Below are 54,148 nucleotides of genomic sequence, written 5' to 3'. Positions count from 1 at the left end.
GTAGCAAGATTTCTGTCCTTGTCTTAACCAAAGCGCACTGCCCTAAGCCCCAATCGACCTGAAGAGCAAGATGCGCGTACAAAACACTAATTAGCGGTGATGCGTGATTGCACATAAACGCGACGCGCTAAAAAAGTCTAACCCTATCAAATAGGCAGTCTTTCCTGTTGCGTTGTTTTTAAGCAATCTCAAAGCGCTTTTTCAGCGCGGCCTCAACACACTTGGGGACAAACGAACTGTAATCTCCCCCCATCTTCGCAATCTGGCGCACCAGTGTAGCCGTAATTGGGCGCATCACCGGCGAACTTGGAAAAAAGACAGTCTTGATGTCCGGCGCCATAGCACCGTTCATACCAGCCATTTGCATTTCGTAATTGAGATCTGTCGAGTCACGAAGCCCGCGCACCAGAATGTTGGAACCATGCTCTCGAGCTGCATCAACAACAAGCCCGGTGAAGGACACAGTGCGAATGCGCGCTGCATTTTCCTTGCCAAATTGTTCTTCGCAAGCAAGGCGGATCAACTCCACCCGTTCTTCAAAAGAGAACAACGGAGCTTTGGAGGCCTGAATACCGATGGCAACGACCACCTCATCAGCCAGAACCAACGACTGCTCCAGAATATCCAGATGGCCGTGCGTCATAGGGTCAAAGGACCCCGGATAAAATGCAATGCGCTTCATATAATATCTCGCGTCACTAGATGCCTCCCCCAATAAGCATCGAAGATGACACTTACCTCTCGGGCGTTTGCGCGATTGAACCCATTTTTCTTAAGTGTTTCAAGCTGTTTCTGCCCATTTAGAGTAGGCAGTATGTTGCATCATCACATTATGACGGCCTATGCAGGAAAAGATGGAAGATCTGCCGAGCTTTCTCGATGCTAATTCCATGATACTGATCACGTATCAGCTCATGGTCTCCAATGTGCAGCAAGACATTAGGCCGCAAGTTGTTACTCCTGAGTTCTACGTTGGCAGGAAGACCGCAAGTCTCCCCATAAAAAGCAAGGTTGTTTGCCAAATACCCGAAGTACCCTCTTCCCTCTAAATTCTCCTCTGAATCCAAAGCGTAGTCCTGAAAACTCTCTTCACTGACAGAAACCCAAAGGCCCCACAGAAACGTTTCTTGCAACCCATGTACAGGAATGTCCATCGTCGCCCTAATGAAGAAGTGCTCTCCATCTTCATCTTTGTAAACGCAACGATTTGCATCCAGATGACCAGCTTCCTGAACTTCTTTATCCTGCCACAAAAATGGAAAGGGAGCGTCATACGCTACACTGGGAGCATCATCGTACACTTGCCCGCAGCAGTCACAACGATACTTAAAGCTCAACTTTTTTTGTTTTCGCCAGAACAAATCATCAGTCCAAGTCAATAAAAAATGGGCAGAGATTTCTCCCTGCCCATCTGAACTCTCAAATCACTCAGCGCTTGGCGTCTCGCCGCCGTCACCCTCAGGTGCCGGTGGAACTGCTCCAGCCTCGCCATTATCGGCTCCGCCTTCGCTTACGCCTTCCGCTTCCACGTTTTCGTCATCATCAGCTTCGCTAATACGCTCCACTGCAACAACTTTTTCATCCGCAGAAGTATTGAAGACAATAACGCCCTGCGTGGAACGGCCAGCAACACGGATACCGTGAACAGGACAACGGATCAGCTGACCACCGTTGGTCACCAACATAATCTCATCACTCTCTTCACTGCGGAATGAAGCAACCAGACGACCGTTTCGATCATTCACAGTCATCGCAGCAATACCCTTACCCCCACGACCAGTGGTGCGGTACTCGTAAGAGCTGGTGCGTTTACCGTAGCCGTTTTCAGAAACAGTAAGAATGACTTCTGCATTCTCGTCCATTGCCTCAAAACGCTCTTTGGTCATGCCAGCATCTTCAAAGGATACGCTCTCAGCACCCTCTTCACCACTCATCGCACGGGAAAGCTTCAGGTAAGCGGTACGCTCATCTGAATCACAGTCGAAGTGGCGAAGGATGGTCATAGAGATAACGTGATCACCCTCAGCAAGGTTGATACCGCGAACACCAACGGAATTACGTCCGGAGAACACACGCACATCTGTCGTTGGGAAGCGAATACACATGCCCGCAGATGTCGTCAGAAGAACATCATCGTCTTCGGTTGACGTCATCACGTTCACAATGCCATCGCCCTCTTCCAGCTTCATCGCAATTTTGCCGTTCTTATTGATCTGCGCAAAATCAGAGAGCTTGTTCCGGCGAATGGTGCCACGCTTGGTCGCAAACAATACATCCAGCTCTGCCCATGTCTCCTCATTTTCAGGAAGTGGCAAAATAGACGTGATGCGCTCACCCTGCTCCAGAGGAAGCATGTTCACCAGCGCATTACCACGTGCCTGAGGACCAGCCAGCGGCAAACGCCAGACTTTCATCTTGTAGGCAATACCGCGGGAAGAGAAGAACAGAACTGGCGTATGCGTGTTGGCAACGAACAGACGCGTTACGAAATCCTCGTCCTTCGTCTGCATGCCGGAACGGCCCTTACCACCACGACGCTGTGCACGGTAAGTATCCAGAGGAACACGTTTGATGTAGCCGGAGTGAGAGACGGTCACGACCATATCTTCACGCTGGATGAGATCTTCATCATCCAGATCACCACCACCATCGGTGATCTCAGTCCGGCGCGGTGTCGCAAACTCATCACGAACTTCTTCAAGCTCAGTGCGAACAATCTCAAGGATGCGCTCACGGCTCTTCAGAATATCCAGATAGTCTTTGATTTCCGCAGCAAGCTTATCCAGCTCATCGCCGATTTCATCACGACCCAGAGCGGTCAGACGCTGCAGGCGAAGATCCAGAATAGCGCGTGCCTGATCTTCAGATAGCTTGAATGTGCCATCCTCCTGAATTGCATAACGCGGATCATCGATCAGCTGAATCAGAGGCTCAATGTCTTTTGCAGGCCAGTTGCGCTCCATCAGTTGACGACGCGCAGTCGCCGGATCCGGCGCAGTGCGGATCAGATGAATAACATCATCAATGTTCGCAGTCGCAACAGCCAGACCGACCAACACATGCGCACGATCACGTGCTTTCGCGAGCAGGAAGCGTGTACGGCGCCCAACAACCTCTTCACGGAACGCGATGAAGGCCTTGAGCATGTCTTTCAGAGCAAGCTGCTCAGGACGACCACCATTCAGCGCCACCATGTTACAGCCGAAGCTCTGCTGCAGCTGAGAATAGCGATAGAGCTGGTTCACGATAACGTCAGGGACCGCATCCTTCTTCAGCTCAATTACAACGCGCATGCCCTGACGGTCAGACTCATCGCGAATGTCGGAGATGCCTTCGATACGCTTCTCACGCACAAGTTCCGCGATCTTTTCGATCATTGCAGACTTGTTGACCTGATAAGGGATCTCGGAGACGATAATCGCCATGCGGCCAGCACGGATCTCTTCCGTGTCCACCTTACTGCGCATGATGACGGAGCCGCGGCCATTCTCATAAGCCGCTTTGATGCCCGCACGGCCAAGAATAATGCCGCCAGTCGGGAAGTCAGGGCCCGGAATGATTTCCATCAGCTCAGGCAGAGTGATTTCAGGACGCTCGATCATCGCAATCGTGCCGTCAATCACCTCACCCATGTTGTGCGGAGGAATATTGGTCGCCATACCAACCGCAATACCGCCAGCACCATTGACCAGAAGGTTCGGATAGCGAGCCGGAAGAACCTCAGGCTCCTGCTCGGAACCATCGTAGTTCTCATGGAAGTTGACCGTATCTTTGTCGATATCGGAAAGCTGAGTGTGAGCAACTTTTTCGAGGCGACATTCGGTGTAACGCATCGCCGCAGCACGGTCACCGTCAATCGAGCCAAAGTTACCCTGCCCGTTAATGAGCGGCAGACGCATGGAGAAATCCTGCGCCATACGAACAAGAGCATCATAAATCGCACTATCACCGTGAGGGTGATACTTACCCATAACGTCACCAACGACGCGGGCGGATTTACGGTAGGGCTTGTTCCACTCATATCCGTTTTCATGCATGGAATACAGAATACGGCGGTGAACCGGCTTCAAACCATCACGAACATCGGGAAGCGCACGACTTACGATCACGCTCATCGCATAATCGAGATAGCTGCGCTTCATTTCATCTGTGATAGAGACGGGCCGAATGTCGCTGGGTAGGCCACCTGGTGGTGTACTTAAGTCCTGATCTGCCAAGGATTATTCTCATCAATTTAAGTCAGAATTCCGCACCTTTATAGCCGATTCAAACCGCAGAACCAAACGCCACAAGCCCTGAAAAGACACCTAATAACAACTACCTTACCCCACGGCCTGATCCACGGCAGGTCCCTAGGCCTTTCTACGCAGTTTCGTTGCTTAAAAGCCTCGCTCTCCCTCATAAAAATACTAAGCTCAGTTCAGGTGGTGCAAAAACCTATCAAACTCTTGCCAAATACAACATTGTCTGTTAGCGCCCTCTCAAGAACCGCAGAATTGCGGGTAAAAACGCCCGAAGTCGGGCCCACCCCACATACAAGGTAAAGCGCAATGCTCATTGAGTTTCTGATCAATGCATTTGCCATGCTGTTTGTCACCATTGACCCGATTGGCCTGGCGCCGATTTTTCTGGCCGTAACCGCCGGGGCAAGCAGTGTTGAGCGCCGCCAGATCGCGATCAAAGCCGTGATCATCTCTGGCGTCACGCTCCTGGCATTCTTCTTTGCCGGACGCCAACTTCTGGAAGTTCTCGGCATCTCTCAAGCGGCCTTTAAGGTTGCGGGCGGCCTTCTGCTCTTCATCATTGCAACTGAGATGGTGTTCGAACATCGCCAGAAGCGTAAAGCTGAAAGCGCCGAAAAAGTTGTTGAGCAGGAAGACCTGTCTCAGACAGCTGTGTTCCCGCTGGCTATTCCGCTCATTGCAGGTCCGGCAACCATCTCTGCCATCATCCTGCTCGCAGGCCAGGCACCGGGCTTCACAGGCCAGATGAGCCTGATCGCTGTCCTCCTATCCGTGCTTGCACTCAGTTTCTTCGTATTCCTGCTGGCAGCACGCATCGACAAACTGCTCGGTTCAACGGTTCAGCTGATCATCACCCGTCTCTTCGGTGTGATCCTGGCGGCCCTGTCCGTTCAGTTCGTCGCAGACGGCATCTTCTCGCTGATCGAGATGCACTCTTAAAAACTGCTTTGCGCCCACAGCACTTGTGGGCGCACCCTTCCCGAAAATGAGATAGGACTTGAAGTCCAAAATCCCCTTCGTAAAGTCACCCTTGTATTTTATGGAGGATTCGAATGGCTGCCCACGGCTCCAAGAAAGTCATTTTCGCCGCCCTTGCTGGCAACACACTCATTTCAATCACCAAGTTTGGCGCCGCAGCTTACACCGGCTCAGCCGCAATGCTGTCCGAAGGCATCCACTCTCTCGTCGACACAGGCAATCAGGGCCTCTTGCTGCTTGGCATGAAGCGCGCAGAAAAGCCTGCTGACGAAAAACACCCATTTGGCTACGGCTCCGAAATCTACTTCTGGGCATTCGTCGTCGCCATCATGATCTTCGCAGTCGGCGCTGGCATCTCGCTTTACGAAGGCATCCAGAAGATCATCCACCCACATCCACTCGAATCCGCATTTGTCGCTTATGTGGTTCTGGGTCTTGCTATCATCTTCGAAGGTTGGGCCTGGATGGTCGCGTTCAAAGAATTCCAGAAAACCAAAGGCAAACGCCCATTCATGACAGCGGTGCGCGACAGCAAAGACCCAACGGTCTTCACCGTTCTGTTTGAAGACACCGCCGCAATGCTGGGCCTTCTTGTTGCTCTTGGCGGCATCTGGGGTGCTCAAACTTTTGGTATCGTATGGCTGGACGGTGCGGCATCAGTCGTCATCGGCCTTATTCTTGCAGGCACAGCCTTCGTGCTCGCCCTTGAAACCAAAGGCCTCCTCATCGGCGAAAGCGCTTCTGACGAGCTCGTAGCATCCGTTCGCGAGATCCTGAACGCACCATCAGCCATCAAAGGCGTCAACGAAATCCGCACACTGCACCTTGGCCCGAACGACGTTCTCCTTGCAGCATCACTGGACTTTGAAGACGCGCTCACCGCAGGTGCAGTTGAGGAAGTCATCTTCTCGCTGGAAGACACAATCAAACGCGCCCACCCTGTGATCGGACGCGTCTTCCTGGAAGTACAGGCCGCACGTGACCATCAGATTCTTGAGGGCGAATAATCAAGACCAATTCTTTTGCATAGAGATCCGACAGGAAGCGCTCTATGAAACACACCTATTTTGAGAGTCTTGGAGCAGACAATGACCATACTTGTAACAGGCGGCTGCGGATATATTGGAAGCCATATGACGTGGTGCCTTCACGATGCCAAAGAGGACTTCGTTGTCATCGACAACCTGTCCACTGGCTTTGACTGGGCAATACCGCAGAGTGCTAAGCTTTACGAAGGTGAGATCACAGATCTTGATTTGCTCCAGACGATTTTCCGCAATCATGATATCACGGCAGTTATTCACTTCGCCGGCTCAATTATTGTACCAGAATCCGTCTCTAACCCATTGAAATACTATAATAATAACACGGCAGCTTCACGCACACTGATTGAAGCCTGCGTGAAGAATGGCATCAAGCACTTCATCTTCTCTTCTACGGCCGCAGTTTATGGGGATCCGGAAGTTATTCCGGTTTCCGAAGATGCGCCCCTAACCCCCTTAAGCCCTTACGGCACTTCAAAGCTAATGACAGAGCTCATGCTGCGCGACACCGCCTCTGCACATGACTTCAAATACACCGCATTACGCTACTTCAACGTGGCAGGAGCCGACCCTGAAGGTCGCACAGGACAATCAACCAAGAACGCGACACACCTGATCAAGGTTGCCTGCGAAGCAGCACTCGGCAAGCGCACTCATCTCGGCATTTTTGGTGACGATTTCGACACTCCCGACGGCACCGGCGTGCGCGACTACATCCATGTGTCCGACCTCGCAAGCGCTCACTACCTCGCCCTCAAGCGCCTGCGCGATGGCGGCGATAGCATCGTCATGAACGCTGGTTACGGCGACGGCTATTCCGTACTCCAGGTAATTGACGCTGTGAAAGCCGTATCCGACGTAAACTTTGAGGTCAAAAAAGAACCACGCCGCGCAGGTGACTCCCCCAAAGTGGTGGCCGACAACTCCCGGATCATGAGCAATCTGGACTGGAAGCCACAGTTCGATGATCTGCCGACAATCGTGAAGCACGCGCTGGACTGGGAAAAGAAACTCCAGTTCAAAAACAGCCTCTAACAAAAATGCCGACTGAAATTCTCAGTCGGCACCTTTTTTGTTTCAGCGAGTTCAAACAGTCTTATGGAATGCGAATAACCTGATCTCCAGGTTTGATCCCAAGCTCAGCTGCTCGGCCCGCCAGAATTTCCAGCACATATTTAGCAGGCAATCCAGAAGGGATAACTTCCTCGGAGAATGGCACCGTATTCGCTGCAATGCTTTTGATCTTATAATCAGAGCCAATAAAGATGATATCGAGCGAAGTCGGCGTGTTCTTCATCCAGAAGTACTGAAGACCCGATTGCGGAAAGATAAACAGCATTCCCTGATCTAGCTTCAGATCAGTCCGCCCCATCAGCCCCTGCGCCCTGTCATCAGCCGTCTCGGCCACTTCAACCTGAAATTCGTGTGTCTCGTTATCGCTACGGACCTCAACCGTTTCAGTTCGCATACCTGCTGAAAACGCCGTTGTCACACCCATTAATAATACTAGAAAAGCTAATCGAAGAACCGTCATACCGCTCGCTCTGAATCTCTTTTCTTTAAGCTTTGAGGCAAAGAAAAACCCTTGGCAAGTCACCAAGGGCTTGAAATCGGCAAATCTCAATATTGTGATCTGATCAAACAGATCTCTTTAGTGCGATGCTGGAATATGTGTGCCATTTCCAACAGGGCGAACCTCTGCAGCCATCTTGCCTTTTGGACCATCACCAAAGCGCACCTGAACCTTCTGGCCCGGACGCAACTCAGTGATACCAAAGCGGCGCAGAGTTTCCATATGAATAAAGATATCTTCCGTGCCTTCACCGCGTGTCAGGAAGCCAAAGCCTTTAACACGGTTAAACCACTTCACCTCAGCCTCAACAAAGCTACCCTCTGGAGTGACCTGAACATGAGTGCGGGATGGCGGCAGCTGTGATGGATGAACCGCATAGCTTTCATCCATGGAAAGAATGCGCATCGCCTGCAAACCACGTGGACGATTTAAGACCTCGCAAACAACGCGAGCACCCTCATAGGCAGTCTGATACCCGTCTCTGCGCAAGCATGTAACATGCAGCAAGACGTCAGGCAGATCGTCTTCCGGCTCTACAAAACCATAGCCTTTCCCAATATCAAACCACTTGATTGTTCCTGCTACCTGAAGAACATCTAAGGCTGTATCGTCAACCAGGTCCTCGACAGAGCCTACCTGAGGCGCCGTTTTTACCACCATGATGAATGCCCCGAAATTTGCCGCATCTGAAATGTAGCGTCCATTCAGAACCGAACGCCACTTGATTCCACGAAAAGAATATCATCACGCCCGACGCCAAGAAGGTAAAAAATTAACAAAGAGCTAAATGATCCCCCATTGATTTGGTTAGTGTTGTCCTATCAACACCATTTACCTGAAGTTTGGAGGGGGTATAGCTAACACTACTGAAGATTTTATCCCATGAAACCCCGTGTTACTTTCAAAAGCCCACCACATCATCGGATACACACTATTGCGAAGCGCACCTTGTATATTCCCAAATCAGAAATACTAGGCACCCTTTCCCTTTATCATTTTTCACGCTAGCTTCGCTCAACTTCAACCTCCGCTGGCTCCTGTTCTGAAAGCCACCCCATATAAGAAAGAGTTCGACATGCGTTATCTACACACCATGGTCCGGGTTAAAAATCTGGATGAGTCACTCAACTTCTACTGCACAATCTTTGGACTGGAAGAAGTACGCCGCCATGAAAGCGAAGCAGGCCGCTTCACCTTGGTGTTCCTTGCTGCACCTGAAGATAAAGAAGCCTTCAACGCCTCTTCTGCTCCTGCGCTGGAACTGACTTACAACTGGGATCCGGAAGAATACACCGGCGGCCGCAACTTCGGCCACCTTGCCTATGAAGTCGATAACATCTATGAGACCTGCGAAAAACTGCAGGCAGCAGGCATCACCATCAACCGCCCGCCACGTGATGGCCGCATGGCATTCATCGTTTCTCCAGACGGCATTTCCATCGAACTGCTGCAAAAAGGCGCAAATCTTAAGCCAGCCGAACCATGGCTCTCCATGGGCAACACCGGAAGCTGGTAATCCCGGAGGATCTGATGCAGCGCCTCAATCAGCATTGAGGCGCTGAAATCAAAGCATAATTAAGAAATGTATATGCCATCCTCATATTTGTGGATTGTTTGAATTATAAAATTTTAAGCACTAGACATTATCCTAGTGAAAACCTATAAGCCTCCTCACACAGCGCGCCACACGGCGAAACGCTGTAGAGTGCGCCCATCGTCTAGCGGTTAGGACGCCGCCCTTTCACGGCGGAAACAGGGGTTCGATTCCCCTTGGGCGTGCCATTTCTCTTCCTTACATTGTGATAAGATCTGCAAGCAAATGGCTTCGTCTGCATAAATGCATACAAAGCGTCTCTGATCTAGCGACTTCCTACCCTGCAAGCCTAACTCTATCAGCTCCCAAGCTGAGAGAAGCTGCGCACTCTCATAAACTGCCAAAAACAAAAAAGCCCGGCAATGAGCTCACACTCACACCGGGCCTTAATGAATAATGCGCTTGGCTTAGAACGGGATTTCGTCGTCCATTCCGCCGCCGAAACCGCCGGATGGAGCCTGTCCACCGCCGCCGCTTCCGCCGAAGCCGCCGCCCTGGTTGCCACCGCCACCAAAGCCGCCGCCCTGGTCGTAGCCACCACCACCGCCGCCGCCAAAGCCGCCGCCGGACTGACCACCCTGGCCACCCATACCGCCGCCTTCACCGCGACCATCAAGCATGGTCAACGTAGAATTGAAACCCTGCAGAACAATCTCGGTAGAATATTTGTCCTGACCGCTCTGGTCCTGCCATTTGCGGGTCTGCAGCTGGCCTTCGATGTAAACTTTGGAACCTTTGCGCAGGTACTGTTCAGCAACCTTTGCAAGGCCTTCATTAAACACAACAACGCGGTGCCATTCAGTGCGCTCACGGCGCTCGCCGCTGTTGCGATCACGCCAGCTTTCGGAAGTCGCGATACGCAAGTTGACGATCGGACGACCATCCTGCGTACGGCGAATTTCCGGATCTGCGCCCAAGTTTCCAACCAAAATGACTTTATTGACGCTACCGGCCATTGAATTACTCCTAAATCTGAACCAACTCATAGCTGAGCAGGTTAAGTTGGCAAGTAACCTATGCTCCGCGCTCTACAAATCAAACAGGCTTTCGCAAAGCGGCCCTGGTTGTCCACATTTCCGAGGCTTTCCCTTTGAATATCAGGCGTCAGGAAGCAAGGCTCTCCACTCGTTCTATATTTGTTCCAGTACAATGCCTTGTGAAACCGCCAAGTTCAACTCTCAATTTTTCTAAAGGACAATTTTCCGAGAGCGAACTCAAAAAGGCTTGCCCCTTAAAATTGTTCCGTTTATGTTCCACCTGATTTCCAGCGCACATTCTCCTTCATTTTGAGGATCGCGCCCTGACCTGTTTTGCTTTTTATATGCGAACTCGGCATCCGTGATAAAGGACAGTTCCATGGCGAAGTCGCCAACACATGACATCGAAAACAATTCCACGCGCGCTGATCTAATGAAGCAGATTACTGTACGCGGCGCTCGCGAACATAACTTGAAAAATGTGGATCTGGACCTTCCACGCGATAGCCTGATCGTCATGACCGGCCTGTCCGGCTCAGGCAAATCCTCCCTTGCCTTTGATACCATCTACGCTGAAGGGCAGCGCCGCTACGTTGAAAGCCTGAGCGCTTACGCCCGCCAGTTCCTTGAAATGATGCAGAAACCGGACGTTGATCAGATCGACGGCTTGTCTCCCGCCATTTCCATCGAGCAGAAGACAACCTCCAAAAACCCACGCTCCACCGTGGGCACGGTGACTGAGATATACGACTACATGCGCCTTTTGTTTGCGCGTGTCGGTATCCCATATTCCCCGGCAACTGGCCTTCCTATCGAAAGCCAGACCGTCTCTCAAATGGTCGATCGCGTCCTGATGCTGGACGAAGGCACACGTCTTTACTTGTTGGCTCCAATCGTGCGCGGCCGCAAGGGGGAGTATAGAAAAGAGCTCGCCGAGCTCATGAAAAAGGGCTTCCAACGCGTCAAAATTGATGGCGAGTACTACGAAATCGCGGATGCCCCAGCACTGGACAAGAAGTTCAAGCATGACATTGATGTGGTCGTTGACCGTGTTGTCGTGCGTGAAGACATGACTGGCCGCCTTGCAGATTCTCTGGAGACTGCTCTGGAACTGGCTGAAGGTCTGGCAACAATTGAGTTTGCTGATCAGAAGGACGAAAAGGGCAAAGCCAAGCAAATCGTCTTTTCCGAAAAGTTTGCCTGTCCGATCTCCGGCTTTACGATTCCTGAGATTGAACCGCGTCTGTTTTCATTCAACAATCCGTTCGGCGCCTGCCCAACCTGTGATGGTCTGGGCACTAAACTGGCGTTTGAAGCTGAACTTGTTGTGCCGGATCAGTCTTTGTCTTTGCGCGGCGGCGCAATCCTGCCGTGGTCGAAAACCGGTTCCACCTCTCCATATTACACCCAGACCCTGGAAGCATTGGCCAAGCACTACAAGCAGCCAATGACCAAAGCCTGGAAGGAACTGCCAGAAGATTTCCGCAATGCGGTCCTGTTTGGCACGGGCAAAACCAAAGTGCAGTTTGTCTATGATGACGGCACCCGTTCCTACAAAACCGAAAAACCGTTTGAGGGCGTCGTCGGCAACATCGAACGCCGCTGGCGTGAAACCGATTCCCAGATGGTGCGCGATGAGCTGTCCCGTTATCAGTCAGACCACGCCTGTGATGCCTGTAACGGCTACCGACTGAAACCAGAAGCGCTGTGCGTGAAGATTGCAGACCGTCACATCGGCGAGATCACCGCACTCTCCATCAAAACAGCGCACGACTGGTTCTCCAGCATCGAAGAGAAGCTCTCCGACAAGCAGAACGAGATCGCCTATCGCATCCTGAAAGAAATCCGTGAGCGCCTGAAGTTCCTCAATGACGTTGGTCTTGAGTATCTTTCCATGGACCGCTCCTCCGGCACTCTGTCAGGCGGTGAAAGCCAGCGTATCCGTCTGGCATCTCAGATTGGCTCTGGCCTCACCGGTGTTCTTTATGTTCTGGACGAACCATCCATTGGCCTCCACCAGCGCGACAACGCACGTCTGCTGGAAACGCTGAAGCACCTGCGCAACCTAGGCAACACTGTCATCGTGGTAGAACACGACGAAGACGCCGTTCTCACAGCTGACCATGTGGTGGATGTGGGACCGGGCGCAGGTATCCACGGTGGCCAGGTGGTTGCACAAGGCACACCGGAAGAAGTGATGGCCAACCCGGCCTCTCTCACTGGCAAGTACCTCTCCGGCAAAATGAGCATCCCTCAGCCGGACGAGCCGCGCAAGATCGACAAGAACCGCCAGATCAAGGTCTTTGGCGCCCGCGGCAACAACCTGAAAGAAGTCGACGCAAGCATCCCACTCGGTACATTCACCTGTGTGACAGGTGTGTCCGGTGGCGGCAAGTCCACCTTCCTGATCGATACAGTCTACAAGGCAACCGCTCGCCGTCTCAACGGAGCGCGCGATAACCCTGCCCCACATGACCGCATTGAAGGTCTGGAGCGACTGGATAAGGTTATCGACATCGACCAGTCTCCAATCGGCAGAACGCCGCGCTCCAACCCAGCCACCTACACTGGTGCCTTCACGCCGATCCGTGAGTGGTTCGCAGGCATGCCGGAAGCAAAAGCACGTGGTTACGCACCGGGCCGCTTCTCCTTCAATGTGAAAGGCGGACGCTGTGAGGCGTGTCAGGGTGACGGTGTCATCAAGATTGAGATGCACTTCCTGCCGGATGTTTACGTCACCTGCGATGTATGTAAAGGCAAACGCTACAATCGCGAGACGCTGGAAGTTCAGTTCAAGGGCAAATCCATTGCAGATGTGCTGGACATGACTGTTGAGGAAGCAGCAGGCTTCTTCTCCGCCGTGCCATCCATCCGCGATAAAATGGAAACCCTCGCCCGCGTTGGTCTCGGCTACATCAAGGTTGGCCAACAGGCAACCACATTGTCAGGTGGTGAAGCACAGCGCGTGAAACTGGCGAAAGAACTTTCCAAGCGCTCCACGGGCCGCACGCTTTACATTCTGGATGAACCAACAACCGGCCTGCACTTCCACGATGTCGCCAAACTGCTCGATGTTCTTCATGAACTCGTCGATCAGGGCAACACGGTTCTGGTGATTGAACACAATCTGGAAGTGATCCGCACCGCTGACTGGATTCTCGACCTTGGTCCGGAAGGCGGCGATGGTGGCGGCACCATCGTGGCAACAGGTCGCCCAAGAGACGTTGCAGAAGTGCCGGAAAGCTATACCGGCCAGTTCCTCAAAGAACTGTTTGAGCGACGAAACGCCAATAAGCTGGACGCAGCAGAATAGTTATCCAAAGGCCGGGCACTGTCCCGGCCTTTTCTTTTGCACATTCTGCCCACGCAGAGCCGCTCATTTCACCCCAATGGCATAAGCTTCCAATGCGCTCGCTTTTGTCTGCAGCATCAGCTCAAAGAGCCTTACTCCTTGAAATATGATTAAATTTTTAGCTCTAAGTGCCTGAAAACCGGCCTTTCAGCTTTTCAGGTATGCAGATTTGTGCCGCAGGTCACAAAATTGCTGCGACGCACAATCGCACTTCTTGGCATTTATGTCGTTTTGAGGAGTGTTAGCGCCATCATTCGCCACAATGCCATGCATTTTTTGCATATCGGACATGCGAAATGATGTGATGCACAATCGGAAAGTCTTTTGTATAAACCAACTCAAGGCCGCTGAGGAACTCCTCCCAATCAAACCTCGGCAGCCTAACATACAATCCTCAAGTGGCACCTCCTCCCAAGCCGCTTGATGGTTTCAAAACAGAGATTTCCTCCCAGTTCTCTGTTTACTAGCTTCGCCCGTCGTTCCTCCCATCGACGGGCGTTAGCTGTTTTAGGGCCCTGTTTTTCACTGATCGCCCAAGTAACCTCCAAAACCAGCACGCAATAAAGAAAAGCGCATCAGCTGTACTGATACGCCCTCATTCTCTTGCTCGTAGTTTTGAGATTGAACCAGACTTACTTGGTCACAGGCTTCATCAGATCCGCACTGGTCATCGTCAACCATCTGGACATATGCAAAATGTCAGGCGGTTCACCGTTACTCAAACGCCAGCTGTCCACCACCCACGGAACATCCGTGGTGGTATCAACAACAACAGCAGATGCATGCGGGTACTTGCCATCAAAGAAGAAGCCTCGGGAAGCCGGACGCGCAACACGGTGGTACTTCAACCACCCTTGCGAACCGGCATAAGCCAACAAACTTGTGGTGTTGGTCGCCTCATCAATGCAATCCATCTGTCCGCGGACATTACCGTTGCTCATGTCCAGCCCGCCAATATCGTTGGATGAGCCAACCACAGGCCCCACACGCTTTTCTTGCCACTGCACCGCCTTGGAAATTGCGGCGCGCTCTGCCTCCGGGCTACGACTGCCCCGCTTCAGGATGGCGCGAAGGCGGCGCTGGTCTTTCTGACTAAAGGTAACAGCAGTGCGATACTCGCATCCAAATCCGTGGCAGATGTAAAGTGTGTCACCCTTATTTTCGATACCGCCCATCTGCGCATACCAGGTGCTCGCCGGCCGATTAATCTGGCTCATGCAGGCACTTAGCCCAACTGCAGCAATCGTAAGCACTAAGCCCCGAGAAACCTTCTTGAATTTCTTATTTGAAAAATACATGTGTTTATGTGAATCACTTTGCACAACCATGGAAGATTGATGGCCTAAATGATTGAACTGAGCAAGTTCAGAGGCTAAGCAATTCGCAAGCGATAAACACTTAGGCTTCCATGGACGCTTTAGCGCAACAGAAGCCCAGTCGATTGGATAGGAAATGACGAAGCAACCCATACACGTGGTTGGTGGTGGCCTGGCAGGCTCCGAAGCAGCATGGCAGATTGCAGAAAAAGGCCTCAAGGTCGTTCTGCACGAAATGCGCCCGACCCGTGAGACCGACGCTCACAAAACAGACGGCCTGGCAGAACTGGTGTGCTCCAACTCATTCCGTTCTGACGATGCTGAAAACAACGCTGTTGGCCTGCTCCACGCAGAATTGCGCGCAGCTGGCTCCCTAATCATGAAATCCGCAGATGCCAACAAGGTACCTGCCGGCGGCGCGCTCGCCGTGGATCGTGATGGTTTTTCCGAAGCAGTCCAGGCAGCGCTGGAAGCCCATGAGAACGTCGAGATCATCCGCGAAGAAGTGACCGAGATTCCATCAGCTGACATCGGTCAGGTTATTCTGGCGACCGGCCCGCTGACCTCTCCGGCACTCTCCGAACAGATCCTGAAAGCAACCGGCGAAGACTCCCTCGCCTTCTTTGATGCAATCGCACCGATCATCCACACCGAGTCCATCAATATGGACAAGGCGTGGTACCAGTCGCGCTACGACAAAGTTGGTCCGGGCGGCACTGGTAAAGACTACATCAACTGCCCGATGGACAAAGAGCAGTATGAAGCCTTCATCGACGCATTGATCGGCGGCGAGAAAACCTCCTTCAAGGAATGGGAAGAAAACACCCCATACTTTGACGGCTGTCTGCCTATCGAAGTCATGGCGGAACGTGGCCGGGAAACCCTGCGCCATGGCCCGATGAAGCCAATGGGGCTGACCAATGCGCACCAGCCAGACATCAAGGCCTATGCAGTTGTTCAGCTGCGTCAGGATAATGCTCTGGGTACGCTCTACAACATGGTTGGGTTCCAGACCAAACTGAAGTACGGCGCACAGTCCGAAATCTTCCGCATGATCCCGGGTCTGGAAGACGCTCAGTTCGCACGCCTTGGCGGTCTGCACCGCAACACCTTCCTCAACTCACCGCGTCTGCTTGATGAGCAAATGCGCCTCAAGGCTCTGCCGCATATACGCTTTGCAGGTCAGATCACTGGGTGTGAAGGTTATGTTGAATCCACTGCTGTCGGCTGCATGACCGGCCTGTTCGCAGCTCACCAAGCTCTTGGCACGGACATCGCACCACCACCTGCAACAACCGCTTGTGGCGCGATCATCAACCACATCACCGGTGGCCACATCGATCGTGAAGATGGTTCAGGCCCGCGCTCTTTCCAGCCGATGAACATCAATTTCGGCCTGCTGCCACCTCTGGATGAGATGCCAAAGCATCCGGAAGGCAAACGTCTGCGCGGTAAGGAAAAGACCCGCCTGAAAAAGCAGGTCATGGCCAAGCGTGGTCTGGATGATTTCAAAGCTTGGGTTGCGACCGTATAAAGGCCAAACACCTAGCACAAGATACAAAGAAGGCCGGAAATTCCGGCCTTTTTCTATTTGCGGGACAATCTGGCAAGACGGCGCGATGTGCGCCACATATGCCACATCCGCCGAATATGTGGAGCACCACCACAAACCTGCAGCGGCTCAAAACTATCCTTATCCGCCTCATTAAAGAACAGCTCCACCTGAAACACCGGCAAAAACGCTGGCAGAACAGACTTATCAATCCCTTCCAGAGCCTCTTCGCAATCATCCAGATGTTTCCGGCTCAGCTCAACCATTTCCTCAAACACAGCCCAGACACCATCATCAGATCGGTTGCCCTTCAACGCGTTTGGATCCACATCATGACGATCTAGAACTTCCTTAGGAACGAACTGCTGGTGACGAGACGCCTGCCATGCCAGTGTCTGCATCAGGCCAGACATGGCATAAGCCACACCGCCATGACCGCACGCATCAGAGACCTGACGATCAGCAGGCTTGCCACTCAGAATCATAGAGGCAAGCAGAACCAGCGCAGAACTGGTCTCACCGCAATACCCTTCCAGATCATTCACAGTTGGCATCGGATCGGAGTAAAGATCAAACCGGCGCGCTGAGATCAGATTAAGGAACGGCTCGCGCGGCAATTTGTGATGTTCGATGGTCTCGATGATCGCCTGCGCCACCGGATTGTGCATCACATCGCCGTGGTCGGTACCACTTAGCGCATCATGCCACCATTGCAGCCGGATCTCACCGGGCATCGGCTCATTCACCAGCTCACGGATCCGCGCAATCTCACAGGCAAACGCATAAAGCGCAATCAGGCTCGGACGCGCAGTGATCGGCGCGTAAAGCGTGCTCAAGTAACGCTCGTATGAGAAGCGTTTTACGAAGTCATTGCAGTAGTTATAGGCCTGGCTCATAGCTGGGTCCCATGCTCATTCAGGTATTTTCAACGGCAATAAAAACAGCGGCCACGGCCCGGTCTTCACCAAGCAGCACATTGTAAGTGCGCACAGCAGCACCGGTGGACATGCTATCGACCATAATGCCTTTCTCGCGGAACGGCGCCTTGCGGGCCTCCGGGAACGGCTTCAACTCATCACCAGCACCAATCAACAGCACTTCAATACCATCAGATTCCTGAAGCACCTGCTCCAGCGCTTCGTCGGTGATTTCCTCAAAGGTCTTAGGCTCCCAGCCATACACGCCGGAAGGCACGCACATCAAAGAACCACGATGGGACATATCGGCAAATCGAAATCCGCCATTTCCGTAGGCATCGATCTGAACCATGCTCGGATAATGCGCATCCCGCACCTCCAAAGGCTCACCGCGTTTTCCCATAATGACCTCCGATGGGCTGTTTTGGCCCAGTATACGCGCTAAATGATAGCCTTCTGTTTAATTACACGCGAAAGAATGTCCAATAGAAAATGGGGCTGACCACAACTGTAGTCAGCCCCATCTAAAACTCTAGCTGTTTCCGCAAGTTAAGCGGATTTTGCAGGAGATGTCTCGTCGTCTTTCTTGTCAAACACGCTGGTGCGAAGCTTCATGAGCATCAGCAGCGGAGAAGCAAGGAAGATGGAAGAGTAAGTACCGATCACGATACCGAAGATCATCGCCAGTACAAAGGACTGGATCACTTCACCGCCCAGGAAGTACAACGCAAACAGTGCCAGCAAGGTGGTGACAGATGTCATTGTTGTACGGGACAAGGTCTCGTTGATGGACTTATCAAGCAGCTCTTCCAGAGAAAGACGCTTGTAGCGACGCAGGTTCTCACGAATACGGTCATAAACAACCACCGTATCGTTGAGTGAGTAACCGATGATCGTCAGCACCGCCGCGATACTGGACAGCGTAAAGTCCAGCTGTAGTATCGCAAACAAACCAACCGTCAGCAGAATATCGTTGAACGTTGTGATGATCGCGCCAACTGCGAACTGCCATTCAAAGCGGAACCAGATGTAGAACATGATCATCAGCAGCGCAGAGCCAACCGCCAGTGTGCCTGCATACGCAAGCTCACCGGAAACACGTGGCCCAACCACTTCAGTTCTGCGGAACTCGTATCCATCAGTGAAAGCACTGCGAACATTTTCAACCACATCCTGCTGTGCACTTTCACCTTCGCCCTGAGATTCAATGCGGATCAGAACTTCGGTAGGACTACCGAATTCCTGAACCTGAACATCACCCAGATTGAGACCACCAAGGGTCCGGCGAATTTCAGAAAGGTTAGCAGGACCGTTTGTGGACTGCAGTTCAATCAGTGTACCGCCCTTGAAGTCGATGCCGTAGTTCAGGCCGACTGTCAGGAACAGAACGATGGAAAGAACTGCTGTAATTCCAGAAAACGGGAAGCTCAACACCCGCCAATGCATAAAGCGGAAATTGGTCTGCTCCGGAACAAGTCTAAGAAGTTTCATAAAGCATGCTCCGAGTTAGATTGGCAGTTTGGATGGACGCTTACGCTTCACCCATACAGAGATGAGGAAACGAGACACGGTAAATGCAGAGAACACTGTAGTGAAGATACCGATCATCAGGGTCACGGCGAAGCCTTTAACAGGACCGGAACCGATGAAGAACAGGATCACAGCCACAATCAGCGTTGTGATGTTTGCATCCAGGATTGTGCCAAGTGCACGGCTAAAGCCCGCATCGATGGAACCGATAGCAGAACGACCTGCACGCGCCTCCTCACGAATGCGCTCATAGATCAGCACGTTAGCGTCAACCGCCATACCGATGGTCAAAACGACACCCGCAATACCCGGCAGGGTCAGCGTGGCCTGAAGCGTGGTGAGCACACCGAAGATCAGGAACACGTTGGACGCCAGTGCAAGGTTCGCAATCACACCAAACTGGCCGTAAGCCAGCAGCATGAAGATAACAACCGCTGCAGCTGCAACGATGGACGCGACCTTACCGCTATCGATGGAATCCTGACCAAGGCCCGGACCAACGGAACGCTCTTCAACAACGTCCAGACGCGCAGGAAGCGCACCGGCACGCAGCAGAACTGCGAGATCATTGGCACCATCAACGGTGAAGTTACCGGAAATCTGACCGGAACCACCTGTAATCGGTTGGCGAATAACAGGCGCAGTGATCACTTCATCATCCAGCACAATTGCGAACGGACGGCCAACATTTGCACGGGTCACATCCGCAAAGACGCGGGCACCGGCAGTGTTGAAGCGGAAGTTCACAACAGGCTCATTGGTCTGCTGGTCAAACGCAACAGAAGCGTCCTGCAGCTCTTCACCAGTCAGCAGCGGAGTTTCATCCAGCAGGTATGGCTGTCCGTCATTGCCTTCAACAACCATCGTACCATTCGGTGGACGGCCCTGAAGTGCCTGAGACGCGCTCATTTCCTGACTGACAAGGTGGAAAGTCAGCTGAGCAGTTGCACCAATGATATCCTTCAGGCGCTGTGGGTTGGATTCACCCGGCGCTTCAACAAGGATACGGTCAGTGCCCTGACGCTGAATGGAAGGTTCAGTCGTGCCGAGTTCATCAACACGGCGACGGATCACCTCAATGGACTGTCTCACAACAGAAGCAAGACGCATGTCCAGACCTTCTTGAGAGAAGGCCATGCGGAACAGGCCGTCACCTTGAGGCTCAAGAACAAATTCGTTAACCGCTGCACCGCCGAAAACGCCGGAGTTAAGCGGGTTTACCAGTTCTGCAAGGCGTCGTTCAGCTTCGTCGTAACGTGCTGCATCACGGATGCGCACCTGAACGCCGTCTCCCTGAATGCCCAGACCGGTGTAACCGATACGTGGGTTTTCGCGCAGGGCCCGGCGGATGTTTCCAACCAGCTGACGGAACTGTTTTTCTTTGTAATCTTCCTTATCAACCTCATAGAGCAGATAAGCACCGCCCTGAAGGTCAAGACCGAGAACAATCTGGCGCTTAGGCATGAAATCCGGCCAGGATTGAACAGTGCTTGCCGGGAAGAAGTTCGGCAATGTTGTAAGTATACCGCCCAGCACCACAACGATAATCAGGGCGATTTTCCAACGCGCGAAATGAAGCATGAGTATATGCCCGGTCCTAGTATAGGCAGACCGCCTTCCGCAAGGCCTGTGCCTCAGCAGGAAAGCGGCCTGAAACTACAAGCATCAAGGCGCGATTATTCGCCATCCTTGACAGGTTCACCTTTGGAGCGAACCTCCTGGATCATTGCGCGAGCAATACGCACACGCGTACCTTCCGCGATGTCCACCTGCAGCTCAGCTTCATCAACAACCTTGGCAACTTTACCAATCAGACCACCGGAGGTCACAACAGTATCGCCACGACGCAGATTGTTCACCATTTCTTGGTGAGATTTCATGCGCTGACGCTGAGGGCGAATGATCAGGAACCACATGATCACGAAGATCAGAACGAATGGCACGATGGACATGATCACGTCCGGTGCACCACCTGCGGCCTGTGCATAGGCAGGGGTAATAAGCATTAGTTTCTCCTTACCACAAATTCCAATGGAACCTGATGGCGTTCATTAAACAATTGGTGAGGCGAACCTCTCCAAAATTGACCTTGGCCCGATAGAACAAGGATTTTGGGCTGGACTATACAGTCCACTCCAGTGTTTTCAAGGCATTGACATGCTAACTGGGACTTTCCCCAAGAGTATTGGGCATGATACAGCTGTAAATAGGGATACTTGGCCGCAGATCAAATAGCAGAACCGCCGCTGAGACAATTTTTCACCTAGTTCATTTTGCGTAAAGCCCACACCAGCGCACCTGAGTTAATCACGTAGATACACATGACCACCAAAGAAAATACCTCTGAAGTCGCCCTTCTTACATCAAAGCTGGACGAGATTGTCAGCCTGCTGGCAGGCTCCCTACCCAAGCCTCCGGTTCCCGTCAATTTCGACGAAGCCGACGCTTTTGTGTTTCATCCCTCTCCGTTTGAGCTCGGGCCTGTTGCTAAAGTCAATCGCGTCGATCTTAGCCTGCTCAAGGGCGTCGATCACTCCAAGAAAATGCTGATGGAGAACACCAGCCGCTTCGCAAAAGGCTTCCCCGCCAACAACGTATTGCTGTGGGGTGCAAGAGGCATGGGCAAGTCTTCTTTGGTGAAATCTGCTCATGCAGCCATCAATATCGAGCACGGCACCTCTGAGGGCTATCGAAAGCTGATCCTCATTGAGATCCACCGTGAAGACATTGAAGCGCTCCCTGCGCTCATGAACGAGTTGCGCAGCGCACCCTACAACTTCATCATCTTCTGCGATGATCTGTCCTTCGATGGCGATGACACCAGCTACAAGAGCCTTAAAGCCGCTCTAGATGGCGGTATTGAAGGTCGCCCGTCCAATGTCCTGTTCTACGCCACATCCAACCGTAGACACCTTCTGCCGCGCGATATGATGGAAAACGAGCGCTCCACGGCGATCCACGCCAGCGAGGCGGTGGAAGAGAAAGTCTCTCTCTCTGATCGATTCGGCCTTTGGATCGGCTTCCACAAGTGTAATCAGGACGAATATCTGGACATGATCTACGGCTACACCGAGCACTTCAATCTGAAGGTCGATCAGGAACAACTGCGTGCTGAGGCTCTCGAATGGTCCACCACTCGCGGTGCCCGTTCTGGCCGTGTGGCCTGGCAGTTCATTCAGGACCTGGCAGGTCGCCTCGGCCAGACCCTGAGCTAAAACGCAAGAACCCGCCGTGTGAAGGTCAACATCACGGCGGGTTCTAACTTTGAAAAGGTCTCCGTTAAGGAGCCCTCCCCCTTTATGAGCGCGGTAGAAAACTCATCGGATCTACCGGCTTATTATCTTTACGAAGCTCAAAATGCAGCTGAGGCTGGGTCACAGATCCGGTCGCACCAGCCATGGCAATCGTCTGCCCACGGCGAACAACATCACCCCGGCGCACCTTCAGCTCCTTATTATGAGCGTAAGCTGACACCCAGCCGTTGTCGTGACGGATCAGAACCAGATTTCCAAAGCCTTTCAACTCGTTACCAGCGTAAACGATAGTCCCGTCTTCAGCTGCCTTGATGTCCGTTCCAGACGGAACAGCAAGGTTGATACCGTCGTTGCGAGATCCACCTGGCTTCACACCAAAGTCCGAAATAATCCGGCCACGAACCGGCCAGCGGAAGGTAGTTTCCTCAGCAACAGCTGCTGCTTTGGGCGCACTGGCAACCTTCACAGGCTGCACTGGAGCTGGTTTGGAAACCTCTGTCGGCTGCAAACGCACCACATCCGTTTCAGCTTCCCGCACAACTGGCACAATCGGAGCCTGCGGCTTCTGCACGCTGGCCGTATGAACTGGCGCAGGCGCTAAAGAATTGGCAAGCGTACGCTGCGTTGTTGGCGCAGGCGCAACCGGCAATGGCTGAGCACTAGCAAGAGCAATCCGCTTCGGTTTTGGCACTGCACTCGCAGTCGAAGCCTTTGCCACAGCAACCGGACGCTGAGCCACATAAGCCTGCGGCTTGCTCTTCGGCACAGCAGAAACACGCAGTGGTGCAGCAGTGCTGCGAGCGGCCTGCCCTGTAACCGGCGCACCATAAGCTGGCTGCGCACTTGCTGGCTGAGGCGGCACAATCGGTGTCAGAGATTGACTGCGATAGGTTGTCGTTGGCTGTTGAGGCGCACGATAAACCTGCGCAGGCGCTGGCTGCTGAATAGGCTCCAGAGAGGAAGCTGGAACCGCAGCAACAGGCGCACGGCGCTGAACCGGATAAGCTGGTGGCGGAGCATCACTGTAAACAGGACGCGATCTCTCCCCCACGTTACCCGGAGGGATCAACGCAGCAGCAATCTTGGTCGCAAACTCATCACGTGACTGTTTGCTCGCTGCAGACTGCCCATTGGCGTTGAGCGGCGTCACGTATTGCGCTGGAATAGAAGCCGTTGTCACCGGCTGCGTGCTGCGTGATGGCAGCACACGCGCACTTGCCCGCGGCTCACGGTTCGGCTTGCGCACCATCTTCACCGGGATCACAACAGAATCGCCCGGCTGCAGCGCAGAGCTGACAGTCACACGGTTGGCATGAAGAATCTCAGTAACTGGCACACGGTACTGCCAGGAAAGGCTCTCAACACTCTCATTACGCTTCAGCGTCACAACGCGTCCGCCCACGGCAGTCCAGCCGAGCGTGCCATCATTTGGCGCTTTGGCAAGAGAGGCAGGCACCAGAGCACTCGCGCGCTTGCGCTGGTTCACTGGAACAGCCTGCTTGGAAAATGTTGGTTGCCATGTCTGCTTCGGATACGCAGTGGCCTGCGTGGATCCGGTCACAATAGGCGCATCACTCGATGTTGGCGCTGGCAGCATAACGCCGCGCTGAACAACAGATTTCGAGCTGGTTGATGGAAGTCCGGGCGTAACTACAACGGCAGTTTGTGCCGGAGATGTTGGTTCATCAACATATTCTGATTGACCAAATCGGTCCACATTGCCACTGCAACCTGCAAGACCTGCCGACAGCAAAAACAAAGCGACACCGCGCCGTAATCTGGCTTTCTCACGGGAATGAAACTGCATAATCGCCCTACCCAATACAAATAAAAGGCTAACTGGCGTAAGTTTACTGACAACAGAGTTGATAAAGACTTAATCAAAGTCTCGTTTGGTTACAGTTTTGCAGCAATTCCCGGCGTCAGGGAAAGATAGCGGAACCGGCCCAGCTCCGTTTCATCAAGTCCGCGCCCACCCTTGTCATACTGAATAAGCCGGCAAAGCCCGCTTTCATGCTTGATTGGCGCCAAAAGACGGCCACCTGGTGCAAGGCGATCAAACAAAAAGCCCGGCACACGCTCCAACGCACCATTCAGAATAATCCGGTCAAATGGTCCGCCATCATCCTCTTCATCCACAGGCGCAACAAGTCCGTCTGCATGAATCACATCCACATTATGGATCTTGCAGGACCGCAGACGCTCTCGCGCCAGATCAGCCAGCGTGCGATACCGCTCCAGCGAAACGATACGATCACAAATCTTGGAAAGAACCGCGCACTGATAGCCCGAGCCACTGCCAATCTCCAGCAGCGAGTGATCCGGCTTCATCTGCAGGAAGTCCGCCACTTTACCAATCAAGGACGGTTGAGTGCTCATCTGCCCGCAATCAATGGGAAACGCACGATCTTCATAGGCCAGAAATTGCTGGCTCGCTGATAAAAATAACTTACGAGGAATAGCTTCCAGCGCGCCCAGAACCTCAAGGTTCTGCACACCCTCAGATCGCAGTTTCATCACCCATGCCGCTTGTTTGGCAAGGTTCTCAGCAGAGCGACCATCTTCATCAGCAAATAGACTGTCTTCCATTTTAAACACTCCGTCTATCTGCAGTGCGGAGCTTGCCAGAAGCTGACAAGCTCCAATCAATCAAGTCAGGACTTTTCGAGCGTCTTTTCCAACTGACCCATCAGCTCATCCGCTGTCAGGTTCAGATGCAAAGGCGTGACAGAAATGTAGCCTTCCTTCAAAGCTCCGATATCCGTGCCTTCACGGGCACTTGGAATGCGGTTGTGGAACGCAAGCCAGTGGTATGGATTGCCACGACCATCCTTACGGCTTTCAATATACAGTGAACCTGCATCACGCTTGCCCTGACGCACAACCTTAACACCTTTTACCATGTCAGGCGCATCTTTCGGGAAGTTCACGTTCAACAGCGTATCAGACGGCAGGTTGAACTCCAGCAGACTGCGGATCACGCCCACAGCGTGCGCTTCAGCTGTGTCGTAGTTCGGACCAAACTCAGAACCAAATGCATACGCCTGCGACAGCGCGATGGAGCGAACACCCATCAGCGTGCCTTCCATCGCCGCAGCAATGGTACCGGAATACGTCACATCATCAGCAATGTTGGCACCGCGGTTGATACCGGAAAGAACCAGATCTGGCGGCGTATCCAAAATGGAACGCACCGCCATGATCACACAGTCAGTAGGTGTACCGCGCACAGCGAAATGACGGCTGTCGATTTCACGAACGCGCAAAGGATCATTCAGCGAAAGAGAGTGTGCCACACCGCTCTGGTCGGTTTCCGGTGCCACAACCCAAACATCATCTGAAATCTGCCGCGCGATGCGCTCCAAAACCTCAAGACCCTCAGCGTGGATCCCATCATCGTTGGTTAGTAAGATACGCATATCGCAGCAATTCCTTATAAACGTCGCGCCGTCGTGCGGAAGGACATGACTGCCCTCCCATCAAAACAACGCTTACACCAAATTTTTAAGCACCAATGACTTCAAGGCCATTCATGTATGGGCGAAGAGCCTCAGGAACAGTGATGGTTCCATCTGCATTCTGGTAGTTCTCCATCACTGCAATCAGGCAGCGACCGACAGCAAGACCAGAACCGTTCAGGGTATGAACGAACTTCAGCGCCTTCTCACCTTCCACACGGTAGCGTGCGTTCATGCGGCGACCTTGGAAGTCACCACAAACAGAACAGGAAGAGATTTCGCGGTAAGCGTCCTGACCTGGAAGCCAAACTTCGATGTCGTAGGTTTTACGTGCACCAAAGCCCATATCACCACTACACAAAGTCACCACACGGTAGTGAAGACCCAAAAGCTTCAGAACCTTCTCCGCAGACTCGCGCATCCGCTCCAGCTCATCCAAAGAGCTGTTTTCATCCGTGACAGATACAAGCTCACACTTCTGGAACTGGTGCTGACGCAGCATACCAGCCGTATCACGTCCAGCAGAACCAGCTTCAGAACGGAAGCAGTAAGTCAGCGCAGTCACACGGATCGGCAGATCAGCCTCAGCAAGCGTTTCGCCTGCAACCATGTTGGTCAGTGGAACTTCAGCAGTTGGGATCAACCAGTGACCAGTTTCCTGATCGCGGAACTGATCCTCAGCAAACTTTGGCAGCTGGCTGGTACCGTAAAGAGCGTTATCACGCACCAGCAGTGGTGGAGAGACTTCTGTGTAGCCATGCTCACGGGTGTGCAGGTCGATCATGAACTGACCTAGCGCACGCTCCAGACGCGCAATCTGGCTCTTCAGAATAACAAAGCGGGAACCGGACATCTTGGCAGCAGTTTCAAAGTCCATGCCACCCAGCTTTTCGCCAAGCTCGTAGTGCTCTTTCGGCTCAAAATCCAGCTCGGGCTTCTCGCCATGCGTGTGCAGCAGAACGTTGTCAGCCTCGTCCTCACCCACTGGCACTTCATCCAGCGGAATGTTGGGGATAACAGCCAGAGCATCCTCAAGCGCAGCGTTCAGCTTGCGCTGTTCGTCTTCGCCGTTCTGAATAAAGCTTTTGATTTCGGCAACTTCAGCCTTCAGGGCCTCTGCTTTTTCCTTATCGCCCTGGCCCATGGCCATGCCGATTTCTTTGGATGCGGAGTTACGGCGCTGCTGCGCCTCCTGAAGCTTGGTGGTGTGGGAACGGCGCGCGTCGTCCAGTTCAACGAGCTGCGCAGCGCGTGGCTCTTGGCCGCGTTTTGCGAGAGCCGCATCAAGGCTCTCCTGATTTTCACGAATCCACTTGATATCAAGCATAACTTAGTAACCCCGGCAGGTTTGCCTTCTAAATAACCCGCCGGGAATAAACGTTAGAGCTGGAAGAGAGCTTACTCCTCTTCTTCCTTTTCCTTCTCTTCGCGCTTTTTCTCGACGAGCCTTACACAATAGATGGAGACTTCGTAGAGAAGCAGAGTGGGAAGTGCAAGACCGATCTGCGAAATCGGATCAGGAGGTGTTAAAATTGCCGCAGCTGCAAACGAGGCAACAATTGCGTACTTACGCTTAGATTTCAGGGAATCTGCAGTCGTAAGACCCGCGCGACCAAGAAGCGTCAAAACAACCGGAAGCTGAAAAACCAGACCGAACGCAAAGATAAGAACCATCACAAAGCTCAGGTACTCACTCACGCGCGGCAACATCTCAATAGATGCCTCTTCACCAACACCAAGCTGCTGCATGGCAAGGAAGAAACTCATGGCCATTGGCATCACAAGGTAGAACACCAGAGCAGCGCCAATCACAAACAGAATTGGCGTCGCAACCAGATAAGGCGCAAACGCGCGGCGTTCATGCTTGTAAAGGCCAGGAGCCATAAACATGTAGACTTGGCTGGCAATCACAGGGAAAGCGATAAACAACGCACCGAACAAGGCCAGCTTCATCTGCGTGAAGAACCATTCTTGCGGAGCTGTGTAAATCAACTTCACTTCCATACTTTCCCCAGCGGCCTCAGAATAAGGTCTGATCAGGAAGTTGAAGATGTCGTTAGAGAAGTAGAAGCAGACCACAAAGGCAATAGCGATCGCGATCACCGACTTCATCAGACGAGAACGCAATTCGATCAGGTGCTCAATCAGCGGCGCACGTGAATCTTCAATTTCGTTATCACTCATAAAATAGCCGCCCTAGCTTTCATCTTTGCTGGAAGGAGTGCTTGCGGCACTTTCTTTAGCTTTTTGCGTGGAAGCCAGCTCAGCAGAAGAGACAACTTTCTGCTCAGGCACTTCAGCCTTTACAGGCGCTGCTTCTGGAGCAGCTTCTGGCTTCGCCTCAGCAGAGCCCTCACCGTTCAGCGAGCTTTTCACATCGCTGGTCGCCTGGTTCATGCTGGTTTCAAGCTTCTTCTTCTCTTCCTCAAGGCTCTTTTTCAAATCACCAAGTGGATTGAAGTTCTGCGCAGCATCAGCCTGCTTCCGCATTTCATCAATGCCGGCCTGCTTCTCCGCTTCTTTGACAGCGTCATTCAAAGTGGACTGAAATTCGCCTGCCATCTTGCGCACGCTGCCGATTGCGCGCCCGATTGTGCGCAACATGCCCGGCAGTTCTTTCGGGCCAACCACCAAAATGGCAACCACAGCGACAAGCAGCAGCTCTGTCCATGCGATATCGAACATAAAGAAGCCGTTTCGTTATTGTCTCAATGACAGCCCGTCTCCAGGCTTTCATCGATGACGTGTCGTGCCGCAAACGGCACATCCACTAGGGAAAGGCGTAGGTTTCAAACTCTAGGTCAGAATAGACCGACTTTCCCTAAACAATTTGCATAGACTACCGATAAAGGAGACTTAGTCCTTTTTTGCGGTGTCTTCAGCTTTTGTCTGCGCGTTTACGCTTTCACCTGGAGCATGATCGATAACTTTCGGATCTTCAGCCTTTTCTTTGGCTTCCGCGTCATCCTCATTCAGCCCCTTCTTGAAGCTGTTGATGCCCTTTGCAACATCACCCATCAACTCGGAAATCTTTCCGCGACCAAACAGCAGAACTACGACAACCGCGATGATGACGATTTGCCAAATACCAATTGAGCCCATCAACCAAACTCCTTAAGAACTCTGAACCGTGTTTTGAGAGACACTACATCCCCTAGATACTAATAGGTAGTATCCAGAAGAATTACCCACTATGATTTACTGACGTCTCTCGCCCAAAAACCAAAACATTCTCTGCATTTATACACAAGTCTATGACATTTTCTGGGTAGAATTGTAATACATCCCTCGTACGAATACGTAGAGGCTGCACTATTCCATCAACTTGTACGTCCAGAAGATCTGTCTCACCTGCCATTACGCGAGAAATGACCTTGCCTTTGAACTGTCCCTCACCATGACATACCTTTAAGTGATGTGGTCTTACACATAAGGTCGCATGAGCCCCTTCTTCAAGGCCATTGGAGGAAAAATTCCCGATAGGCGTGACCACGCGGCCACCAACAACTTTTCCGGGTATCTCATTGAGATCCGAAAAGAATTTGGCAGCAAACAAACTATTCGGGCGGAAGTAGATATCCTCTGGCGTATCCAGTTGAACCACTTCTCCATTGCGCATCAGCGCAATTCTGTTACCCACCCGCAAGGCTTCTTCCGGGTCGTGTGTCACCACAACCGCCGTCGCACCCTGCATCTTGATCATCTCCAGCGTCTGCGTGCGCACATCATCGCGCAAACGACTGTCCAGACCTGAAAATGGCTCATCCATCAGCAGTGTATGAGGCCGCGGCGCCATCGCACGCGCCAGCGCAGCACGCTGCTGCTCACCACCGGATAGCCCGTGCGGATAATCATCCACATACTGACCCAGCCCAACCATCTGCAGCGCATCGCGCGCACGGCGTTCTGCCACATCAGCAGCCAGATCAGACAGGCCAAACTTCACATTTTCAAGAATCGTTAAATGCGGGAACAGCGCATAGTCCTGGAACATAAGTCCAACACCGCGTTTTTCAGGCGGCAGGAAATTCCGCTCATCCGCAACCACAGAACCATTGATATGGACGCTACCCTGCTGCTGACGCACAACCCCTGCCGCAATACGCAGGAGCGTGGTTTTTCCGCAACCGGAATGGCCAAGCAAACACAGCACTTCCCCGCTCTTCAAAGAAAGCGAAACACCGCGAACCGCAGGTAACCCCCCATAATGATGGCAGATATTGTCAAACACCAGTCGTTCTGATGCTGCAACCTTCCCTGGTTCCATTAGTCCCTCTTCAAACTCGCACGGCGGTCGACCAAATCATCGACTCTCCTGCATGTGTTTATTTTTCTCCGGCGTCTTCTTCAAGTGCACCAGTTGCAAACATTTCACTTTCATCCAGAGGATCTTCATCCTCCGTAAGGTCAATACTGTCGTCTGGAGCCGGCACATGGAAGCTGGCCGGGATAGCACTGTCCAACAGCCCCGCCCCTTTCAGCTCCTCAAGACCTGGCAGATCCTTGATGGTTTCCAGACCAAAATGATCAAGAAAATCAAAGGTGGTTCCGTAAGTCACAGGACGGCCCGGCGTCCGCCGGCGACCACGCATACGCACCCAACCCGTTTCCAGCAGCACATCCAATGTGCCCTTAGATGTAGAAACCCCGCGAATATCTTCAATCTCCGCACGGGTCACAGGTTGGTGAAAAGCAATAATCGCAAGAGTTTCCAGTGCCGCACGTGAAAGGCGCCGCTGCTCCACCGCCTCGCGATGCAAAATGAACGAAAGATCTTCAGCCGTGCGGAACGACCAGCGATCCTCGCTAGAGCGCAGCTGCACACCGCGCTTGCGATAAAACGCGCGCAAACGGTTCAGCGCCCCGCGGATATCACGATCTCCCGGAATACGCTTGGAAAGCTCGGTAAAGCTCAAGGGCTCTGCACTGGCAAAAATCAGAGCCTCAACCATGCGGTCGGTCTCCAGAAGCTCACCAGCATCAGCCACCTCAAGAGCCTCATCCTGCGAAACGGCGTCGAGAAGATCAGGTGTTTCACTCATGACAACTCAACCTCTTTCTCATCGCGCTCTTCCATGGGTTCACCCGCACCGATCTCTTCCGGTGTACGCTGCGAAGCGCGTACATAAATGGTTTCAAACGGCCCGGACTGCTGAATATCAATCACGCCTTCGCGCACCAGTTCCAAACTGGCTGAGAACGCAGACGCCATCGCCGTAGCCCGCTCCTGCGGATCTTCCAGATAAGCTGTCAGAAAGCGCTCAATGGGCGTCCATACAGCCACCTGCCCCACAAGACGGGTCAAAATATCCCGCGCATCCTGTAGTGACCAAACCTGCCGCCTCTTCACGTGCACGGACGTCACCGAATGACGCTGGCGCTGCGAGGCATAGGCCATCAGCAGATCATACAGCGTGGCAGTCCAAACACTACGTCGTTCAACCGACACAGTCTCAGGAGCACCACGCACAAACACATTCCGGCCCAGACGCGCCCGGTTCATCAGCTTGGCCGAAGCATCCCGCATGGCTTCCAACCGTTGCAGACGAAACGCCAGCGCAGCCGCCAGCTCTTCCCCGGTTGGTTCATCCGTATCTTTCTGCTGCGGAATGAGCAGGCGCGACTTCAGATAAGCCAACCACGCCGCCATAACCAGATAATCCGCCGCCAGTTCCAACCGCAACCGGCGAGCTTCCTTCACAAACTCAAGATACTGCTCGGTCAGCGCCAGAATGGAGATCTTGGTGATATCAACTTTCTGGCTGCGCGCCAGTGTAAGCAACAGATCGAGCGGGCCTTCAAACCCATCCACATCTACAAGCAGGTTCGGCTCGCCAGTCGCGGGCTGCTCTGGGGCCGCCGCGCCTGCCAACGCTTCTTCTACCTGTTCAGTGGCCTCACTGTCGCTCAAGCATCAATCCCTTTGGCTTTTGCGGTTAGCTCATCAAACTCCGCCCGCAGCGCATGTACATCCCCATCAAACACCTGGGTATTTCGATGCATAGCCGCTTCAAAGCGCTCCGCCCGCTTGCCATCCACCTCTGGCACAGCAGAGGCAACTATTTTCATCTCGTCCAGCTCACCATTGCAATGCAGCACCAGATCACAGCCAGCGGCAACAATCTTTTCCACCCGCTCCTTCAGTTCACCGCCAAGGGCTTTCATGGAGATATCATCACTCATCAAAACGCCGTCAAATCCGATCGCTTCCCGGATAACCCTCTGAATAGCATAGGAAGATTGCGTAACAGGATGATCTCCATCAATCTCTTTAAAGACGATGTGAGCTGTCATCCCCATAGGGCAATCATTCAACAACTTGAACGGCAAAAAGTCTCTTGCCTCAAGCTCAGCAAAGCTGACATCCACTTCCGGCAACGCAAGATGAGTATCAACCAGCGCACGCCCATGTCCCGGCATATGCTTCATCACCGGCATCACACCAGCCGCCAGACAGCCATCCATAGCCGCCCGCCCCATATCGCTCACCAACCGTACATCAGAACCATAAGCGCGCAGACCGATAATGTTGCTCGCACCTTCAATCGGCATATCAAGGCATGGAATGCAGTTGCCGGTCAGTCCAAGGTCACGCAAATCAAGCCCGATCAGCAGCGCATGCAAATAAGCCGCCCGCTTTGCCGCTTCCGGATCTTGCCCGTAAAGCTGCCCAAGCGTCCCTGCTGCTGGATAGACTGGCACATGCGGCGCACCAAAACGCTGCACACGGCCACCTTCCTGATCAATAAAGACAGGCGCATCTGCACGCCCGACAGCCTCACGAAAATCCGCGCAAAGGCGGCGGATTTGATCGGGCGTTTCCATGTTGCGTGCAAAAAGGATCAGACCAACAGGTTGCTGATCACGAAAAAAGGCTTTGTCCTCAGCACTAAGCGTGAGCCCAAGGCATCCGGAAATGAACGATTTTAAAAACATGAGTAAAGCTGGTAGCTTGACGCAATGACTGCGTCAAGCTCCAAAGCGTATTCCCAAAAGCGGGAAACTCGTTTTAGTTACGGCGGACGTAACAGTCACCGCCTGCAGATTTGAACTCACCACAGAAGGTGTTCGCACTGGTCGGCCCGTCAAACGGAACCTGAATGCGGTAGTAAATGCCTTTATCGCCAAGGTCCGCACGGGTGATCACCGGTGTTACCAGCGCCATCAGATTTGGATAGCGACTGTTGTAACGGCGGATCTGACCGCGAGCATCCTCAACAGTGCGCACAGACGCCACCTGCACAATGTAAGTGCCGGCAGGAATCTCACCAACAACACCTGCACCCGGTGTTGGCGTTGGTGCAACAGCCTGCGGATTAACAGCAGCTGTCTGCGTGTTCTGGTTACCTGTCAGGTTCAGCGGCGCATTGCTCGCACGAGACGTTGGCTGCGGCTGCAGTGGCGTCAGTGTGCTGGAGCGAACAGTGCCACTGCCAGTATTGGCAGAAGCAACTACAAACGGCTTGGACTGAGGCACAACACTCACACCAAGAAGCGTGTTGCGTTGTTCAGTTGGCGTTGCCACCGGCGCATTCGCGAACGCATCCTGAAGGCTGGTTGTGGTGTTTGCAGCTGCCGCCTGCTGGTTCGCACTCTGGTTTTCACCCGGTAGCGGATCCCACTGACCAGTGCTTGCAGGTTGCGTAGCAGGCACAACACTTGCAGTGTTCTGCGGATTGGTGTTGCGAACAGTGCTGGTCACAATACGCGGCTGTGCAGTTGCAGGCGCAACAGCAGTGCCCTCACGTTGAACGATAGTTCCGTCCGGACGCACAATCACAGTGCGCACCTTCTTGGTCGGGTTCACATCAAACACGCTGGACTTGGCCGTATCTGTCTCGCTCGCTGCTGGTGGCAGCGGTGTCACAGGTGCATCTTCACGCTGAACCATCTTCTCGCCAGTCGCTGGCTGAGACGCTTCTTCAGGCGTAAAGATTTTGGCCTGATCGTTGTTCTTCGGTTGAGCAGAAGGAGATGGCATCTCTTTCATTGGAGAAGCATCTGCCCGGATAATTGGTGGAGGCACGGCATCACCGCCAGTTCCACCGAAGTCGAACATGAACAGACCAGCACCGCCGATCACGACAATCCCGCCGATGAGCGAAGCGGCCATCAGGCCCTTGCGTAGACCACCACTGCGGCCAGTCTCTTCTTCAACCGGAACATCAACAGAAACGCGCGGCACAGCTTGCGGAAGCACACCGCCATCAAGGCTTGGGTCTTCCTTGCGCATCGCCTGAGCAACAGCATCAAGATCATATCCACCCGGAGGCGGTGTCTGATCTTCGCTCTGTTTCTTGGCAGCGCTCAAAGCTTCCTGATGAGCCGCCTCGGTCTGCGCCAGCTTTTCAGCAGCAGCAGGCCAGGACATTTCATCCAGAGACGTATCATTGGTCACGCTCTCATCCAGCTGCCAGGCCTCATCAGCCTCATTAGCAAATGGATCAATTTCCTGAGCAGCCTGCTCAAATCCGGCGCTCATGCGCTCAAATTCGTTCAGTTCAGCAGCTACTTCCGGCTCCAGCTCTGGTTCCGGCTCTGGCTCAGGTTCCTGCGCGATTTCATCTGCAAAGATGTCATCAACGCTCTCTTCAATCTGTTGAGCAATGTCCCGCTCTGGCTGAGGCGCCACTGGCTCGGCAACCACGGTCGGCTGCTCTTCCCCTTCCAGACTGAACTCAGCCATCAACGCATCTTCAAGATGCCCTGCTGGAATAACAGTTTCCTGTGCAGGCGCTTCAGCAGCCGTAATGTGCTCGCCTTCCAGCTCCGCACCGGTGTCTGCCGCAAACGCAGCCATATCAGGCTCAAACGAGATGTTTTCAGCCGCTGGCGCCACATCATCATGAGTGCCACGCAGCTGCGGCTCAACAGGAGCAGCCTCAACCTTAGGCTCTGGTGCAGGCGCTGCCTGAACAGCAGCAGCGGCGGCAGTTGCCCGCTCTGCTGCACGCTCAGCACGCCAGCTGTCATAATCACTCTGAGAAAGCTCATTGAGCGCACGCGGTTCAGCAGAAGGCGCAGCCGCAGTTGGCTCCGCAGGACGCGGCGTTGTCACCGGACGCGGTTCAGCATTGCGGCGCTCAAGACGCTCACGCAAAGTCTGCTCAGGACGCACGTCACGCGTACCAACAGCATCCAGCGTTGGTGTCGCACGGCTTACAGTGCGCTGAGGACGAGCAGTCTGCTCACGCTCCACCTGCGACTGGTTGAGAGAAGCCACAAGGCTTTCCTCCAGATCACGGGACAGAACATCATCCATTTCTGGTTCAGCGGTAAAATCAGCGGCAGTCACTGGCTGGCGCACAGGTGCAGGCTCAGCAGGAACATCACCGGAAACAGGCGCAGAGGCAGGAAGCGGCTTAGGCTCCGGCACAGACTTTGCCTTCGGAACTGGTGGCAGATCACTCACATAATCAACCGCATCACCTGAGGCGCCGGATGTCAGCGCAGCAGAGCTCAGATCCGCGAACGGATCCGCATGCCCGGTAGATGCAGATGGTTTTGGAGATGCAAACACGGCATCAAGAGCCGCAAATGAATCTTGAGTGGATGCAGGCTCATTCGTTTCAGCTGCACCCACTGAATAATCATCGACCTGAGGAGCAGATGGCTCAACAGGCGCACTTGCACTGCGCTCATCACTTTTGGGGAACAGCGGACGTTCAGATACTTGGCTTTCGACGCGAGAACTCGGACGGTACTGAGCTGTGCTCTCACCGACAATTCTGGCAAGTTCTACGAGCGGATCCTGATCGCCTGCCCACTGTTGCGGTTCATCGCCTGCCGTTTGCCTAGCAGAAACCTCACCCGGTCCCGGATACTTGGAGCGATTAGTCATTGCAGCGGTGTTTTCCCTTAAATAAGAGGCTCGCAATCCCCACCGCGAACCTCCAGTACTCTATAACTGTGCTCAGGCACTAGCGCATTTCATTCGGTGCTGTGACACCCAAAACATTGAGGCCAGAAGCAATTACCTGTGAAACTGCATAGACTAACGCGAGTCGAGCTTTGGTTAATTCTGGCGTTTTATCATTAATAAAGCGTAATTGCGGCTTTTCCTTGCCTCTGGACCAGTGTCCATGCAGGGCGCTTGCAAGCTCATACAGATAGAACGCAATACGGTGCGGCTCGTGGTTTTCTGCGGCTCCGTCAACAATTCGAGGCCATTGAGCCATCTTGGCAATCAGTGCCAATTCGCCCTCGTCCTCAAGTTGTGCAAAATCTGCAGACTGCAACTCTTCAGCTGTGTTGGAGAACCAATCCAGTTCCTCAGCAGCCTGACGCAGCACAGAATGGCACCGAGCATGACCGTATTGAACATAAAACACTGGATTGTCTTTTGACTGCTCTTTCACCTTGTCAAAATCGAAATCCAGCTGCGCATCGTTCTTACGATAGAGCATCATAAAGCGTACCGCATCCACGCCCACTTCATCAACCACATCGCGAAGGGTGATGAAATTACCAGAGCGCTTGGACATTTTGAATTCCGCACCGCCCTTGAACAGCTTCACTAGCTGACAAAGACGAACGATAACATCCACATCGCCGCCAGAGATCGCGTTGCCGATCGCTTCCAGACGCTTCACGTAGCCCGCATGGTCTGCACCAAGCACAAAAATGATCTCTTTGAAGCCACGCTCAATCTTGTCGCGCATGTAAGCAACGTCAGCCGCAAAGTAAGTGTAGCTGCCATCAGACTTCACCAGCGCACGGTCACTATCATCACCGTAGTTGGAGGAACGGAACAAGGTCTGCTCACGATCTTCCCAGTCCTCTGGCACTTCACCTTTTGGTGGTGGCAGAGTGCCGTTGTAAACCAGATCACGCTTGCGCAGAGCGTCCAGCGTCAGATCAATAGCGTTGCCCTGACCATGCATGGTCTTTTCAGAGAAGAACACATCGTGCTTGACGTTCAGCGCGCCAAGATCCCCGCGGATCATGTCCATCATCTTGTCAACGGTATAACCCTTCAGCAGAGCAAGACGCTCAGCCGGAGCCATATCCTTCAGGCTTTCACCATACTCTTCCGCCAGAGATTTACCGACAGGAATAAGGTATTCACCCGGATAATAACCCTCAGGGATCTGACCGATATCTTCACCCAGCGCTTCGCGGTAGCGCAGGAAGGCAGAGTTCGCCAGAGTATCAATCTGAGAGCCTGCATCGTTGATCACGTATTCACGGGTCACGTCATAACCGGCAAACTGCAGCAGGCTCGCCAGCGCGTCACCAACCACAGCACCACGGGTATGACCCACATGCATTGGACCAGTCGGGTTCGCAGAAACGTATTCCACGTTCACCTTCAGGCCATCGCCACGTGCGGATGCGCCAAACTTGTCGCCCTTGGCAACAACGTCGCCAATCACACGCTCCCACAGGGTTTTGCTGACGCGAATGTTGATGAAGCCAGGTCCGGCAACATCAACAGCTTCAACTTCACTGTCGGCGCGCAGGCCCTCCGCAATCTTTTCAGCAAGATCACGCGGCTTCATCTTCAGCTGTTTAGCCAGCACCATGGCAGCATTGGTTGCCAGATCGCCATGCGCAGCATCCCGAGGAGGTTCAACAGTCACACGTCGGAGATCCAGCTCCGGCGCGTCTGCAGCAAGGTCGAGGCCCTTGACTACACTGTTTACCCTTTCGGCGAAGTCTGCAAAGATGTTCATTTTTAATAGCCTAGTTTTGACAGCTCACAGGGTTTTGCAAAGCCGTAGCCCCACATAAACTCCGTGAATTAATAGTGTTTGAATTGGCGCATTACCCCAGTTCAGGGGTATCGTCAAATAATCGTCGATGTTCGTCTATGGCATAACGATCTGTCATGCCTGCAATGAAGTCACAGACCCTGCGGGCCACCACCTCATCACTCTCGCCATTCAATCCTGTACACCACGGTTCTGGCATTCTTTCCGGTGCCTTAAAGTAGGCATGGAATAAATCCCGCACCACCTTGGCCACCTGCTTGCGAACAGCCAGAACACTTTCGTGCCGGTAAAGATTGGCGAACAAAAACTCTTTCAACTCGCGCTCTTCTCGCGCCATTTCAGTTGAAAAGGCAATAACAGGACCATTTGCATCACGAATATCCCCGCATTTCTTGGGAGAAAGTTGATTAATTCGGGAAATACTCTCCGCAATCACGTCCTCCACCATGCCGGTGATACATCTGCGCCCGATCTCGTGAATGCGCCGCGCATCCTCAAGGCCGGGATATTTCCCGTCCACCTCGTCCAGAATGCGCTTCAGATAAGGCACATCTTTCATGGCCTCAAAGCTGAGCAGCCCTGCCCGCAATCCATCATCCAGATCATGCGCGTCATAGGCGATATCATCTGCAAGTGCCGCCACCTGTGCTTCCGCACTTGGCCACGACCACAGCAGCAAATCCTGATGCTTGGCATATTCACTCACGGCAAACGGCAAGCCCTTACCTGAAAGCTTGCCACACGGTGCGCCAGAACGATCTGTCAGCGGCCCATTGTGCTTGACCAGCCCCTCCAGCGTTTCCCACGCCAGGTTGAGCCCGTCGAACTCCGCATAGCGGCGCTCCAGATCCGTCACGATGCGCAGGGACTGGGCGTTATGGTCAAACCCGCCGTAATCCGCCATGCATTCATGCATCACATCCTCACCCTCATGCCCGAACGGCGTATGCCCAAGGTCGTGTGCCAGAGCCAGACATTCGGCCAGATCCTCATCCAATCGCAGCGCACGGGCCAGTGAACGGGCAATCTGGGAAACCTCAATGGTATGGGTCAGTCGCGTACGGAAATGATCGCCCTCATGATACACAAAGACCTGCGTCTTGTGCTTCAAACGACGGAAAGCAGCTGAATGGATAATGCGGTCACGATCCCGCTGGAACGGCGTGCGCGTCGGGCTGTCAGATTCAGGATAAAGCCGTCCGCAGCTCAATTCCGGATCAACAGCATACTCGGCGCGCGGCTGAGCCCCGTATCCTAACGTCTTGACCATTCCTTATCCCCCACCCGCTATCATGAGAAAACCACAGAGCCATACCCGCTGATTTTCTTATCACAGCAATGACATAACAGATGTAAAGGCCCTGTAAACAATCGCTTTCCCAAGCCAAATGCAATTTAGCAACAAAATACTATGGAAATTAGCGTGTAGACCACCTAAATTACAAATCAAAGAAAGTACAAGCCCCCAGGCAAGACCCGATTATGACCCAGACCCCAGAAAATACCGTTGGTTTAACGGACAAGGCCGCAAAACGCGTAGCCCAGATTCTTGAAAAGGAAGCAGACGGCAGCATGCTTCGCATTTCTGTCGAAGGTGGCGGCTGTTCCGGCTTTCAATACAAGTACGACATCGTTGAAGAACAGGAAGACGACGACCTCGTCCTGGCCAAACTTGGCGCCACCGTTCTCATCGACAGCATTTCCCTGCAATACATGGCAGGCTCTGAAATTGACTTCGTGACAGATCTCATGGGCCAGTCCTTCCAGATCACCAACCCGCAAGCCGCCGCCGGCTGCGGATGTGGCACAAGCTTCTCCATCTAATCTAGCACCTGCCGGTCTTGAGGGGATAACTTCAGCTCATTTCATCTGATCGCGAGCCCACACGGCGAGGCCCACCGCCTCGCCCACACAAAAAACGCAACTTTCCCCCTTTCCTTTCAAACCAACGCACATTTCAACGCAAAGCAGTTATTCCCACTTCGCCTAGGATTTATCCTCTCTCAGCCTACTCTGATATGAGATCAGATCGCGCTCTTTGCTCCAAATTCAAAGCAAAATGACCGGTTCAACGTGTTGTTAGCATCGACTCAAGTTATGACTAGGCAGGTATTACGATCTAAACATTGCTGGGGGCGCGATTATGGAACTCAACATCGACTACATCCACGAGCAGGTTCAACGTCATTATTCCAGCAACAATTGCTTCGCCAAACTCTCCTGGCCCTACCACGGCTTTTACTTGGTAATCAGGGGAGGCAACTCAACTCCAAGTGCTAATCTCGCACCTTTGAGCGCGATGACAGGCATTCGGATGGTTACTTTAGATACAAGTCCAGATGGCGTTTTGCGTCCAAACATATTCTCTATCAGCTGTCAAACTGAAGAAGATGCCTGCAAATACATTTGCGAAAGTGAACGCGAAACCTATGTCAAAAGCTATTGCAACAGTGCATTCTTCTTCAATATTCAGTCGCAGTTGATAATTAAATCAAACGAATCCGTCACTTACCAGTTCCAGAAACATCTTGTAAGAAACATGGGGTTCCCAGAATTTCAGTTTATAAGAGAGCAAAGACAACTGACGGATTCATCCGGCTTTTATCCAGAAGAGCTCATCGCCCTTGGTCTCATGAGCCGGTTCTATTGGAACTGCACCACAGAGAGGCTGTCAGGACTGATCCCAGAAAGAACAATTCCACCTGCCCAAGGTATCTCACCCAAACGCCTGAAGAACCTCGCAAAAGATCAGTCCATATTGGATCGTGTCATCACGAACTTCAAAAAAGCACGTTTCCTAAACAGCAACAACGGGGCCTTCATGTCAGGCTGGCTTACGGAGCAGTCGTTTACGACTAGACCTAGACCAATAGAAATCCCCGCTTGACCATCCACATACACTTTTCCTGCTTACCTTGCCCTCCTGCGGGACCGTGCTAGAACAAATACAGGACATACACAAAGCAAGCAGCCAAAGCTCTGCTGCTTTCTCGAAGGGAGACCCGATGAAAATCGCAAGCTGGAACATCAATGGCGTCAAAGCGCGGTTAGAAACGGTTCTCAAGTGGCTCGAAGAAGAGCAGCCAGATGTCGCCTGTTTTCAGGAAATTAAATCGGTTGATGAGAACTTCCCGCGCGCTCCGTTTGAAGAGCTCGGCTACAATCTGGAAACCCACGGCCAGAAAGGTTTCAACGGCGTAGCGATCCTGTCCAAACGTCCGTTTGAAGAGGTCAATCGCCGCCTTCCGGGCGATGAGCAAGACGAACAGGCCCGCTATATTGAGGCTGTCATTGCTGGCAACAACGAGCCAATCCGTGTCGGCTGCCTTTATCTGCCAAACGGCAACCCGGTAGAGACCGAAAAGTTCCCGTACAAGCTGCGCTGGATGGATCGTCTCCACAAACACGCTGAAAAGCAGCTGGAGAAGGAAGAGGCATTTCTTCTGGTCGGAGACTACAACGTCATCCCTGAGCCAGAAGATGCAAAGAAACCAGAGGCATGGGTTGGCGATGCGCTCTTCCGCCCAGAAAGCCGCCAACGCTTCCGCGCCCTGCTCAACCTCGGCTTTACAGAGGCTGTGCGCGCGACCAACAGCAATGCCGGAACCTACACTTTCTGGGACTATCAGGCAGGCGCATGGCAACGCGACAACGGCATCCGTATTGACCACCTGTTGCTCTCGCCAGAAGCCGCCCGCATCATGCAAGGCGTCGGCATCGACAAACACGTCCGCGGCTGGGAAAAGCCATCGGACCACGTCCCGGTCTGGGTTGAGCTCTCTGCCTGATCGCAGCTCACCAACCGGGCACACCCTATCAAGAACTCTGGTGGCGGCCTCGCCACCAGCCCTCCTCATTATTCCATCAAAACATAATCAAACAGAAGTCTGGGAGGACATCTGATGGCTTGGCAACCAGCTGACAATCGTTATGACACCATGAAGTACAACCGCTGCGGGAAGAGTGGCCTCAAGCTACCTGCCATTTCCCTCGGCCTCTGGCACAACTTCGGTGAAACCACCCCACACCAGACCAAACGCGAGATGTGCCGCACCGCGTTCGATCTGGGCATCACACACTTCGATCTGGCCAACAACTACGGCCCGCCTCCAGGCAGCGCGGAAACCGCCTTTGGCGAGATCCTGCGCACCGATTTTGCCGGTTATCGCGACGAGCTCATCATCTCCTCCAAAGCTGGCTATGACATGTGGCCGGGACCATATGGCGAATGGGGCAGCCGCAAGTATCTCATCGCCAGCTGTGATCAGTCTCTGAAGCGTATGGGGCTAGACTACGTCGACATCTTCTATTCCCACCGCTTTGATCCGGACACCCCACTGGAAGAGACTATGATGGCCCTCGACCAGATCGTTCGTCAGGGAAAGGCGCTTTACGCAGGCATCTCCTCCTACAACTCCAAGCGCACCAAGGAAGCGGCCAAAATCCTGAAGGAACTGGGCACCCCGTGCCTGATCCATCAGCCAAGCTACTCCATGCTCAACCGCTGGGTGGAAGAAGACGGCCTGCTCGACACGCTGGAGGAAGAAGGCATCGGCTCCATCGTCTTTTCCCCGCTCGCGCAAGGCATGCTGACCAACAAGTACCTGAACGGCGTGCCAGATGACAGCCGCGCAGGAAAACACGTAGGCTCCTTCCAGGAAAGCTTCCTCAATGAGACCACCCTTGGCCATATCCGCTCCCTGAACGAGATCGCCCAGAACCGCGGTCAAACGCTGGCACAGATGGCTCTGGCATGGGTCCTGCGCAAAGGCCGCGTCACCTCCGCCCTGATCGGCGCCAGCCGCAAGGAACAGGTGATCGACTGCGCAGCGACCATCAACAATCTGGAGTTCACGGAAGAAGAACTGACCGCCATCGATCAGTACGCCACAGAGGCCAACATCAACCTCTGGGCCCAATCCGCCGAACGCGAAGGCCCTTCCCGTCCAGCGAAGAAAAAATAAAATTTAAGGCGCGGGGCTCTGCTCCGCGCCACTTAAAGCGGCTTAATTAGCAGGTCGCAGCCCGGCGCAACTTGAACTTCTCAGGCGCTTTACATTTCTGAAGCACATACGGCGCCTTTTTAGAGCGGCTAAGCCCGTATGGATCTCCCTTCAAGGAAGCAACAACACCCTTCGCTGAGAACTCGCGAGGCGAACAGCTCCACTTTCCACCACGCTTGTTGGTGACAGGATTATAGGTGTTCGAGCCATACTGGTAGCAAACAAACTGTCCATCCACTTTCCATCGGCCCGGTAGAACAACTTTGTTTCCCGGATACCAAAGGAAGTTTGTTTTGTTTGCCCCGAAGTACTCCACCTGGAAGCCGTGCAAACGGTTAAAACTCAAATAGGTTCGGCCCGCACGCGGGTACTCAGGAAACAAGTTCTCCTGATACATGATCCGGCTAAACTCCTTCTGAGATGAAACCCCGGAGTTACAGCCTGCCAGAAGAGCCAATGCTCCAACAGCAAGCGAACACTTCAGCAAAGTCCTCATGTAAACCTCTATTCATATGCAGCAATCACGCAAATGAAGTAGCAGTCAGCAACAGAACTCAAAAGTGCATTTTCAGCTTTCACAGCACATATCAAAAGCTTTCAATACAATCTAGATAATTGATATTAATAGTGATTTTCTTTTTATTAAACCTAGCGAAAAGTGAGCGTTACACCCACTCCCGCCACTATCTGATCAAGACCGAGGATCCAGCCCCTTCTCTTCAAAGTACGCAAGTGCGGTGTTCAGGCCATTGAGCGCGGCTGGCACGCCGGCATAAACGGCCATTTGCCAGATGATCTCAAGGATCTCTGAGGGACGCGCGCCTGCATTCAGCGTGTGCTCGATGTTCATGGCCAACTGCGGTCCGGTGTGCCCACCCATCGCAGTGAGAGCGGCAATGCTGCAAAGCTGCCGGGTTTTCAGATCAACCCCTTCGCGGCCATAATGCATACCATAGGCCCAGTCCACGACACTCTCAGACATGCCGGGCACTGCTGCATCATATTTGGCAGCAAGCTTCTTTCGCAGTTCGGGATTTAAAATGCTCAGGACGTCCTCAGCTTTCATAGGCCAGTCTCCTCAGGTTACAAACAACCGCTGATCAAACCTGCCTATCTGCCTCCTCTTGATAATCAGTGAGTTTACCCGCGAGAAGTTGAGCTGTTTGGAAACAATACGTACCGAACTCACCAACCGGTATCAGGAACTATCACACCTGAAACAACCCGCCTAACCGGCCGAAACAGTGCAGAAACTTGCCATTCGCACAATTCCCGCAGGGCCTACTGTTTATTCCAGATCAGATCTGATAGGCATTTCTACGAGTAATACCAGATGATTGCGGAGCCCCTGAATGCTTGAAGACCTTCAAACCCCTTGCCTCTTGCTCGATGAAGCTGCGATGAACCGAAATATCAAAGGCATGGCAGACAGGTTCAAGCAGATCGGAGTGCCGCTCCGCCCGCATCTCAAAACAGCCAAGTCCATCGACGTCGCCCGCATCCTGCAAGACCACGGGGCAGACCGCTGGACTGTCTCCACGCTAAAGGAAGCAGAGTACTTTTCCTCCTTCGGCCTCAAAGATATCCTCTATGCCGTCTCCATCGTCCCGCAGAAGATGGAACGCATCATGCAACTCAACCGCGCCGGCGCTCAAATGTCCATCTGTCTGGATAGTACCGAGATGGCAACACACCTTTCTACCATGACACTGGATGGCCCGAAGCCACGCGTCTATCTGGAGGTTGACGTTGACGGTCACCGCACCGGTGTGAAGGCAGACCAGCAGCGTGCAGTTGATGTGGCAAGAATACTTGCAAACGCATCTAATCTGGAGTTCGCAGGCGTCATGGCCCACGGCGGCGGCGTCAGTTATGCAGCAAACGGGCAGCAGGAACTGGAAGCTGCAGCCGAACAGGAGCGCACCTGCACCCTCGCAGTAAAGGACGCTATTCTTGAAGCTGGCCTCCCATGCCCACAAGTCAGCATCGGCTCCACACCAACAGCCCTCTTCGGAACCTCCTTTGAGGGCGTTTCTGATGTCCGCGCAGGGGTTTACGTCTTTCAGGATGTGTTTCAGGCCAACCTTGGCATGTGCGCCATGGAAGATGTGGCAGCCACCGTGCTCACCAGCGTCATCAGCCACGCACCTCACCTCAACCGCATCGTCGTCGATGCCGGAGGCCTTGCTCTGTCCAAGGACCGCTCTTGCGCAAGTCAAAGCAACGACTGCGGTTTCGGCCTTCTCAGTGACGTCGACGGACATGTAGATCCGCTGCTTTACGTGCAAGGTGTGAGCCAGGAGCATGGCTACATCACCACCAGAGATGGCAGCCCATTACCCTTCGAACTCTACCCACTTGGATCACAGCTTCGTGTTCTGCCCAACCATTCTTGCATGACTGTCGCAGCCTATGAGGGGTACCATATGATCAATGGTGACCATGAGGGAGAGTGGTGGCCGCGCTGTAACAGATGGTAGGTCAACCCTTTCCATCAAGAATGCCTTTCACATCTCACTGAGGTGTACAGTTTGTCGCACTAGGAAATTGATTGGCAAAAGTTTTTTCCGGTTTGAGCACTCAAACTCTCCTGTGCATATCACCGTTTACCAATAAAGAAGTGTGGCCGAATTGAGTCTTTTTGGCCACCTCCACACCCCCGCCGGAAGCCCAAAAGTCGATTTTCCACCTCGCGCACTAATATTTCAAACTTCGCATGGCAGCTATGCAGATTTGAGATACCTACATTATACTTACTATAATGTACTTAGTTCGCACCTAAGTGGAAATGCGGGCGCCCTATTTAAGGGTTTCGCAAATGCACAAAATCAACACCTTCAAAGTCACAATTTAGCAAGTAAATTCATAGGATTAGAACCATTTCAGACCCCATTGCAACGCACACAACCTGAGCGAGTTATATCACCACTTGCAATTGGTCGCCCAATATCCAAAATGTATGCATTTGTATAATTCTGCCTTGCATTTTTTGCAGGTCTGCTGTCCATTTCAGAATTGACATAGATCAAGATGCGGCCCCACTCGGGGAGTACAGTCAACGTCAACAAGCACTGGATGCAAGAAAGCGTAACACTCTGCAAGCCTTTGGAATTTACTTGTAGCGCCACGCTGATTTGCTCAAATGATGAAGGACCTAAAAATGGGCGTTCACCAGAACATCGATAAGGCTAATGCCGACACTCTTCCTTTTCTGAAAGAGGACGGACCCAAGGCTTACGCAGGTTTCAAAAAGGGCGACTGGAACAAAGAAGTTGACGTGCGCAATTTCATCCAGCTCAACTACACCCCTTATGAAGGTGCTGACGACTTCCTCGCTGGCCCGACAGAAGCAACCACCAAACTCTGGGACGCTGTTCTTGAGTTGATGAAAGAAGAAAACAAGAAAGGTGTTCTCGACGCAGACACCGAAGTTGTTTCTTCCATTGTTTCTCACGCTCCAGGCTACATCAACAAAGATCTCGAAAAGATCGTTGGTCTGCAGACCGATGCTCCATTGAAGCGCGCACTGATGCCTTATGGCGGCCTGAAAATGGCAGTCGCAGCTCTGGAAAGCAACGGCTACAAGCTTTCTGAGAAAACCGCTGAAATCTTCCAGAAGCACCGCAAGACCCACAACGATGGCGTTTTCGATGTCTACACTCCGGAAATCCGCCGCGCTCGTTCTGCTGGCATCGTAACCGGTCTTCCTGATGCATATGGCCGTGGCCGTATCATCGGTGACTACCGCCGCGTTGCGCTGTACGGTATCGACAAGCTGATGGAAGACAAGAAAGCACAGCACGCTTCTCTGGACGGCAACGTCCTGAACGAAGAAACACTGCGCCTTCGTGAAGAAATCTCCGAACAGTACCGTTCCCTCGCTGAACTGAAGGAAATGGGCGCTGCACACGGCTTCGACATCGGCCGCCCTGCAGAAAACGCTCAGGAAGCAATCCAGTGGCTCTACCTCGGCTACCTTGCAGCGATCAAGGAGCAGAACGGTGCAGCTATGTCTCTGGGCCGCACAACCACCTTCCTGGACATCTACATCCAGCGTGATCTGGACAAAGGCGTCATCACGGAAGCTGAAGCTCAGGAACTGATGGACCACTTCGTCATGAAGCTCCGCATGGTCCGCTTCATGCGTACTCCAGACTACAACGCTCTATTCTCTGGCGATCCGGTATGGGTAACTGAATCCATCGGCGGTATGGGCATCGATGGCCGCACACTGGTCACCAAGAGTTCCTTCCGCGTTCTGCAGACCCTTGTGAACCTCGGCCCCGCACCAGAGCCAAACCTGACCGTTCTGTGGTCTGAGCACATGCCTAAGGGCTTCAAAGACTACTGCTCAAAGATCTCCATTGAGACATCTTCTGTTCAGTACGAAAATGATGACCTGATGCGTCGTTACTGGGGTGATGATTACGGTATCGCTTGCTGTGTATCTGCAATGCGTATCGGTAAACAGATGCAGTTCTTCGGTGCACGTGCCAACCTTGCAAAAGCAATGCTTTACGCAATCAACGGCGGTATCGACGAGAAAACTGGCAAACAGGTTGGTCCAAAAGCACACCCAATCACCGGCGACGTGCTGGAATGGGAAGAGCTGGAACCACTTTACGACCAGATGCTCGACTGGATTGCAAAGGTTTACGTTCAGGCGCTGAACTGCATCCACTTCAGCCACGACAAGTACAACTACGAGCGCGTTGAAATGGCGCTGCATGACCGCGACATCCTGCGCACCATGGCGTGTGGTATTGCTGGTCTGTCAGTTGTTGCTGACAGTATCTCTGCGATCAAAAACGCGAAGGTCAAGATCATCCGTAACGATGAAGGTCTCGCAGTTGACTACGAAGTGGAAGGCGACTTCCCTTGCTTCGGTAACAACGACGACAGCGTTGACGTGATTGCAGAAGACATCATGAAGAAATTCATGGGCAAGATCCGCAATCAGCCAATGTACCGCAATGCGACACCTACACAGTCTGTTCTGACCATCACATCCAACGTTGTGTACGGTAAGAAGACTGGCTCTACTCCGGACGGACGTAAAGCAGGTGAACCATTCGCGCCGGGTGCAAACCCAATGCATGGCCGTGACCAGAAGGGCGCAGTAGCTTCCATGAAGTCTCTCTGCAAACTTCCATACGAAGACAGCCAGGACGGTATCTCTTACACCTTCTCCATCATCCCAGGCGCACTGGGTAAGGACGAAGCTGAACGGATCGACAACCTGTCCCACCTGCTCGACGGTTACATGCACGACATGGGTCACCACATCAACGTGAACGTGTTCGACCGCAAGACCCTAGAAGACGCAATGGAACATCCTGAACTGTACCCACAGCTCACCGTTCGTGTCTCCGGTTACGCAGTGAACTTCATCAAGCTGACCAAAGAACAGCAGCTTGACGTGATCAACCGTACTTTCCACGGCCAGCGCTAAGAAAGCTAAGGCCAACGGTCAGCGCCAACAACGCTGACCACTCAAACTCCAAGACAAGGCGTGGGGCTCAGTCCCGCGCCTTCTTTGTTGCGACATATTCGTCATTCTCGTGCGACAGGAACGCACATGCGCCGAAAATGAATGGCTGAGTTGCACAAATTCATCTTTAAAAACAAGGCTAAAGACCTTATTTTATAAGCATTAAAGAAAAGCAGAAGCGGCCCGAGGAAAAATCCTCACTCCCTATCAGAAAAAGGCCGCTCGCAAGTGACGATAAAGGACGCCAGCCATGCAAGACACCATGGGCTATGTTCACTCAGTAGAAACAGGCGGCACCGTTGACGGTCCGGGCCTGCGCTACATTGTGTTCACCTCTGGCTGTCCGCTGCGCTGCCTTTATTGCCACAACCCGGACACGCTTAAGCTGAAAGCCGGCAAACAGTCTTCCGCCTACGAACTTCTAAAAGACATCTCCACCTACCGCTCTTACTTTGAGACTGGTGGCGGCGGCCTGACCGTGAGTGGCGGCGAACCAATGGCACAAAAAGAGTTCCTCAAAACTCTGCTGTGGGGCTGCAACCAGATGGGCGTTCACACCACCGTGGACACCTCCGGCTACCTGCACGCCAACCTCGATGATGAAACAATCGATATGGCGGACCTGTACCTGCTCGACATCAAGTCCTGGGTGCCGGAAACCTACAAGAAGGTCACTGGTGTGGAAGTTGGCCCTACCCTTGAGTTCGCAAAGCGTCTGGAACGGATGGACAAAGACGTCTGGATCCGCTTCGTGCTCGTTCCTGGCCTCACAGACGCGCCTGAGAACGTGGAAGGCGTTGCCAAGTTCGTGTCCGAGCTGGGCAATGTAAAACGCGTTGACGTTCTGCCATTCCACAAAATGGGCGAACACAAATGGCAGTCCATGGGTAAGTCCTACCAGCTCAAAGACACCCGCGAACCAACTGCTGAAGAAACAGAAGCCGCTAAGGACACCTTCCGCAAGTACGGACTGGACGTGCACTAAGTTCTGGCGTTCTAAGAGTGCCACGCTTCAGCCACAGGCGCCGCAAAGATACCTGTCGATTACATAGGTTCTCCTGAATTTCAGGAAAAAGTCGCCACAATACCTTCCCAGACTAGCCCTCGAAAACACGGGGGCTTTTTCATGAAACAACGAGTTATCCTCGGTGGGCTGCTTATGCTCGCCGCCAGCGCATCAGTTGCAAATGCAGGCTTTAACCAAAGCCGCGCTGAAAAGTTTGCGAAGAAAAACGAAGAACACATCACCTGCTACTACCTCTACGGGCTGACCGAACAAAGCGGCAAGCAGGACATCGCCAGAGGCATCATCACCGCCATGGCCTACGCGAAGGGCATGAACAAACAGGAAGCCGTCTACGCCCTCGGCTACGGCTCCGGCAAAATCGCTGCACTCCTGGAAGCCGACCCAGACCACCGCGAAGACCTCATCCAGGAACACAGCAAAGACTGCAAGTAACAAAAAAGGCTGCCATCACATCGATAGCAGCCTTTTGAATTCTCAATATAATCAGCAGACTACTGCGGCTTACCAAGCACTTTCAGCACATCATCCTTGGAAACTGCACCTTCATATCCCATTTCACTGCGGATATGAGAGACGACCTGAATGCGCTCCGCATTGTCCTTTGCCAGCTTACCAGAACCATGCCAAAGGCTGTTCTCAAAGCCGATACGCGCATGCCCACCATGCCCAAAGGCCAGTGCACCACATGCCGTCTCAGCACGACCAAACGCACAGAGCATGAACGGATTGTCCTGAGCAATGTGCTCAGCAGCATCGCGAGCAGCTAGGAACCCAAGCAGATCCCGCGGATCGCTCTCCTGATCCTTGGCATAGCGACCCAGCACATAGAGCTGGCTACCATACCCGGCAGGAACAATGCCCTCACCCATCAGCAGATCAAGACGAGCCACATCTTCCGGTGCATACAGAATATGCTGAACCGCACGTCCAGCTTCCTGAGCCTCAAAGTAGAACCGACGCGCCAGATCCATGTCACCGCCTTCAGGCGCCATTTCACGCATAGCAACAGAGACTGCTTCAGGCTCTACGGCTGCAACAACATCATACTGTTCCTGCGCACTGTAGCGTCCCACAGCCTCAGTAGTGATCTGAACCGCAAGATCAGGACACTTGGCCGTCACTTCCAACAGAAGCTCTTTGTAAAGGCCTGCATCCAGAACATGCTGCCCATCCGCATCACGAACGTGAGCATGGAGGGCATCAGCGCCCTCCGCTTCCACGCTCACTGCACAAGCGGCGACTTCTTCAATCGTCACCGGCAGCTGCGGATGATCTGCTTTGCCACGACGCGCCCCGTTAGGAGCGCTCATGATGAGCCGTTTTGTCATCAGACAGAAACTCCGACCTGAGTGAAACTTTCCTTCATAGCAAGGCTTAGCTTCTCAACGATCTCAGCGATATGACTGTCATCAATGATGAACGGAGGCGCCAGTAGAATGTGGTCGCCGGTTTTGCCGTCAACAGTACCACCCATCGGATAGCACATCAGACCAGCCTTCATGGCGTTCTGCTTCACTTTTGCATGGAGCTTGAAAGACGGATCCAGAGGTGCTTTCGTACCACGGTCACTCACCAGCTCAAGCGCACGGAACAGACCACGACCACGAATGTCACCAACATATGGATGCTGACCAAACTCGTCATGCAGAGCTGCAGAGAGTTTCTCACCCATTGCACGCACGTGTTCCATACGGCCCGGCTCAGTAAGCTGATCCATAACAGCAGAACCAGCAGCAGCAGCCAGAGAGTGGCCCATGTAGGTATGACCATGCTGGAAGAAGCCAGAGCCTTCAGCAATGGTGTCATAGATCTCTTTAGAGCACAGCATCGCGCCAAGCGGCTGATAGCCAGCGCCGATCCCTTTCGCAACAGCAACGATGTCCGGACGAACCTCATCTTCGTTACAAGCGAAAATATGACCGGTGCGGCCCATGCCACACATCACTTCGTCAAGAACGAGCAGAATGCCGTACTTGTCACAGATCTCGCGAATGCGCTTCAGATAACCCTTAACAGCCGGAACCGCACCCATGGTCGCGCCCACAACAGGCTCAGCAAAGAACGCAGCAACCTTTTCAGGTCCAACACGCAGGATCTCATCTTCCAGAAGGTTCGCAGCACGCAGACCGTACTCTTCCTCAGTCTCACCTTCCTGCATATAGCGGTAGGTGTAACATGGGTCGATGTGAGACATTTCAATCAGCAGCGGACCGAACATTTCGCGGCGCCACTTGTTACCACCAGCAGAAAGCGCTCCCAGCGTGTTTCCGTGATAGCTCTGCCAACGCGCAATCATGTGCGAACGTTGGTGTTCTCCCTTTTCAACAAAGTACTGCCGAACCAGTTTTACAGCAGACTCCATTGCCTCCGATCCACCTGAAACCAGATAGACACGGTCAATTCCTGTCGGAGCTTGGGCCACCAGTTTATTGGCCAGTTCCTCCGCCGGCTCACTGCCAAAAAAGCCAGTGTGCGCAAACGAAAACTTATCCAGCTGGGTCTTGATAGCGTCGATCACTTTTTCATTGGAGTGACCAAGACAAGAAACCGCAGCACCTCCACAGGCGTCAAGATATCTCTTGCCAGTAGAATCAATGAGGTAGCACCCGTCGCCTTTTGCAGCTGTTGGTAGCGTTACACGGGTATTTCTAGGAAAGATGTGGCTCATTATACAGCCTCCGGGCTGTAGCTCTGTTGTTCGAATGACCGTCCATAGACACGCAAAACTACGCGTGACAATTTGCACAGGCACCACATTGCCTACGTCAAAGTACTTGTCCATAAAAAACTATGAAATATCTCCAGATTGTGATCAGGAACACCCGCACAAAAGAGAGACAGGATATTTTACTACAAATTCCGGCAATAAAATTAGACGGGGCCTTGCTTATGTAAGCAAAACCCCGTGCGCCTTACGTTAAAGTTACTTTACCACCAAAAGACTCAATCAGTAAAATCTGAATGATCTAAGCAGCGCCGGAAGCTGTGCGCCGGCTCTGCCAAAGTATCCAGTGCGGCTTTTTCTGCGAGAACATCAAAAGCGTCATACCAAGCGTCAGCGCTTCAGCTACAGGCAGAGCATAGAACACGCTCATTGGGCCGATGAAAAACCACAGTGCCACAATCAGCACCAATGGCATCACCAGTGAACGCGACATGGCAATCAGTGCCGATTGGGTCGCACAATGCATGCCGGTAAAGTAACCGGAAAACGCAATATTGACGCCGTTGAACAAGAACACGGGCCAGATCACACCAATAATCTCGAGGGTGAGCTTCAAGGTGGCCTCATCCGCATCACCAACAAAGGCACTTGCCAGCAACATAGGCTGGAAGATCAGCAAGCTCGCCAGCAACAGCCCGACAAACAGGTTGGTACCCACGCCAAGCGACAAGAAATGATAGATCCGCCGAGGCTTTCGCGCGCCGAAGTTCACACTCACCAGAGGACCAAGCCCCTCACTCACACCGTAAAACACCATGATGCCAGTGAAGAACAGATAGTTCACGATGGTGAAAGCCGCCACGCCCTGTGCACCGACTTCAGTAATCAGGATCCAGTTGAACAAAAACGCCACGATGCCGCCGGAGCTTTCATTGATGAACTCAGATAGGCCGTTATAGGCCGCAGTGTACATCGCTCTCCAGGAACCGTAAGGCTTCAGGAAACACAGTTTAGCTTTCTTGTTGGCAAAGTGCAGCAGCAAAAACAGCATCCCTGCCTGACTGGCAAGGCCGGTCGCCAGTGCAGCACCCCAAACGCCCCATCCCAGATATCCGATCATCCAGGCATCCAGCACAATATTGACCACGGTGATCATCACCATGCCCGCCAGAGAAAAGTTGGGCCGCCCGTCAACACGAACGAAATGCGACAGGGCAACAGCGAGGCTCAGGCCGGGAAAGAACCACGCTACTGTGAAGATGTAAGTCTCCACCATCTCAGCTGTTTCTGTATTAGCACCAAGAATGCGCGCAGCAGCAGGCGTAAACGCAAGCAGCAAAAATGCAAAACCAATGGAGAACACCAGAACGCTGATCAGGGCCTTCATGAAGATGTTGGAAGCATCCCGCTCCCTCTTCTCACCAATGAACTTGCCCGCCATTACAGCAGCACCCACCGTCAGCATCACCACGACGCCGAAGTAGAGCGCAAACATAGGCGTAATCAGACTGATAGCTGCCAGCGCGGTTGAGCCAACAAAATTGCCGACAAAGATGCCGTCGACAATACTGGCTGAGGCTATGGAGATCATGCCAAGCACAGCCGGGACCGCAAACCGGAAAAACTCTTTCGCCGGATGTCCCTTAGTCATCTTTTCATCTGCCATAGCCACTGACATGGTTTCACCTTTACGTCCGAGAGCACTCTCCCGCGTTTCCATCAAAATTGAGAAGAAATATAAATTGAACAATTGATCAACTTGGACATACGCTCAAATTCATGGTATGTCAAGAATGACAGATCTGAAGACGCGAAACGGAACGCTATATGGCCTATCTGGCGAAAGAAGAACGCCGCAAAGCAATCATTCTGGCAACGCTGGAGGTTGTGAAGGAAAAAGGGTTCGCCGGTATCACCACCCGCGCGGTAGCCACACAGCTCGGCGCAGCAACCGGCATTCTTCACCACCACTTCAAATCTCTGACAGATCTGAAATGCGAAGCTTTGCGCTACCTTTCACAAAAGAATGGCGACAATTGCATCTCAATCGCGAAAGACCTGACACCAACGCAGGCCCTGCTCCGCCTCATCAGCTTCAACGCCACATCGGAAGAAAAAGCCGAAACCACCATCTGGATCAGCGCGGCAGATGAGGCCACCAGAGATCCCGAACTCGCACGCGTCTACGCAGAAGAAACCAACAAAAGCCACCAATGGCTCTGCAGCAATCTGCGGGAAGGCGCAAAGACTGGCGAGTACACCCTCACCCTGCCCGTTGAGCTTGCCGCATGGAAACTCATGTCCCTTGCGTTCAATCTCTATGATGTGTCCAACCTGCCGGAAACTGAGCTGACACCAGACATGGCCGTGCAGATCCTTAAGGAAGAACTGAAGTCTACCCTCGGCCTCGACAGCAAAGACCTTGCGTCTCAGCTGCTTTCAAGCCATTAAGGTGAGACA

General features: G+C 53.0%; 47 protein-coding genes and 1 tRNA gene. 17 read left to right on the top strand and 31 right to left on the bottom strand.

Going from position 1 to position 54,148, the window contains the following annotated elements; genetic code table 11:
- Positions 1–178: 178 nt before the first annotated feature.
- The 3 genes from coaD to gyrA form a co-directional block, all read right to left on the bottom strand.
- Positions 179–682 carry a pantetheine-phosphate adenylyltransferase gene (gene coaD / locus PJE062_RS02595; protein WP_037035826.1) on the bottom strand — a complete coding sequence of 168 codons (504 nt, stop codon included), beginning with the start codon at positions 680–682 and terminating at the stop codon, positions 179–181.
- Between the two features lie 148 nt (positions 683–830).
- The gene (locus PJE062_RS02590; protein ID WP_198136811.1) at positions 831–1,361 is read right to left on the bottom strand and encodes a DUF2199 domain-containing protein; all 531 of its coding nucleotides are present in this window, start codon (positions 1,359–1,361) and stop codon (positions 831–833) included.
- A 63-nt stretch (positions 1,362–1,424) separates the two neighbouring features.
- Positions 1,425–4,115: a DNA gyrase subunit A gene (gene gyrA / locus PJE062_RS02585; RefSeq protein WP_371256223.1), complete on the bottom strand. Its 2,691-nt coding sequence runs from the start codon at positions 4,113–4,115 to the stop codon at positions 1,425–1,427.
- Positions 4,116–4,550: 435 nt separating this feature from the next.
- Here gyrA and PJE062_RS02580 point away from each other — a divergent pair, with 435 nt between their 5' ends.
- The 3 genes from PJE062_RS02580 (at position 4,551) to galE (ending at position 7,300) form a co-directional block, all read left to right on the top strand.
- Positions 4,551–5,183, top strand: coding sequence for a MarC family protein (locus tag PJE062_RS02580; RefSeq protein ID WP_008546602.1), 633 nt, complete (start codon positions 4,551–4,553; stop codon positions 5,181–5,183).
- Positions 5,184–5,296: 113 nt separating this feature from the next.
- Positions 5,297–6,229, top strand: a complete 933-nt coding sequence (locus tag PJE062_RS02575) for a cation diffusion facilitator family transporter (RefSeq protein ID WP_008547303.1) — start codon at positions 5,297–5,299, stop codon at positions 6,227–6,229.
- 81 nt (positions 6,230–6,310) lie between these two features.
- The gene (gene galE, locus PJE062_RS02570; RefSeq protein WP_083793197.1) at positions 6,311–7,300 is read left to right on the top strand and encodes a UDP-glucose 4-epimerase GalE; all 990 of its coding nucleotides are present in this window, start codon (positions 6,311–6,313) and stop codon (positions 7,298–7,300) included.
- A 61-nt stretch (positions 7,301–7,361) separates the two neighbouring features.
- Here the strand turns inward: galE and PJE062_RS02565 are convergent, their stop codons facing one another.
- Together PJE062_RS02565 and PJE062_RS02560 are read right to left on the bottom strand one after the other, a co-directional pair.
- A complete protein-coding gene (locus PJE062_RS02565; protein ID WP_208982110.1) occupies positions 7,362–7,889 on the bottom strand; it encodes a DUF192 domain-containing protein in 528 nt (175 codons plus the stop codon).
- Between the two features lie 27 nt (positions 7,890–7,916).
- On the bottom strand, positions 7,917–8,498 hold the full coding sequence (locus tag PJE062_RS02560; RefSeq protein WP_008546686.1) for a cold-shock protein: 582 nt from the start codon (positions 8,496–8,498) through the stop codon (positions 7,917–7,919).
- 415 nt (positions 8,499–8,913) lie between these two features.
- Here PJE062_RS02560 and PJE062_RS02555 point away from each other — a divergent pair, with 415 nt between their 5' ends.
- Both PJE062_RS02555 and PJE062_RS02550 read left to right on the top strand, forming a co-directional pair.
- Positions 8,914–9,354 carry a VOC family protein gene (locus PJE062_RS02555; protein ID WP_008546614.1) on the top strand — a complete coding sequence of 147 codons (441 nt, stop codon included), beginning with the start codon at positions 8,914–8,916 and terminating at the stop codon, positions 9,352–9,354.
- Between the two features lie 191 nt (positions 9,355–9,545).
- A tRNA-Glu gene (locus tag PJE062_RS02550) sits at positions 9,546–9,620 on the top strand.
- Positions 9,621–9,839: 219 nt separating this feature from the next.
- Here the strand turns inward: PJE062_RS02550 and PJE062_RS02545 are convergent.
- Positions 9,840–10,388, bottom strand: coding sequence for a single-stranded DNA-binding protein (locus tag PJE062_RS02545; RefSeq protein ID WP_008546543.1), 549 nt, complete (start codon positions 10,386–10,388; stop codon positions 9,840–9,842).
- A gap of 454 nt (positions 10,389–10,842) precedes the next feature.
- On the opposite strand from PJE062_RS02545, the gene uvrA reads away from it, so the two are divergent.
- Positions 10,843–13,722, top strand: coding sequence for an excinuclease ABC subunit UvrA (gene uvrA, locus PJE062_RS02540; RefSeq protein ID WP_208982145.1), 2,880 nt, complete (start codon positions 10,843–10,845; stop codon positions 13,720–13,722).
- Positions 13,723–14,393: 671 nt separating this feature from the next.
- Here the strand turns inward: uvrA and PJE062_RS02535 are convergent.
- Positions 14,394–14,978, bottom strand: coding sequence for a hypothetical protein (locus PJE062_RS02535; protein WP_208982109.1), 585 nt, complete (start codon positions 14,976–14,978; stop codon positions 14,394–14,396).
- Positions 14,979–15,213: 235 nt separating this feature from the next.
- Here PJE062_RS02535 and trmFO point away from each other — a divergent pair, with 235 nt between their 5' ends.
- A complete protein-coding gene (gene trmFO / locus PJE062_RS02530; RefSeq protein WP_083793196.1) occupies positions 15,214–16,611 on the top strand; it encodes a methylenetetrahydrofolate--tRNA-(uracil(54)-C(5))-methyltransferase (FADH(2)-oxidizing) TrmFO in 1,398 nt (465 codons plus the stop codon).
- Positions 16,612–16,664: 53 nt separating this feature from the next.
- On the opposite strand, the gene PJE062_RS02525 is transcribed toward trmFO, so the two are convergent.
- The 5 genes from PJE062_RS02525 to yajC all read right to left on the bottom strand — a co-directional run bounded on the left by PJE062_RS02525 (position 16,665) and on the right by yajC (position 21,082).
- Positions 16,665–17,525: a phytoene/squalene synthase family protein gene (locus PJE062_RS02525; RefSeq protein WP_008546715.1), complete on the bottom strand. Its 861-nt coding sequence runs from the start codon at positions 17,523–17,525 to the stop codon at positions 16,665–16,667.
- 19 nt (positions 17,526–17,544) lie between these two features.
- Positions 17,545–17,949 carry an Mth938-like domain-containing protein gene (locus PJE062_RS02520; RefSeq protein WP_008547226.1) on the bottom strand — a complete coding sequence of 135 codons (405 nt, stop codon included), beginning with the start codon at positions 17,947–17,949 and terminating at the stop codon, positions 17,545–17,547.
- Between the two features lie 146 nt (positions 17,950–18,095).
- A complete protein-coding gene (secF, locus tag PJE062_RS26835) occupies positions 18,096–19,037 on the bottom strand; it encodes a protein translocase subunit SecF (protein WP_008546498.1) in 942 nt (313 codons plus the stop codon).
- A 15-nt stretch (positions 19,038–19,052) separates the two neighbouring features.
- Complete coding sequence (gene secD, locus PJE062_RS26830; protein ID WP_008546394.1) at positions 19,053–20,657, bottom strand: protein translocase subunit SecD; 1,605 nt, start codon at positions 20,655–20,657, stop codon at positions 19,053–19,055.
- Between the two features lie 95 nt (positions 20,658–20,752).
- On the bottom strand, positions 20,753–21,082 hold the full coding sequence (gene yajC / locus PJE062_RS02505; protein WP_008546278.1) for a preprotein translocase subunit YajC: 330 nt from the start codon (positions 21,080–21,082) through the stop codon (positions 20,753–20,755).
- 315 nt (positions 21,083–21,397) lie between these two features.
- On the opposite strand from yajC, the gene PJE062_RS02500 reads away from it, so the two are divergent.
- Positions 21,398–22,291: an ATP-binding protein gene (locus PJE062_RS02500; RefSeq protein ID WP_008547121.1), complete on the top strand. Its 894-nt coding sequence runs from the start codon at positions 21,398–21,400 to the stop codon at positions 22,289–22,291.
- Positions 22,292–22,373: 82 nt separating this feature from the next.
- Here the strand turns inward: PJE062_RS02500 and PJE062_RS02495 are convergent, their stop codons facing one another.
- The 14 genes from PJE062_RS02495 to PJE062_RS02430 all read right to left on the bottom strand — a co-directional run bounded on the left by PJE062_RS02495 (position 22,374) and on the right by PJE062_RS02430 (position 38,772).
- Entirely contained in the window at positions 22,374–24,137 is a 1,764-nt protein-coding gene (locus PJE062_RS02495; protein WP_008547101.1) for a M23 family metallopeptidase, read from the bottom strand.
- Between the two features lie 89 nt (positions 24,138–24,226).
- Positions 24,227–24,919 carry a protein-L-isoaspartate O-methyltransferase gene (locus PJE062_RS02490; protein ID WP_008546737.1) on the bottom strand — a complete coding sequence of 231 codons (693 nt, stop codon included), beginning with the start codon at positions 24,917–24,919 and terminating at the stop codon, positions 24,227–24,229.
- A 65-nt stretch (positions 24,920–24,984) separates the two neighbouring features.
- Entirely contained in the window at positions 24,985–25,749 is a 765-nt protein-coding gene (gene surE, locus PJE062_RS02485) for a 5'/3'-nucleotidase SurE (protein WP_008547068.1), read from the bottom strand.
- Between the two features lie 85 nt (positions 25,750–25,834).
- Positions 25,835–27,115, bottom strand: coding sequence for a serine--tRNA ligase (gene serS, locus PJE062_RS02480; RefSeq protein WP_008546347.1), 1,281 nt, complete (start codon positions 27,113–27,115; stop codon positions 25,835–25,837).
- Between the two features lie 71 nt (positions 27,116–27,186).
- Positions 27,187–27,972, bottom strand: a complete 786-nt coding sequence (gene tatC, locus PJE062_RS02475) for a twin-arginine translocase subunit TatC (protein WP_008547224.1) — start codon at positions 27,970–27,972, stop codon at positions 27,187–27,189.
- A 12-nt stretch (positions 27,973–27,984) separates the two neighbouring features.
- Entirely contained in the window at positions 27,985–28,473 is a 489-nt protein-coding gene (gene tatB / locus PJE062_RS02470; RefSeq protein ID WP_008546621.1) for a Sec-independent protein translocase protein TatB, read from the bottom strand.
- 171 nt (positions 28,474–28,644) lie between these two features.
- On the bottom strand, positions 28,645–28,890 hold the full coding sequence (locus PJE062_RS02465) for a twin-arginine translocase TatA/TatE family subunit (RefSeq protein ID WP_008546806.1): 246 nt from the start codon (positions 28,888–28,890) through the stop codon (positions 28,645–28,647).
- An 82-nt stretch (positions 28,891–28,972) separates the two neighbouring features.
- Positions 28,973–30,055, bottom strand: a complete 1,083-nt coding sequence (locus PJE062_RS02460) for an ABC transporter ATP-binding protein (RefSeq protein WP_008547260.1) — start codon at positions 30,053–30,055, stop codon at positions 28,973–28,975.
- Positions 30,056–30,113: 58 nt separating this feature from the next.
- Positions 30,114–30,830 carry an SMC-Scp complex subunit ScpB gene (gene scpB / locus PJE062_RS02455; RefSeq protein WP_008547077.1) on the bottom strand — a complete coding sequence of 239 codons (717 nt, stop codon included), beginning with the start codon at positions 30,828–30,830 and terminating at the stop codon, positions 30,114–30,116.
- The gene (locus tag PJE062_RS02450; protein ID WP_008547315.1) at positions 30,827–31,699 is read right to left on the bottom strand and encodes a ScpA family protein; all 873 of its coding nucleotides are present in this window, start codon (positions 31,697–31,699) and stop codon (positions 30,827–30,829) included. Before PJE062_RS02450 ends, scpB begins: the two co-directional genes overlap by 4 nt.
- A complete protein-coding gene (nagZ, locus tag PJE062_RS02445) occupies positions 31,696–32,724 on the bottom strand; it encodes a beta-N-acetylhexosaminidase (protein ID WP_037035822.1) in 1,029 nt (342 codons plus the stop codon). Before nagZ ends, PJE062_RS02450 begins: the two co-directional genes overlap by 4 nt.
- Before the next feature lie 73 nt (positions 32,725–32,797).
- A complete protein-coding gene (locus PJE062_RS02440; RefSeq protein ID WP_008546996.1) occupies positions 32,798–35,629 on the bottom strand; it encodes an SPOR domain-containing protein in 2,832 nt (943 codons plus the stop codon).
- A gap of 79 nt (positions 35,630–35,708) precedes the next feature.
- On the bottom strand, positions 35,709–37,463 hold the full coding sequence (argS, locus tag PJE062_RS02435; protein WP_008546551.1) for an arginine--tRNA ligase: 1,755 nt from the start codon (positions 37,461–37,463) through the stop codon (positions 35,709–35,711).
- A 91-nt stretch (positions 37,464–37,554) separates the two neighbouring features.
- On the bottom strand, positions 37,555–38,772 hold the full coding sequence (locus PJE062_RS02430; protein ID WP_008546519.1) for a deoxyguanosinetriphosphate triphosphohydrolase: 1,218 nt from the start codon (positions 38,770–38,772) through the stop codon (positions 37,555–37,557).
- A 212-nt stretch (positions 38,773–38,984) separates the two neighbouring features.
- Between PJE062_RS02430 and erpA the strand changes: the two genes are divergently transcribed.
- From erpA to mgrA, 4 genes are all read left to right on the top strand, one after another.
- Positions 38,985–39,326 carry an iron-sulfur cluster insertion protein ErpA gene (erpA, locus tag PJE062_RS02425; protein WP_008546796.1) on the top strand — a complete coding sequence of 114 codons (342 nt, stop codon included), beginning with the start codon at positions 38,985–38,987 and terminating at the stop codon, positions 39,324–39,326.
- A 319-nt stretch (positions 39,327–39,645) separates the two neighbouring features.
- Entirely contained in the window at positions 39,646–40,389 is a 744-nt protein-coding gene (locus tag PJE062_RS02420) for a hypothetical protein (protein ID WP_008546750.1), read from the top strand.
- Between the two features lie 118 nt (positions 40,390–40,507).
- On the top strand, positions 40,508–41,290 hold the full coding sequence (gene xth, locus PJE062_RS02415) for an exodeoxyribonuclease III (RefSeq protein ID WP_008547203.1): 783 nt from the start codon (positions 40,508–40,510) through the stop codon (positions 41,288–41,290).
- Between the two features lie 114 nt (positions 41,291–41,404).
- The gene (gene mgrA / locus PJE062_RS02410; protein WP_008546723.1) at positions 41,405–42,466 is read left to right on the top strand and encodes an L-glyceraldehyde 3-phosphate reductase; all 1,062 of its coding nucleotides are present in this window, start codon (positions 41,405–41,407) and stop codon (positions 42,464–42,466) included.
- A 46-nt stretch (positions 42,467–42,512) separates the two neighbouring features.
- Here the strand turns inward: mgrA and PJE062_RS02405 are convergent, their stop codons facing one another.
- Positions 42,513–43,001 carry a hypothetical protein gene (locus PJE062_RS02405; RefSeq protein WP_008546658.1) on the bottom strand — a complete coding sequence of 163 codons (489 nt, stop codon included), beginning with the start codon at positions 42,999–43,001 and terminating at the stop codon, positions 42,513–42,515.
- A gap of 195 nt (positions 43,002–43,196) precedes the next feature.
- Entirely contained in the window at positions 43,197–43,571 is a 375-nt protein-coding gene (locus PJE062_RS02400; RefSeq protein ID WP_008546812.1) for a carboxymuconolactone decarboxylase family protein, read from the bottom strand.
- 286 nt (positions 43,572–43,857) lie between these two features.
- Between PJE062_RS02400 and PJE062_RS02395 the strand changes: the two genes are divergently transcribed.
- The 4 genes from PJE062_RS02395 (at position 43,858) to PJE062_RS02380 (ending at position 49,455) form a co-directional block, all read left to right on the top strand.
- Positions 43,858–44,985, top strand: a complete 1,128-nt coding sequence (locus PJE062_RS02395; protein WP_008547266.1) for an alanine racemase — start codon at positions 43,858–43,860, stop codon at positions 44,983–44,985.
- A 662-nt stretch (positions 44,986–45,647) separates the two neighbouring features.
- Positions 45,648–47,957 carry a formate C-acetyltransferase gene (pflB, locus tag PJE062_RS02390; protein ID WP_247643094.1) on the top strand — a complete coding sequence of 770 codons (2,310 nt, stop codon included), beginning with the start codon at positions 45,648–45,650 and terminating at the stop codon, positions 47,955–47,957.
- A gap of 289 nt (positions 47,958–48,246) precedes the next feature.
- The gene (gene pflA / locus PJE062_RS02385; protein WP_008546726.1) at positions 48,247–48,981 is read left to right on the top strand and encodes a pyruvate formate-lyase-activating protein; all 735 of its coding nucleotides are present in this window, start codon (positions 48,247–48,249) and stop codon (positions 48,979–48,981) included.
- A gap of 141 nt (positions 48,982–49,122) precedes the next feature.
- The gene (locus PJE062_RS02380; protein WP_008547020.1) at positions 49,123–49,455 is read left to right on the top strand and encodes a hypothetical protein; all 333 of its coding nucleotides are present in this window, start codon (positions 49,123–49,125) and stop codon (positions 49,453–49,455) included.
- 59 nt (positions 49,456–49,514) lie between these two features.
- Here PJE062_RS02380 and PJE062_RS02375 read toward each other — a convergent pair whose 3' ends face one another.
- The 3 genes from PJE062_RS02375 to PJE062_RS02365 all read right to left on the bottom strand — a co-directional run bounded on the left by PJE062_RS02375 (position 49,515) and on the right by PJE062_RS02365 (position 53,366).
- Positions 49,515–50,351, bottom strand: a complete 837-nt coding sequence (locus PJE062_RS02375) for a 3-keto-5-aminohexanoate cleavage protein (RefSeq protein WP_008547306.1) — start codon at positions 50,349–50,351, stop codon at positions 49,515–49,517.
- Positions 50,351–51,691: an aspartate aminotransferase family protein gene (locus PJE062_RS02370; protein WP_008546923.1), complete on the bottom strand. Its 1,341-nt coding sequence runs from the start codon at positions 51,689–51,691 to the stop codon at positions 50,351–50,353. Before PJE062_RS02370 ends, PJE062_RS02375 begins: the two co-directional genes overlap by 1 nt.
- Positions 51,692–51,989: 298 nt before the next feature.
- A complete protein-coding gene (locus tag PJE062_RS02365; protein ID WP_008546592.1) occupies positions 51,990–53,366 on the bottom strand; it encodes an MATE family efflux transporter in 1,377 nt (458 codons plus the stop codon).
- A 149-nt stretch (positions 53,367–53,515) separates the two neighbouring features.
- Here PJE062_RS02365 and PJE062_RS02360 point away from each other — a divergent pair, with 149 nt between their 5' ends.
- On the top strand, positions 53,516–54,139 hold the full coding sequence (locus tag PJE062_RS02360; RefSeq protein WP_008546576.1) for a TetR family transcriptional regulator C-terminal domain-containing protein: 624 nt from the start codon (positions 53,516–53,518) through the stop codon (positions 54,137–54,139).
- Positions 54,140–54,148 lie beyond the last annotated feature (9 nt).

This window comes from Pseudovibrio sp. JE062 (assembly GCF_000156235.1).
GTDB lineage: Bacteria > Pseudomonadota > Alphaproteobacteria > Rhizobiales > Stappiaceae > Pseudovibrio.
Note: the sequence above shows the minus strand (reverse complement) of the source record. Positions and strands in the feature narration are given on the sequence as shown.

Excerpts from the sequence above, each read along its gene's own strand:
- coaD (WP_037035826.1), bottom strand. The coding sequence starts at position 682 with ATGAAGCGCATTGCATTTTATCCGGGGTCCTTTGACCCTATGACGCAC.
- gyrA (WP_371256223.1), bottom strand. The coding sequence starts at position 4,115 with ATGAGCGTGATCGTAAGTCGTGCGCTTCCCGATGTTCGTGATGGTTTG.
- PJE062_RS02580 (WP_008546602.1), top strand. The coding sequence starts at position 4,551 with ATGCTCATTGAGTTTCTGATCAATGCATTTGCCATGCTGTTTGTCACC.
- PJE062_RS02575 (WP_008547303.1), top strand. The coding sequence starts at position 5,297 with ATGGCTGCCCACGGCTCCAAGAAAGTCATTTTCGCCGCCCTTGCTGGC.
- galE (WP_083793197.1), top strand. The coding sequence starts at position 6,311 with ATGACCATACTTGTAACAGGCGGCTGCGGATATATTGGAAGCCATATG.
- PJE062_RS02560 (WP_008546686.1), bottom strand. The coding sequence starts at position 8,498 with ATGGTGGTAAAAACGGCGCCTCAGGTAGGCTCTGTCGAGGACCTGGTT.
- PJE062_RS02555 (WP_008546614.1), top strand. The coding sequence starts at position 8,914 with ATGCGTTATCTACACACCATGGTCCGGGTTAAAAATCTGGATGAGTCA.
- PJE062_RS02545 (WP_008546543.1), bottom strand. The coding sequence starts at position 10,388 with ATGGCCGGTAGCGTCAATAAAGTCATTTTGGTTGGAAACTTGGGCGCA.
- uvrA (WP_208982145.1), top strand. The coding sequence starts at position 10,843 with ATGAAGCAGATTACTGTACGCGGCGCTCGCGAACATAACTTGAAAAAT.
- PJE062_RS02535 (WP_208982109.1), bottom strand. The coding sequence starts at position 14,978 with ATGAGCCAGATTAATCGGCCGGCGAGCACCTGGTATGCGCAGATGGGC.
- trmFO (WP_083793196.1), top strand. The coding sequence starts at position 15,214 with ATGACGAAGCAACCCATACACGTGGTTGGTGGTGGCCTGGCAGGCTCC.
- PJE062_RS02525 (WP_008546715.1), bottom strand. The coding sequence starts at position 17,525 with ATGAGCCAGGCCTATAACTACTGCAATGACTTCGTAAAACGCTTCTCA.
- PJE062_RS02520 (WP_008547226.1), bottom strand. The coding sequence starts at position 17,949 with ATGGGAAAACGCGGTGAGCCTTTGGAGGTGCGGGATGCGCATTATCCG.
- secF (WP_008546498.1), bottom strand. The coding sequence starts at position 19,037 with ATGAAACTTCTTAGACTTGTTCCGGAGCAGACCAATTTCCGCTTTATG.
- secD (WP_008546394.1), bottom strand. The coding sequence starts at position 20,657 with ATGCTTCATTTCGCGCGTTGGAAAATCGCCCTGATTATCGTTGTGGTG.
- yajC (WP_008546278.1), bottom strand. The coding sequence starts at position 21,082 with ATGCTTATTACCCCTGCCTATGCACAGGCCGCAGGTGGTGCACCGGAC.
- PJE062_RS02500 (WP_008547121.1), top strand. The coding sequence starts at position 21,398 with ATGACCACCAAAGAAAATACCTCTGAAGTCGCCCTTCTTACATCAAAG.
- PJE062_RS02495 (WP_008547101.1), bottom strand. The coding sequence starts at position 24,137 with ATGCAGTTTCATTCCCGTGAGAAAGCCAGATTACGGCGCGGTGTCGCT.
- PJE062_RS02490 (WP_008546737.1), bottom strand. The coding sequence starts at position 24,919 with ATGGAAGACAGTCTATTTGCTGATGAAGATGGTCGCTCTGCTGAGAAC.
- surE (WP_008547068.1), bottom strand. The coding sequence starts at position 25,749 with ATGCGTATCTTACTAACCAACGATGATGGGATCCACGCTGAGGGTCTT.
- serS (WP_008546347.1), bottom strand. The coding sequence starts at position 27,115 with ATGCTTGATATCAAGTGGATTCGTGAAAATCAGGAGAGCCTTGATGCG.
- tatC (WP_008547224.1), bottom strand. The coding sequence starts at position 27,972 with ATGAGTGATAACGAAATTGAAGATTCACGTGCGCCGCTGATTGAGCAC.
- tatB (WP_008546621.1), bottom strand. The coding sequence starts at position 28,473 with ATGTTCGATATCGCATGGACAGAGCTGCTGCTTGTCGCTGTGGTTGCC.
- PJE062_RS02465 (WP_008546806.1), bottom strand. The coding sequence starts at position 28,890 with ATGGGCTCAATTGGTATTTGGCAAATCGTCATCATCGCGGTTGTCGTA.
- PJE062_RS02460 (WP_008547260.1), bottom strand. The coding sequence starts at position 30,055 with ATGGAACCAGGGAAGGTTGCAGCATCAGAACGACTGGTGTTTGACAAT.
- scpB (WP_008547077.1), bottom strand. The coding sequence starts at position 30,830 with ATGAGTGAAACACCTGATCTTCTCGACGCCGTTTCGCAGGATGAGGCT.
- nagZ (WP_037035822.1), bottom strand. The coding sequence starts at position 32,724 with ATGTTTTTAAAATCGTTCATTTCCGGATGCCTTGGGCTCACGCTTAGT.
- PJE062_RS02440 (WP_008546996.1), bottom strand. The coding sequence starts at position 35,629 with ATGACTAATCGCTCCAAGTATCCGGGACCGGGTGAGGTTTCTGCTAGG.
- argS (WP_008546551.1), bottom strand. The coding sequence starts at position 37,463 with ATGAACATCTTTGCAGACTTCGCCGAAAGGGTAAACAGTGTAGTCAAG.
- PJE062_RS02430 (WP_008546519.1), bottom strand. The coding sequence starts at position 38,772 with ATGGTCAAGACGTTAGGATACGGGGCTCAGCCGCGCGCCGAGTATGCT.
- erpA (WP_008546796.1), top strand. The coding sequence starts at position 38,985 with ATGACCCAGACCCCAGAAAATACCGTTGGTTTAACGGACAAGGCCGCA.
- PJE062_RS02420 (WP_008546750.1), top strand. The coding sequence starts at position 39,646 with ATGGAACTCAACATCGACTACATCCACGAGCAGGTTCAACGTCATTAT.
- xth (WP_008547203.1), top strand. The coding sequence starts at position 40,508 with ATGAAAATCGCAAGCTGGAACATCAATGGCGTCAAAGCGCGGTTAGAA.
- mgrA (WP_008546723.1), top strand. The coding sequence starts at position 41,405 with ATGGCTTGGCAACCAGCTGACAATCGTTATGACACCATGAAGTACAAC.
- PJE062_RS02405 (WP_008546658.1), bottom strand. The coding sequence starts at position 43,001 with ATGAGGACTTTGCTGAAGTGTTCGCTTGCTGTTGGAGCATTGGCTCTT.
- PJE062_RS02400 (WP_008546812.1), bottom strand. The coding sequence starts at position 43,571 with ATGAAAGCTGAGGACGTCCTGAGCATTTTAAATCCCGAACTGCGAAAG.
- PJE062_RS02395 (WP_008547266.1), top strand. The coding sequence starts at position 43,858 with ATGCTTGAAGACCTTCAAACCCCTTGCCTCTTGCTCGATGAAGCTGCG.
- pflB (WP_247643094.1), top strand. The coding sequence starts at position 45,648 with ATGATGAAGGACCTAAAAATGGGCGTTCACCAGAACATCGATAAGGCT.
- pflA (WP_008546726.1), top strand. The coding sequence starts at position 48,247 with ATGCAAGACACCATGGGCTATGTTCACTCAGTAGAAACAGGCGGCACC.
- PJE062_RS02380 (WP_008547020.1), top strand. The coding sequence starts at position 49,123 with ATGAAACAACGAGTTATCCTCGGTGGGCTGCTTATGCTCGCCGCCAGC.
- PJE062_RS02375 (WP_008547306.1), bottom strand. The coding sequence starts at position 50,351 with ATGACAAAACGGCTCATCATGAGCGCTCCTAACGGGGCGCGTCGTGGC.
- PJE062_RS02370 (WP_008546923.1), bottom strand. The coding sequence starts at position 51,691 with ATGAGCCACATCTTTCCTAGAAATACCCGTGTAACGCTACCAACAGCT.
- PJE062_RS02365 (WP_008546592.1), bottom strand. The coding sequence starts at position 53,366 with ATGTCAGTGGCTATGGCAGATGAAAAGATGACTAAGGGACATCCGGCG.
- PJE062_RS02360 (WP_008546576.1), top strand. The coding sequence starts at position 53,516 with ATGGCCTATCTGGCGAAAGAAGAACGCCGCAAAGCAATCATTCTGGCA.